Origin of the sequence: Psychrobacter sp. TB55-MNA-CIBAN-0194 (assembly GCF_040309505.1) — a bacterium.
GTDB classification, from domain to species: Bacteria; Pseudomonadota; Gammaproteobacteria; order Pseudomonadales; family Moraxellaceae; genus Psychrobacter; species Psychrobacter fozii.
In genome coordinates this window covers 115,343-170,462 of record NZ_JBEOOW010000009.1, presented here as the reverse complement: position 1 = coordinate 170,462, position 55,120 = coordinate 115,343, and the positions used below count along the sequence as shown (strand labels likewise).

Annotated in this window: 41 protein-coding genes and 1 tRNA gene (1 of these 42 only partly in view); 35 read left to right on the top strand and 7 right to left on the bottom strand. The window is 42.5% G+C overall.

The features are described 5' to 3' along the window. The 11 genes from AAEY75_RS11715 to AAEY75_RS11665 form a co-directional block, all read left to right on the top strand. Nucleotides 1-87 (top strand): EF-Tu C-terminal domain-related protein (locus tag AAEY75_RS11715; RefSeq protein ID WP_502944405.1); only part of this gene is annotated, 87 nt, incomplete at its 5' end. A gap of 376 nt (nucleotides 88-463) precedes the next feature. Beyond that, nucleotides 464-539: transfer RNA gene (locus tag AAEY75_RS11710), tRNA-Trp, on the top strand. 51 nt (nucleotides 540-590) lie between these two features. Continuing rightward, nucleotides 591-1,076: a preprotein translocase subunit SecE gene (gene secE / locus AAEY75_RS11705; RefSeq protein ID WP_352259665.1), complete on the top strand. Its 486-nt coding sequence runs from the start codon at nucleotides 591-593 to the stop codon at nucleotides 1,074-1,076. Nucleotides 1,077-1,170: 94 nt separating this feature from the next. After that, nucleotides 1,171-1,701: a transcription termination/antitermination protein NusG gene (gene nusG / locus AAEY75_RS11700; protein ID WP_110924116.1), complete on the top strand. Its 531-nt coding sequence runs from the start codon at nucleotides 1,171-1,173 to the stop codon at nucleotides 1,699-1,701. Between the two features lie 90 nt (nucleotides 1,702-1,791). After that, complete coding sequence (gene rplK, locus AAEY75_RS11695; RefSeq protein ID WP_110924115.1) at nucleotides 1,792-2,223, top strand: 50S ribosomal protein L11; 432 nt, start codon at nucleotides 1,792-1,794, stop codon at nucleotides 2,221-2,223. Beyond that, nucleotides 2,224-2,925, top strand: coding sequence for a 50S ribosomal protein L1 (gene rplA / locus AAEY75_RS11690; RefSeq protein ID WP_110924114.1), 702 nt, complete (start codon nucleotides 2,224-2,226; stop codon nucleotides 2,923-2,925). It abuts the gene before it with no gap. A 432-nt stretch (nucleotides 2,926-3,357) separates the two neighbouring features. Then, nucleotides 3,358-3,885 (top strand): 50S ribosomal protein L10, encoded by a 528-nt coding sequence (gene rplJ / locus AAEY75_RS11685; RefSeq protein ID WP_110924113.1) that lies wholly within the window; start codon nucleotides 3,358-3,360, stop codon nucleotides 3,883-3,885. 126 nt (nucleotides 3,886-4,011) lie between these two features. Continuing rightward, nucleotides 4,012-4,383, top strand: coding sequence for a 50S ribosomal protein L7/L12 (gene rplL, locus AAEY75_RS11680; RefSeq protein WP_011514491.1), 372 nt, complete (start codon nucleotides 4,012-4,014; stop codon nucleotides 4,381-4,383). Between the two features lie 706 nt (nucleotides 4,384-5,089). Continuing rightward, on the top strand, nucleotides 5,090-9,208 hold the full coding sequence (rpoB, locus tag AAEY75_RS11675; protein WP_352259664.1) for a DNA-directed RNA polymerase subunit beta: 4,119 nt from the start codon (nucleotides 5,090-5,092) through the stop codon (nucleotides 9,206-9,208). Between the two features lie 188 nt (nucleotides 9,209-9,396). Next, nucleotides 9,397-13,614 (top strand): DNA-directed RNA polymerase subunit beta', encoded by a 4,218-nt coding sequence (gene rpoC / locus AAEY75_RS11670; RefSeq protein ID WP_352259663.1) that lies wholly within the window; start codon nucleotides 9,397-9,399, stop codon nucleotides 13,612-13,614. A 380-nt stretch (nucleotides 13,615-13,994) separates the two neighbouring features. Continuing rightward, complete coding sequence (locus tag AAEY75_RS11665; RefSeq protein ID WP_110924110.1) at nucleotides 13,995-14,522, top strand: DUF6586 family protein; 528 nt, start codon at nucleotides 13,995-13,997, stop codon at nucleotides 14,520-14,522. A gap of 167 nt (nucleotides 14,523-14,689) precedes the next feature. On the opposite strand, the gene AAEY75_RS11660 is transcribed toward AAEY75_RS11665, so the two are convergent. Continuing rightward, on the bottom strand, nucleotides 14,690-17,302 hold the full coding sequence (locus AAEY75_RS11660) for a penicillin-binding protein 1A (protein ID WP_352259662.1): 2,613 nt from the start codon (nucleotides 17,300-17,302) through the stop codon (nucleotides 14,690-14,692). Between the two features lie 193 nt (nucleotides 17,303-17,495). On the opposite strand from AAEY75_RS11660, the gene AAEY75_RS11655 reads away from it, so the two are divergent. The 11 genes from AAEY75_RS11655 (at nucleotide 17,496) to AAEY75_RS11605 (ending at nucleotide 34,254) form a co-directional block, all read left to right on the top strand. Continuing rightward, a complete protein-coding gene (locus AAEY75_RS11655) occupies nucleotides 17,496-18,551 on the top strand; it encodes a pilus assembly protein PilM (protein ID WP_110924108.1) in 1,056 nt (351 codons plus the stop codon). Beyond that, a complete protein-coding gene (locus tag AAEY75_RS11650; protein ID WP_197102256.1) occupies nucleotides 18,551-19,204 on the top strand; it encodes a PilN domain-containing protein in 654 nt (217 codons plus the stop codon). Before AAEY75_RS11655 ends, AAEY75_RS11650 begins: the two co-directional genes overlap by 1 nt. After that, nucleotides 19,201-19,920, top strand: coding sequence for a type IV pilus inner membrane component PilO (locus tag AAEY75_RS11645; RefSeq protein WP_197218137.1), 720 nt, complete (start codon nucleotides 19,201-19,203; stop codon nucleotides 19,918-19,920). The genes AAEY75_RS11650 and AAEY75_RS11645 overlap by 4 nt, the downstream gene beginning before the upstream one ends. Continuing rightward, nucleotides 19,920-20,453 carry a pilus assembly protein PilP gene (locus AAEY75_RS11640; protein WP_110924105.1) on the top strand — a complete coding sequence of 178 codons (534 nt, stop codon included), beginning with the start codon at nucleotides 19,920-19,922 and terminating at the stop codon, nucleotides 20,451-20,453. The genes AAEY75_RS11645 and AAEY75_RS11640 overlap by 1 nt, the downstream gene beginning before the upstream one ends. A 26-nt stretch (nucleotides 20,454-20,479) precedes the next feature. After that, on the top strand, nucleotides 20,480-22,789 hold the full coding sequence (locus AAEY75_RS11635; RefSeq protein ID WP_352259661.1) for a type IV pilus secretin PilQ: 2,310 nt from the start codon (nucleotides 20,480-20,482) through the stop codon (nucleotides 22,787-22,789). A gap of 191 nt (nucleotides 22,790-22,980) precedes the next feature. After that, entirely contained in the window at nucleotides 22,981-23,547 is a 567-nt protein-coding gene (gene aroK / locus AAEY75_RS11630; protein ID WP_197102250.1) for a shikimate kinase AroK, read from the top strand. Nucleotides 23,548-23,633: 86 nt separating this feature from the next. After that, on the top strand, nucleotides 23,634-24,737 hold the full coding sequence (aroB, locus tag AAEY75_RS11625; RefSeq protein WP_197218139.1) for a 3-dehydroquinate synthase: 1,104 nt from the start codon (nucleotides 23,634-23,636) through the stop codon (nucleotides 24,735-24,737). Nucleotides 24,738-24,866: 129 nt separating this feature from the next. Further along, nucleotides 24,867-25,949 (top strand): hypothetical protein, encoded by a 1,083-nt coding sequence (locus tag AAEY75_RS11620; protein WP_197218140.1) that lies wholly within the window; start codon nucleotides 24,867-24,869, stop codon nucleotides 25,947-25,949. Between the two features lie 876 nt (nucleotides 25,950-26,825). Continuing rightward, a complete protein-coding gene (gltB, locus tag AAEY75_RS11615; protein ID WP_197218141.1) occupies nucleotides 26,826-31,289 on the top strand; it encodes a glutamate synthase large subunit in 4,464 nt (1,487 codons plus the stop codon). Nucleotides 31,290-31,429: 140 nt separating this feature from the next. After that, a complete protein-coding gene (locus AAEY75_RS11610) occupies nucleotides 31,430-32,851 on the top strand; it encodes a glutamate synthase subunit beta (RefSeq protein ID WP_197218142.1) in 1,422 nt (473 codons plus the stop codon). A gap of 188 nt (nucleotides 32,852-33,039) precedes the next feature. Continuing rightward, a complete protein-coding gene (locus AAEY75_RS11605; protein ID WP_197218143.1) occupies nucleotides 33,040-34,254 on the top strand; it encodes an FUSC family protein in 1,215 nt (404 codons plus the stop codon). 86 nt (nucleotides 34,255-34,340) lie between these two features. On the opposite strand, the gene AAEY75_RS11600 is transcribed toward AAEY75_RS11605, so the two are convergent. Then, a complete protein-coding gene (locus AAEY75_RS11600; RefSeq protein WP_352259660.1) occupies nucleotides 34,341-35,474 on the bottom strand; it encodes an ABC transporter substrate-binding protein in 1,134 nt (377 codons plus the stop codon). Between the two features lie 315 nt (nucleotides 35,475-35,789). Between AAEY75_RS11600 and AAEY75_RS11595 the strand changes: the two genes are divergently transcribed. Both AAEY75_RS11595 and AAEY75_RS11590 read left to right on the top strand, forming a co-directional pair. Continuing rightward, the gene (locus AAEY75_RS11595) at nucleotides 35,790-36,596 is read left to right on the top strand and encodes a 3-oxoacyl-ACP reductase (protein ID WP_227686700.1); all 807 of its coding nucleotides are present in this window, start codon (nucleotides 35,790-35,792) and stop codon (nucleotides 36,594-36,596) included. A gap of 89 nt (nucleotides 36,597-36,685) precedes the next feature. Next, nucleotides 36,686-36,949 (top strand): hypothetical protein, encoded by a 264-nt coding sequence (locus AAEY75_RS11590; protein ID WP_352259659.1) that lies wholly within the window; start codon nucleotides 36,686-36,688, stop codon nucleotides 36,947-36,949. Nucleotides 36,950-37,038: 89 nt separating this feature from the next. On the opposite strand, the gene AAEY75_RS11585 is transcribed toward AAEY75_RS11590, so the two are convergent. Then, nucleotides 37,039-37,875 carry an HAD family hydrolase gene (locus AAEY75_RS11585; RefSeq protein WP_352259658.1) on the bottom strand — a complete coding sequence of 279 codons (837 nt, stop codon included), beginning with the start codon at nucleotides 37,873-37,875 and terminating at the stop codon, nucleotides 37,039-37,041. Between the two features lie 310 nt (nucleotides 37,876-38,185). Here AAEY75_RS11585 and AAEY75_RS11580 point away from each other — a divergent pair, with 310 nt between their 5' ends. The 5 genes from AAEY75_RS11580 (at nucleotide 38,186) to AAEY75_RS11560 (ending at nucleotide 41,936) form a co-directional block, all read left to right on the top strand. Continuing rightward, on the top strand, nucleotides 38,186-38,692 hold the full coding sequence (locus AAEY75_RS11580; protein WP_352259657.1) for a hypothetical protein: 507 nt from the start codon (nucleotides 38,186-38,188) through the stop codon (nucleotides 38,690-38,692). A 440-nt stretch (nucleotides 38,693-39,132) separates the two neighbouring features. After that, on the top strand, nucleotides 39,133-39,612 hold the full coding sequence (locus AAEY75_RS11575; protein WP_181416323.1) for a BLUF domain-containing protein: 480 nt from the start codon (nucleotides 39,133-39,135) through the stop codon (nucleotides 39,610-39,612). A 250-nt stretch (nucleotides 39,613-39,862) separates the two neighbouring features. Beyond that, a complete protein-coding gene (locus AAEY75_RS11570; RefSeq protein WP_197102239.1) occupies nucleotides 39,863-40,327 on the top strand; it encodes a BLUF domain-containing protein in 465 nt (154 codons plus the stop codon). A gap of 123 nt (nucleotides 40,328-40,450) precedes the next feature. Continuing rightward, nucleotides 40,451-40,930 carry a BLUF domain-containing protein gene (locus AAEY75_RS11565; protein WP_352259656.1) on the top strand — a complete coding sequence of 160 codons (480 nt, stop codon included), beginning with the start codon at nucleotides 40,451-40,453 and terminating at the stop codon, nucleotides 40,928-40,930. A gap of 181 nt (nucleotides 40,931-41,111) precedes the next feature. After that, on the top strand, nucleotides 41,112-41,936 hold the full coding sequence (locus tag AAEY75_RS11560) for a YidX family protein (protein ID WP_352259655.1): 825 nt from the start codon (nucleotides 41,112-41,114) through the stop codon (nucleotides 41,934-41,936). 272 nt (nucleotides 41,937-42,208) lie between these two features. Here AAEY75_RS11560 and AAEY75_RS11555 read toward each other — a convergent pair whose 3' ends face one another. From AAEY75_RS11555 to parC, 3 genes are all read right to left on the bottom strand, one after another. Continuing rightward, nucleotides 42,209-42,529 carry a hypothetical protein gene (locus AAEY75_RS11555; RefSeq protein ID WP_352259654.1) on the bottom strand — a complete coding sequence of 107 codons (321 nt, stop codon included), beginning with the start codon at nucleotides 42,527-42,529 and terminating at the stop codon, nucleotides 42,209-42,211. Between the two features lie 91 nt (nucleotides 42,530-42,620). Then, a complete protein-coding gene (locus AAEY75_RS11550) occupies nucleotides 42,621-42,944 on the bottom strand; it encodes a hypothetical protein (protein WP_352259653.1) in 324 nt (107 codons plus the stop codon). A gap of 183 nt (nucleotides 42,945-43,127) precedes the next feature. Beyond that, entirely contained in the window at nucleotides 43,128-45,434 is a 2,307-nt protein-coding gene (gene parC, locus AAEY75_RS11545; protein WP_197218158.1) for a DNA topoisomerase IV subunit A, read from the bottom strand. A gap of 266 nt (nucleotides 45,435-45,700) precedes the next feature. Between parC and AAEY75_RS11540 the strand changes: the two genes are divergently transcribed. The 6 genes from AAEY75_RS11540 (at nucleotide 45,701) to AAEY75_RS11515 (ending at nucleotide 54,569) form a co-directional block, all read left to right on the top strand. Continuing rightward, nucleotides 45,701-47,509: a vWA domain-containing protein gene (locus AAEY75_RS11540; RefSeq protein WP_352259652.1), complete on the top strand. Its 1,809-nt coding sequence runs from the start codon at nucleotides 45,701-45,703 to the stop codon at nucleotides 47,507-47,509. Nucleotides 47,510-47,858: 349 nt separating this feature from the next. Then, a complete protein-coding gene (locus tag AAEY75_RS11535) occupies nucleotides 47,859-49,586 on the top strand; it encodes an AMP-binding protein (RefSeq protein ID WP_197218160.1) in 1,728 nt (575 codons plus the stop codon). 691 nt (nucleotides 49,587-50,277) lie between these two features. Beyond that, nucleotides 50,278-52,050 carry an AMP-binding protein gene (locus tag AAEY75_RS11530; protein ID WP_197218161.1) on the top strand — a complete coding sequence of 591 codons (1,773 nt, stop codon included), beginning with the start codon at nucleotides 50,278-50,280 and terminating at the stop codon, nucleotides 52,048-52,050. A 275-nt stretch (nucleotides 52,051-52,325) separates the two neighbouring features. After that, nucleotides 52,326-53,042: a ribonuclease PH gene (rph, locus tag AAEY75_RS11525; RefSeq protein WP_352259651.1), complete on the top strand. Its 717-nt coding sequence runs from the start codon at nucleotides 52,326-52,328 to the stop codon at nucleotides 53,040-53,042. A 124-nt stretch (nucleotides 53,043-53,166) separates the two neighbouring features. Beyond that, on the top strand, nucleotides 53,167-53,658 hold the full coding sequence (locus AAEY75_RS11520) for a hypothetical protein (RefSeq protein WP_352259650.1): 492 nt from the start codon (nucleotides 53,167-53,169) through the stop codon (nucleotides 53,656-53,658). A gap of 263 nt (nucleotides 53,659-53,921) precedes the next feature. Then, complete coding sequence (locus tag AAEY75_RS11515) at nucleotides 53,922-54,569, top strand: hypothetical protein (RefSeq protein ID WP_352259649.1); 648 nt, start codon at nucleotides 53,922-53,924, stop codon at nucleotides 54,567-54,569. Nucleotides 54,570-54,728: 159 nt separating this feature from the next. Here AAEY75_RS11515 and hemJ read toward each other — a convergent pair whose 3' ends face one another. Continuing rightward, nucleotides 54,729-55,120 carry the 3' portion of a protoporphyrinogen oxidase HemJ gene (gene hemJ / locus AAEY75_RS11510; protein WP_197218164.1) on the bottom strand. 43 nt of this gene lie beyond the right edge of the window, so only the last 392 of its 435 coding nucleotides appear in the window; its start codon lies beyond the right edge, outside the window; its stop codon occupies nucleotides 54,729-54,731.

Genomic DNA, 55,120 nt, shown 5'->3' with positions numbered 1-55,120 from the left:
ATCGCTATGGACAAAGGTCTTCGCTTCGCTATTCGTGAAGGCGGCCGTACTGTAGGTGCTGGTGTTGTTGCTAACGTTAACGTTTAATACTTATCCTAGTATTTAACTCGTTAGTCAAAAGCCGTTCTCTTTATTGAGAACGGCTTTTTTTATGGATGTTTATAAGTAAAGAAAACTACTGTGGTAGTCATATATGAACATAGCTATCATAGGATTGAAATTCTAGATAGAATCGATTGCATGCAGAATTAATTTATTTCTATTCTAGACTATTGTAATCTGCAGTATAGCTTGATATATTAACGCAGCTTCTTATCAGGTACTCACATTATCAGCCTAATTAAACGGCTAGTTAATAGAGTAGGTATGCTAGATAAGAGAAAACTAGGTAAAAGTAACAATTTTACCGCTAAAGGCTTGCATTTTATGCTCAATATTGTATAATGCTGTCCTTTACACCCATAGGCGATTGGCTCAATTGGTAGAGCATCGGTCTCCAAAACCGAGGGTTGTAGGTTCGAGTCCTACATCGCCTGCCATCTTCTTATCACATCTTTGTTGTACCCCACCATCTCCGAAGCGAGTTCTTTATGAGCAATAATCAAGATAACCTCGAGACTAAGTTATCTGATGCCAAGGCGGTTGCTGGTGGAATGCTGTCTAAAGATAAGCACATCTCAGCGGTCAATACTTCTGCTGTTGAAGTTGCTAAGACTGGCTCAATCAAAGATTTGATTTTGTGGCTACTTGCTGCAGCAGTTTTAATTAGCGGGACTCTGGTCAACCAGTATTTACCTGGCTATTGGCAACCTGCCAATGATGTTTGGGTACGTATTAGTATCATTGTCGCTCTTATTGTATTTGCATTAGTATGCTTGGCATTAACGCATCAAGGCCGCGCTTTTAAAATATTATTAAAAGATGCCGCTGTTGAGCTACGCCGAGTAACATGGCCAGGTAAAGACGAAACCTTTCAATACACATGGCAAGTTATTGTCGTGATTGGTATTGCTGGGCTTTTTGTTTGGCTGTTAGATAATTTTTTCAATTGGTTCGTTGGCATATTTATCGGTTAAATGTTTGAAGTTAAGCACACTATCGTGTATTACGATTTGCTCTAACTTAAACATTGTAACTCAACATTTTACTTATAACGATTAGGAGCGTGACATGCGTTGGTATATTGTCCAAGCGTTTTCAGGATATGAAAAGCAAGTACAGCGTTCATTAACTGATCGTATCAATCGTAGTGACTTCGCTGAATCATTCGGTGACGTATTAGTTCCTACTGAAGAAGTCGTCGAAATGAAAGACGGCAAAAAGCGTAAGAGTGAGCGTAAATTCTTTCCAGGATATGTTTTGATCCAAATGGAAATGAATGACAATACTTGGCACATCGTTAAAGAGTGTCCACGCATTATGGGTTTCATCGGCGGTACGCCTGAAACACCAGCGCCGATTACGCAAGTAGAAGCAGATCGTATCTTGAATCGTTTGAATCAGACTGAAACCGATCCACGTCCTAAAACGCTATTTGAGCCGGGCGAAGAATTATTGGTTATCGACGGTCCATTCACTGACTTTAAAGGTATGGTGGAAAAAGTCGATTACGAAAAGTCTAAACTACATTTGACAGTAAACGTATTTAATCGACCGACTCAGGTTGAGCTTGAGTTTAGTAAAGTTGAGAAGCTAGACTAAACCCACAAAAATTCATCAACCGGGGAGCTTTTAGTCAATAAGCTTATATAGCATGTTGATTTAGCGTTATTACCCATTTAGGAGAGTATCATGGCTAAGAAGATTGATGGTTACATCAAACTGCAAGTGCCTGCAGGCAAAGCAAATCCTTCACCACCGATTGGTCCAGCATTGGGTCAAAAAGGCGTGAACATCATGGCGTTCTGTAAAGAATTTAACGCTGCGACCTCAAACCAAGAGCCGGGTCTACCGATTCCTACTGAGATCACTGTATACAGCGATAAGTCTTTTACCTTCATCATGAAGTCACCACCAGCTTCATACTTACTACGTAAGGCTGCTGGTGTTGCTAAAGGTTCAGGTACACCTAACACTGCTAAAGTCGGTAAAGTTGACCGTGCACAGTTAGAAGAAATCGTTAAGACCAAAGATAAAGATCTAACTGCAGCTGACCTTGACGCTGCTGTTCGTACCATCGCTGGTACTGCACGTTCAATGGGTATTACCGTGGAGGGTGTGTAAATGAGCAAGCTAACTAAACGTCAAAAAGAAATTCAAAGCCGTGTTGATAACGAAAAGCAATACACTATGGAAGAAGCCGTTCAAATCTTAAATGATTTGCCTGCGCTAAAATTCAAAGAGTCTATTGATATCGCAGTAAACTTGGGCGTTGACCCACGTAAATCTGATCAAGTGGTTCGTGGCGCTACCAACCTACCTGCTGGTACTGGTAAAACCAAACGCGTTGCTGTATTCGCTCAAGGCGCTGCTGCTGAAGCCGCTAAAGAAGCTGGTGCTGACATCGTTGGTTTTGAAGACCTAGCAGAATCAATCAAAGCCGGTAATATGGACTTTGATATCGTTATTGCTGCTCCTGATGCAATGCGTGTTGTTGGTCAATTAGGTACTATCCTAGGTCCACGTGGCCTAATGCCTAACCCGAAAGTTGGTACAGTAACGCCAAACGTTGCTGAAGCTGTGAAAAATGCTAAAGCTGGTCAAGCACAGTATCGTGTAGACAAAGCAGGTATTATTCATACTACTATTGGTCAAGTTGGTTTCACTGCTGAGCAAGTTATTCAAAATGCTGAAGCATTAATCACAGATCTAAAACGTGCTAAGCCTGCTACTTCTAAAGGTACTTTCATTAAGAAAATCACCTTGTCTAGCACTATGGGTCCAGGTATCACTATTGATGCTGTTCCTTATCGCACTGCTAAATAATTAAGTATTCACTCTTCAAATATTTTGAATAATGAGTACAAATAAATTCTAAAAAATTAGGTCAGCGTAGCATATGCTACGCTGTCTAAGACCGTAGGTAGAGAGTGGTTTAGCGTCATAGATAGCAATTTTCGAATGGTTAAATATGATAACAAGCTGCTTTTTTTAATCGACTACAGATGAAAATCTCAGTTGTCCTACGCAGACGGTGATCCACCCAGTTGTTGATAAGAGCCGATAGTTCAATCTATCACTTGATGTCATTCTGATAACGGTGCCGTAATCAGTCGTTACTAATAAAATCTATTGCTATAGAGTTTAGAAGTAACGTGTCGTATCAAGTCAGTCTAATTTAGTCGTTTAATAATTGAAAACTTCGGTTTTTAAGAATTAAAATACTGAGCAGATTGATAAGATTAAAGGAGTCAACTTATGGCATTAACGCTAGAGCAAAAACAACAAGTTGTGGCTGAAGTGTCTGAAGTTGCTGCTAATGCTTACTCAGCAGTAGCTGCCGAATATCATGGTATTGGTGTTGCAAAGCTTACTAAGCTACGCGAACAAGCCCGTGAAAAAGGCGTTGTTTTGAAAGTGGTAAAAAATACACTAGCAAGACGCGCTTTTGAAGGCACTAAGTTTGAGAGCATGTCAGACCGTATGACTGGTCCACTACTTTTGGCTTTCTCTATGGAAGACTTGGGTTCTGCTGCTAGAGTCGTTTTCGACTTCAGCAAAGAAAACAAAGCTTTAGAGACCAAATTGGTATCAGTTGGTGGTGTTGTTTATGGTCCAGAAGAGCTAGAGCGCGTATCGAAGCTACCAACTCGCGACGAAGCACTCTCTATCTTGATGGCTACTATGAATGCACCAGTGACCAAGCTTGTCCAGACTATGAACGCAGTTCCTGGCAAGTTCGTTCGCACTGTCGCAGCAATCAAAGACGCAAAAGAAGCTGCTTAATTGCTTGTTTTAACGTAACTTTGAAATCGTTGATTGCATTATATTGCCAACACTATTTGAAAATTTGGCAAGCAATCCAAGCGATATTAAAATCAATTAATTTTTATCAGATAACGGAGAGTTCTCATGGCACTATCTAAAGATGATGTGTTAAACGCAATCGCTGAAATGTCAGTAATGGATATCGTTGAATTAATCAGCGCTATGGAAGAAAAATTCGGCGTAACAGCTGCTGTTGCTGCTGCACCTGCTGCTGCTGGCCCTGCTGCTGCTGCTGCTGAAGAAAAAGACGAGTTTGACGTAGTTCTTGCCAGCTTTGGCGAGAAGAAAGTTGGCGTAATTAAAGCCGTACGTGAAGCTACTGGTCTTGGCCTGAAAGAAGCGAAAGATTTGGTTGAAAGCGCTCCAGCTCCAATCAAAGAAGGCGTTAACAAAGCTGAAGCTGAAGAGTTGAAAAAGAAACTTGAAGAAGCTGGCGCAACTGTTGAACTAAAATAAGTTTAGCAGCTGTACGAAAAAAAGCTGGTAATGCCTTGCATTGCCAGCTTTTTTTTACTATAATTCGTAGCTTGACCTTTTGTGTCTGCCAACATACGTATGCAACAACACGGTGGATACCCATCAAAAGGACAGACGATATACATGCAAGCACACATGCCAGTTATTAAAATCAGTTAATATGAGCTAAACGTCCGTAGATGTTTGGCATTTTTTTGTGTCTGCATGCTTTCCTATTAACACTATAGTTTATACTGATTCTGAAAGTTATAGTTACCCCGATTATTGTTATTTCTGAAAAGCTATTGATCTTAGGTTATCCATATAGAATGATTTTACTGTCAGTATGTAGGCTCGTAGACGGTATATATCAGCGACGATAACAGTTTTGATGATGAATTTTAAACCGCAGTACAAGATATTTTAAATGTATTTGTAAATTGAGCCATAAGGGCAATGTATTGTAGATTATATGATATTGAAATTGTCAGTTTGAGTAGGCATATAGACTGACCTAGACACCAATTCCAAGATTGAATGAAGTGTGCTAAATAAGTATTGATTAGTAAAGTAGTAGTTGACCAAAAGACATGAACTGAACATGAACACCCGTTTTATATTATCGTTTACGTCGCCAAGATACATAATATCTATGCATCATGGCCTCGATTTTAATTTGTTTCCACGTTTACTGTAAGGACTCTCGATGGCATATTCTTATACTGAAAAAAAGCGTATTCGCAAAAGTTTTGCTGAATTGCCCACTGTGATGGACATTCCCTACTTATTGTCTATTCAAGTAGATTCTTACGAGCAATTTTTGCAAGAGCACAAAAAGCCAAAAGCTCGTGAGAATACTGGTTTGCAAGCTGCGTATTCCTCTATTTTCCCAATTGAGAGTCACTCTGGTAATGCTGAGTTACAATTTGTTGAGTACTATTTAGGCACGCCTGAATTTGATGAGCGTGAGTGTATCTTACGTGGTTCAACATTTGCTGCGCCTATGCGTGTCAAAATCCGCTTGATCATCAAAGACAAAGATAGCAAAGATAAAGACAGCAAAGCTGCGATCAAAGATATCCGTGAGCAAAGCGTCTATATGGGCGAAATGCCATTAATGACTGCTAACGGTACCTTTATTATCAATGGTACAGAGCGTGTTATCGTATCACAGCTACATCGTTCACCTGGTGTATTCTTTGACCATGATAAAGGTAAGTCGCATTCAAGTGGTAAAGTGCTTTATAACGCACGTATTATTCCTTACCGTGGTTCATGGTTAGATTTTGAATTTGATGCAAAAGATTTAGTATTTGCTCGTATTGACCGTCGTCGTAAGCTACTTGCGTCAATCATTCTACGTGCACTAGGTCTGACCACTTCTGAAATCTTAGATCTTTTCTTTGATAAAGTAGCTGTGTATAAAGGCGAAGAGACGTTTGAGATTGATCTGGTTGCTGATCGCTTGCGCGGTGAGATGGCTCAGTTTGATATCGTGTCGCCTGAAGGTGACGTCATCGTAGAGCAGGGCAAACGTATCAATGCACGTCGTATCCGTCAGCTAGAAGAAGCTGGTATGACGAAGATTGCTGTACCTGATGAATACTTATATGAGCGTATCTTAGCTGAAGATATCGTGGTTAATGATGAAGTTATTGCTCGTGCTAACACCTTAATTGACCATGAATTATTGGTTAAGTTGAGCGCGTTTGAAGCCAGTGAATCTATCAAAGAATTCAGCATTCTATTCACTAACGATATCGATCAGGGTAGTTATATTGCTGACACGCTACGTGCTGATAGCACATCAAGCCGTGAAGAAGCATTGATCGAAATCTATAAAGTAATGCGTCCAGGTGAGCCACCAACGGTCGAAACTGCTGAAAAACTGTTCGAAAGCATGTTCTTCAATGCAGATCGTTATGACTTGTCAAACGTTGGCCGCATGAAGTTCAACCGTCGTCTAGGGTTAGAATTTGATAATACAGATGATCCAGATATTCAGCGCGCACGTAGTGTTTTGACCAATGCTGACATCGTGAATGTATTAAAAGAATTGATTGAGATTCGTAACGGTCGCGGTGAAGTAGATGATATCGATCACTTAGGTAACCGTCGTATTCGTTCAGTCGGCGAAATGGCAGAAAACCAGTTCCGTGTTGGTCTAGTACGTGTAGAGCGTGCGGTCAAAGAGCGTTTGAGCTCAGCGGAATCTGATAACTTGTCACCACAAGATTTGATTAACTCAAAGCCAGTAGCGGCTGCGGTTAAAGAGTTCTTTGGTTCAAGCCAGTTGTCACAGTTTATGGATCAGAACAACCCGTTGTCTGAAGTTACCCATAAACGCCGTGTATCAGCACTAGGACCCGGTGGTCTGACTCGTGAACGTGCAGGCTTTGAAGTACGTGACGTACATGATACCCATTATGGCCGTGTATGCCCGATTGAGACTCCTGAAGGTCCAAACATTGGTCTTATCAACTCATTGGCAACATTTGCTAAAACCAACAGCTTTGGCTTCTTAGAAACGCCATATCGCCGTGTGGTTGACGGTAAAGTAACGGATATCATTGAATATCTATCAGCCATTGAAGAAGTCGGTACTGTCATTGCACAGGCTGATTCACCATTGACTGAAGATGGCGCACTAAGTGACGAGATGGTCAGTGTGCGTAGCTATGGTGAATTCGTCCGTATGCCGCCAGAAAAAGTGACGCATATGGATGTGTCGCCAAGTCAGGTAGTATCGGTAGCAGCAGGTTTGATTCCGTTCCTAGAGCATGATGATGCTAACCGTGCCTTGATGGGTTCGAACATGCAGCGTCAGGCTGTTCCTACGCTACGTGCTGATAAGCCGTTAGTAGGTACTGGCATGGAGCGCTATGTTGCTCGTGATTCTGGTGTTTGTGTGATCGCTAAGCGTGGCGGTGTGATTGAAGATGTTGATGCATCACGTATCGTTGTTCGTGTAAACGAAGACGAGATGACTGCTGGTGAAGCGGGTATCGATATTTATAACTTAGTCAAATACACGCGCTCTAACCAAAATACTTGTATCAACCAACGTATCATCGTTAACCAAGGTGATGAGATTGCTTTGGGTGATATCTTGGCTGATGGTCCGTCAACGGATCTTGGTGAGCTAGCACTAGGTCAGAACATCCGCATCGCATTTATGCCGTGGAATGGTTACAACTTCGAAGATTCAATCTTGCTATCTGAGAAAGTGGTTAAAGAAGATCGTTTCACCACTATCCATATTCAAGAATTGACGTGTGTGGCGCGTGATACCAAATTGGGTACAGAAGAGATTACTGCTGATATTCCAAACGTTGGTGAAGCGGCATTATCAAGTCTTGACGAAGCAGGTATCGTCTATATCGGTGCTGAAGTTGACGCTGGTGATATCCTAGTTGGTAAAGTGACGCCAAAAGGTGAAACACAACTAACGCCAGAAGAGAAATTGCTCCGGGCTATCTTTGGTGAAAAAGCAGCTGATGTAAAAGACACGTCTTTACGTGTTCCAACATCAAGCAAAGGTACGGTTATCGACGTACAAGTCTTTACTCGTGATGGTGTCGAGAAAGATGCACGTGCAAAAGCGATTGAAAAATCACAGCTTGATAGCTATCGTAAAGATTTAAAAGAAGAGCTACGTATCTTCGAAGAAGCAGCACGTGGTCGTATTGGTAATCTATTAGATGGCCAAAAAGTCAGTGGTGGTTCTGGTCTGAAAGCTGGTACGGTTATGGCCTTGGCTGATATGAAAGATATGAGCCTTGAGACCTTGCTTGATATTCAGCCAGTTGAAGAAGAAATTTCTGAGCGTCTAACGCAAATCGCTGAGTACTTAGTTGATAAGCAAAAAGACATCGATGTTAAATTTGCTGAGAAAAAACGTAAATTGACCGCCGGCGATGACTTACAACATGGTGTCCAAAAAATCGTTAAAGTTTATCTAGCGGTTAAGCGTCGTATTCAGCCTGGTGATAAAATGGCTGGTCGTCATGGTAATAAAGGTGTCGTATCACGCATCATGCCAGTCGAAGACATGCCTTATGATGAACATGGTAATACCGTTGACATCGTATTGAACCCGCTTGGTGTACCATCTCGTATGAACATCGGTCAGGTTCTAGAGACGCATTTGGGTATGGCAGCCAAAGGGTTGGGCGAGAAAATCGATGGTATGCTCAAATCTCAAGCAGCGATCAAAGAGCTACGTGGTTTCTTGGACAAAATTTATAACCAAGTAGGCGGCGAGCAAGTTGATCTTGACAGCTTGAGTGATGATGACATCATGGCGCTATCAGACAACTTACGCGGCGGTGTACCAATGGGTACTGCAGTGTTTGATGGTGCAAGAGAGAGTCAAGTCAAAGACTTGCTAGAGCTTGCTGGTATGGACCGTGATGGTCAGCAGACATTGTATGATGGTCGTACTGGTCAGAAGTTTGACCGTAAAGTGACCGTTGGTTATATGTACATGCTCAAACTTAACCATTTGGTTGATGACAAAATGCATGCACGTTCTACCGGTTCTTACTCACTAGTTACGCAGCAGCCATTGGGCGGTAAAGCTCAGTTTGGTGGTCAGCGCTTCGGTGAGATGGAAGTCTGGGCACTAGAAGCTTATGGCGCGACTTACACGTTGCAGGAAATGCTGACTGTGAAGTCGGATGACGTTGAAGGCCGTACACGTATGTATAAAAACATCGTTGATGGTGAGCAGTATATGGATCCAGGTATGCCTGAATCGTTTAACGTACTGACCAAAGAAATCAAATCATTGGGTATTAATATTGAGTTAAAGCAAACCCATTAAGCACGGCTGGCTGAGGCTACCTTTAACATAGCTTCAGTTAATTATTATCCTTAGTGGTCAATCTAAAAGCAGTACGCGCATAGCTGCTGCTTTTAGTGATTTGTCTCAACCCTATTCATTGCCTTCATTCATCTTATTTGCGTCAACTATACGCTATCAGATGATTATAAAGATAACGGAGAAGCAACTTGAAAGATTTACTCGATATCATGCAAAGCCCTACCGGCAACGGTAACCAAGAGTTTGATAGCATTCAAATTACTTTAGCCTCACCTGACGTCATCAAGTCATGGTCACATGGCGAAGTGAAAAAGCCTGAAACTATTAACTATCGCACGTTCAAGCCTGAACGTGACGGTCTTTTTTGTGCCAAAATCTTTGGCCCAGTAAAAGATTTTGAGTGCTTATGTGGTAAATATAAGCGCCGTAAGTTCCAAGGCGTTATCTGTGAAAAATGTGGCGTAGAAGTTACGACTGCTAAAGTTCGTCGTGACCGTATGGGTCACATCGACTTGGCTAGCCCAGTTGCGCATATTTGGTTCTTAAAATCATTACCAAGCCGCATTGGTCTATTGTTAGACATGACGCTACGTGATATCGAACGCGTTCTATATTTTGAAAGCTATATCGTCACTGAGCCTGGTCTAACTAGCTTAGAAAGATATCAGTTGCTTGATGATGAAGATTACTTCAAAGCCCTTGAAGAGTTTGGTGATGAATTCACTGCTAAAATGGGTGCTGAAGCCGTTCAAGACCTATTAAAAGATATCGATTTAGATATCGAGATTGATGAGTTGCGTGAAGCAATTCCGCAAACAGGTTCTGAGACTAAGCTTAAAAAGATGTCTAAGCGCCTTAAGCTATTAGAAGCATTCCGTGATTCTAATAACAAGCCTGAGTGGATGGTAATGAACATCTTACCAGTACTACCACCAGATTTGCGCCCACTAGTACCACTAGAAGGTGGCCGTTTTGCGACTTCGGATCTAAACGATTTGTATCGCCGTGTCATCAACCGTAACAACCGTCTAAAGCGTCTGCTTGAGCTTAGTGCACCTGATATCATCGTACGTAACGAAAAACGTATGTTGCAAGAATCAGTTGATGCATTGTTAGATAACGGTCGTCGCGGTCGTGCAATCACTGGTAGTAACAAGCGTCCATTGAAATCTTTGGCAGATATGATCAAAGGTAAGCAAGGTCGTTTCCGTCAAAACTTACTTGGTAAGCGTGTCGATTATTCTGGTCGTTCGGTTATCGTTGTAGGTCCAACACTACGTCTACATCAGTGTGGTCTACCGAAGAAAATGGCACTTGAACTATTCAAGCCATTTACTTATAACAAGTTATTGTCTCATGGTTTGGCAACAACGATTAAAGCTGCCAAAAAGATGGTAGAGCGTGAAGAGCCACAAGTGTGGGATATGCTGGCCATGGTTATCCGTGAGCATCCAGTACTTCTTAACCGTGCACCAACACTTCACCGTTTGGGTCTACAGGCATTTGAGCCAGTACTAATCGAAGGTAAAGCAATTCAATTGCATCCGCTCGTTTGTACCGCATTCAATGCTGATTTTGATGGTGACCAAATGGCCGTTCACGTGCCATTGACGCTAGAAGCACAGTTAGAATCACGTGCGCTAATGATGTCTACCAACAACATCTTGTCACCTGCGAACGGTGATCCAATCATCGTACCATCACAGGATGTTGTATTGGGCTTGTATTACATCAGTCGCTCGTCTATCAATGCTAAAGGCGAGAGCATGGTTTTTGCTACCGTCAATGAAGCATTGCGTGCGATTGGTTCAAACGATCTACATGTAAACGCTAAAATCAAAGTACGTGTCACTGAGACACATATTGATGAAGAGGGTAACCAAACCAAAGAAATCAGTATCAAAGATACGGTTGCTGGTCGTTTACTTATCTGGAACATCATGCCTAAAGGTATGACGTTTGATGAATGTAACCAAGAAATGACGAAGAAAAACATCTCTCGTCTGATTAACTCTTGCTACCGTAAAGTAGGCGTTAAAGAAAGTGTCATGTTTGCTGACCAATTGATGTATCTTGGTTTTGCTCAAGCGACATTGTCTGGCGTATCTATTGGTATCGATGACATGGTCATCCCACCACTGAAGAAGCAAATCATCGAAGTAGCAGAAGGCGAAGTTCGCGAAATTGAAGATCAATTCGAGCAAGGCTTTGTAACTGCTGGTGAGCCTTATAACAAAGTAGTTGATATCTGGTCACGTACCAATGATAAAGTCGCTAAGGCGATGATGGATAACTTGGCAACTGATAAAATCTTGAATGCCAAAGGTGAAGAAGAAGAGCAGAAATCGTTCAACTCTATCTTTATCATGTCAGACTCTGGTGCTCGTGGTAGTGCGGCACAGATTCGTCAGTTGGCTGGTATGCGTGGTTTGATGGCTAAGCCGGATGGCTCAATTATTGAGACACCGATTAAAGCTAACTTCCGTGAAGGTTTGACCGTACTACAGTATTTCATCTCAACTCACGGTGCACGTAAAGGTCTAGCGGATACGGCATTGAAAACGGCTAACTCAGGTTACCTGACTCGTCGTTTGGTTGATGTGGCACAAGATTTGGTTATCACCACTGATGACTGTGGTACTGAGCAAGGCTTGCTCATGAAACCACATATTCAAGGTGGCGAAATCATTGAGAAGTTGGGTGAGCTAGTACTTGGTCGTGTCACTGCACGTGATGTCAATTATAACGATGATGCTGATAAAGTATTGATTCCAGCAGGTACGTTGATCGATGAGCATTGGGTTAATGTGCTTGACGAAAACGCTATCGATGATATTTGGGTACGCTCAGTTATTACCTGTAATGTTGAGCACGGCGTTTGTTCACAGTGCTATGGCCGTGATTTGGCTCGTGGTCATAAAGTGAATATCGGCGAGTCAGTTGGTGTTATGGCTGCACAGTCTATCGGTGAGCCTGGTACTCAGTTAACCATGCGTACTTTCCACGTAGGTGGGGCAGCAAGCTCTGCATCTGTGGACAACAGCATCTCTGTACGTAATGCTGGTCAAGCGCATTTCGAAAACATGAAAACGGTTCAACATACAGATGGCCATTTGGTTATCGTATCGCGTTCAGCTGAAATTGCATTGACTGATGATCTTGGCCGTGAGCGTGAACGTTATAAAGTACCTTACGGTTCTAGCGTTCTTGTGAAACACGAAGATCAGGTTGAAGGCGGTCAGACCATCGCTAAATGGGATCCGCACACGCATCCAATTATCACAGAATTTGCTGGTACAGCACGCTTCAGTGACATTACTGATGGTATGACTGCAACAGTGAAAGTTGATGATGCGACTGGTATGAGCTCATTTGAGATTCTAGCTACTCGTGACCGTTCAAGCTCAGCAAAAGACTTACGTCCTGCTATTATCTTGAATACTGATGAAGGTAAAGAAGTAGTTTACTTCCTACCTGCTGAAACTATCATTCGCGTTAGCGATGGTGAAAAAGTAGCAGCTGGTTCGATCCTAGGTCGTGTGCCACAAGCATCATCAGGAACTAAAGATATTACCGGTGGTCTACCACGTGTTGCGGATCTATTCGAAGCACGTCGTCCAAAAGACCATGCGATCATGGCAGAAATGACAGGTGTCGTAAGCTTTGGTAAAGAGACTAAAGGTAAGAATCGCTTCATCATCACCAATGAAGATGGTGAGATTCATGAAGAGCTAATCCCGAAATGGCGTCAAATCAACGTCTTTGAAAACGAGACAGTAGCACGTGGTGAAGTTATCGCTGATGGTCCACAAAACCCGCACGATATCTTGCGTCTGAAAGGACAAACGGCACTTGCTGATTATATCGTTAACGAAGTACAGGACGTTTATCGTCTGCAGGGTGTAAAAATCAACGATAAACACATCGAAGTTATCATTCGCCAGATGTTGCGTAAAGTTGAAATCACTGACGGTGGCGATTCAAACCACTTCAAAGGTGATCAAGCAGAGTATGCTGATATCAAAGCATTGAATGAAAAACTGGAAGCGGAAGATAAATTCCCAGTACAGTTTGAGCGTCAGTTGCTAGGTATCACTAAAGCAAGTCTGGCAACAGAAAGCTTTATCTCAGCTGCGTCATTCCAGGAAACGACACGTGTACTAACTGCAGCAGCCGTTACTGGTAAAGTGGATGAGTTGCGTGGCCTGAAAGAAAACGTGGTTGTTGGTCGCTTGATTCCTGCAGGTACTGGTCTTGCTTATCATAAAGCACGTAAAGAGAAAGCAGATCAAAAGCTACAAGATAAAGATCTTAATGCAGCGTTTGACATGACTGCTAGCACTGATAGTAAAGACTTTGCTAGCTTTGATGAAGCCTTTGCACAAGAGCTGAACCAAGATAACTAATAGTATTAGACATTTTTGATTCACTCTTAGCTTAATAAAAAAGCCAGCCTAAGTTGCTGGCTTTTTTACGTTTATAGATAAGCAAAGCAATGAGAATAATTGGCCTAATGCTATATCTAGTAAGCTAATAAGTCTTAATATAGCGCCGCTATTTTTTAGCTGATATACTTTCTAGCAAGATTGCTCCAGTTATAGTCGGTGAACTACTAAATCGCTACGGCGTTACCCTCCATAGATGTACTACTTGTACAATCTGCAGTCGGCTGCCTTGTACCCATTTTAGAGTTCTTTGACTATAGTAGTACACTCAAGAAGTCATATCATAAGTGGTGTCTCTTTTCACTGGTCATATTTATGATTAATATAAGGATAAGTAGAAAATGGCAGGTAAAACCCGCGTTGCCAAGTATCAAGCTGATCGAACCAACCAAAAACTTTATTTTTGCCGTCTATCTTGCCAGTCAGCAGGAAGTACCAACGATAAGCAGTTATATCAAGCACATTGTGAGACCGCTATTTTTCATCTATACGGGGCTTTTCTTGCATTTACTCAAGAGCTTGGTTATTTCTATAATTTGAATATGCCAGCACCAACATTATCAGATATCGAACAAGCCTTGAGTGAAAGTACGCAAGTATCTCCTGAAATTCAGCGTCTGCAGCAGTTACAGCAGCAAGGATTTTTGGCCAATATAGAGCGTGCTTATCAGCGCTGTCTTTATGCGGTACCACCAGATACAGTTGTTGATGAACAATTAAGCAACGACACGAAGCAGTCGTCAGATCTTATTGTTAATGTGGTTACTTTATCGAACCAATGGTTACCAGATGAATCGACGATACGCGAATGGCGTCAGCAGTTTTTAGAGCTGATTGAACAGCTTCGTGCTGGAATGGTTGAGTTTTAGAAAATCTACCAATAGGGTGGTGTAAGTTTAGTGTTGATAGAAAAGCTGACTGATAACCCTCGTGAAGCGGAACAACATTTTTATAGCCTCAAGACATAAAAAAGCCTGTTTAGTAAATACTAAACAGGCTTTTTTTATATTCAACATCAGTTAATATTTTAGATAGTTTATTCTGGCATCGGTGGAAGCGTTTCAACTGGCGTTACTGATAGTGGATTTTGCGGTACGACATCATTATTACGGCGACTTTCGGTTCTTGAGGTCTGTGAGTTATTTGATTCTGCAGCAGGTTCAGGTGACAATTGCGTCCGCTGTTGTGTTTGCGTAGAAACTGGTTTCTCAGATGTATTGTCGTCAGCCTTACTGGTTCTTGCCGTTTTTTTCTTTTGTCTGGTAGATGTAAAACCTTTATCATTAGGCACCCACTGACGAGGCGTATCTTTAAGCTGGGCTCTCATAAAGTCCATCCAAACAGGTAATGCTGCTACACCACCGTATTCGTGACGACCCATAGTTGTTGGTTGATCAAAGCCCATCCATACAACCGTTGCATTGGTAGGGTGGAAGCCTGCAAACCAAGCATCTTTAGCATCGTTAGTAGTACCTGTTTTTCCACCAATATCATCGCGTCCTAGTGCTTTTGCACGTACTGCTGTACCACGCTGAACAACGTCACGCAAAATATCTGCCATATCAAAAGCAACTCTTGGTTTCAATATTCGAGGAGCTTGTTTGGCCAATCCATACTGAACCGCAGGTGCTTTTAAACGATCCGCTTGTGGGCTAGCATCATAGACACTTAAGTCGATGGCTTTATCATTTTGTTCAGTATCTTCTACATCTTGTTCTGCAACAATTACTTCGCTGTTGGCCGATTTGCTCTCATCTTCAATCGACTGATTATAATTTTCGATTGACTCTTTATTACGCTTTTCGAGATCTTTATTGAAGCATTTGGCACATGCTTGTTGTGGGTTCGCCTGAAATAATAGGTTATTACTATAATTATAAATTTGTTCGATGAAATAGGGTTGTACGCGATGGCCACCATTGGCAAAAGTTGCATAGGCAGTTGCCATCTGTAGAGGTGTTGCTTGCCCTGCACCCAGTGCTAACGATAAAGTGGTTGGGAGTTTCTCTTTATCAAGGCCGAACTGATCTAATAGACTGCGGGTATCTGCGATACCAATGGCTTGTAATAGACGAATAGATACTAAGTTACGAGACAAATAAAGGCCACGGCGTAGAGTGATATCACCCAAGAAGCGTTGATCAGAGTTTTTAGGTTTCCATTCACCGACTTGAATAGGACTATCTGAAACAATAGTATCAGGACGATAGCCTTTTTCTAGAGCCGCTGTATAGACAAGTGGTTTAATCGTTGAGCCTGGTTGACGCCAACCTTGTAAAGCTCGGTTAAACTTGCTGTGATTAAAATCGAAGCCACCCACTAAGGCATTAACGGCACCAGTCGCTGGATTCAATGAAACGAGACTACTTTGTATTTTAGGTACTTGTGCCAGCTGCCAATTGCCATTACTGGTTGGAATCAGGCGAATAATATCGTTCTTATTGACTATTTGGCTGGCATTGCTAGGAGCATAGCCAATACGATTAGCAGAGATGTATTTACTTGCCCAGCGCATGCCTGACCAATTAATGGTTACATTCTCACCTGAAGGCATGACGGCATCAAAACTACGAGAGTTTACCTTGGTTACTTTGGCGGGGGACATATTGCTATAGCGACGGAAGTTTTCCAAAGGCTCATCATTCGCTTCAGCACCTCGCCACCCATGACGATGATCGTAAGCAACGAGACCTTTGAGTACTGCCGCTTCCGCATCTGTTTGTGCTTTACTATCAACCGTAAGACGCACACGCCAACCACTTTGCATGACTTGTTTGCCGTAGCGTTGAACTAAAGTAGAGCGCGTCATTTCTGCCAAATAGGGCATATTGACGTCCAGCTTCTCTTTATAAAGGTTAATACCAATAGGAGAGGCAATCGCTTCATCACGCTGTACTTTAGTAATATAACCTAACTCATGCATGCGCCCGATAATCCAGTTACGGCGAGTTAATGCACGTTCAGGATTGGCCACAGGGTTGTATTTAGAAGGTGCTTTTGGCAGACCAGCTAACATTGCCGTCTCAGCAATAGTGAGATTTTCTAGTGATTTACTATAATATTTTTTAGCAGCGGCACGGACACCGTAGGCACCTTCACCTAAATAGATTTTGTTGACATAAAGTGTCAGAATGTCATTCTTACTTAGCTCATCTTCAATCTTACGCGCTAAGAATAATTCAGTTAACTTACGATTTAAAGTACGCTCTGAACTTAAAAAGTAGTTTTTGGCGACTTGCATTGTGATGGTAGAGCCACCTGTTTGACTATTATCGTCGGTGACTGCTTCAGTCACAGCACGTCCTAAGCCTTTGATGCTAATACCACTATGTTGAAAAAAAGAGGCATCTTCTGCTGCAAGAAAAGCATGAGTGAGATCTTCAGGAATATCTTCGAAAGTAATCGGCAGCGATAAGCGATTGCCATACTGACCAATTAGTTTGTTATCACTACTATATATTTGTAGTGGCATCTCTAATTTTGCCGTCTTGATTTCTTGAGTACTCGGCAACGTTGGCGATAAATACATTGCCATACCGTAAAAACCGATAGGCACAGCAAGGGCTAAGATAACGGCTAATGCTAAACAGGCGACAAAAAGCCCTACCAAAAAATGAATGAGTCGGGCGGTAGCATTTTTTTTGATCATAAGAAGACTTATCAATTAAAATTTGCAACAGATAATGTATTATACCTTGAACAAAATAGGCAGGTCATAATAAATGTGTAAGTTAGACTGAATAACTTATTTAAATGCTTGAATCTATCTATTAAGTAAAGTATTGTATTCAATTATTACAAATAACTATCAGATTGTACACTTAATATAAGGTATAGAGTTTGTGAGGCTATTTACTTCCAAAAGTCAACATTTGATTGGTGTGGATATCTGTGCCACTTCAGTGAAGTTGGTTGACATACAGCGCCAACAAGGCATGTTTCATCTAAAATCTTATGGCATTGAGAGACTGCCGGAAGGTGTAGTCGTCGATAAACTTCTCTTAGATACGGAAGCGGTTGGTAATACGATTACCAGCTTAGCTAAACGTTGCCATGTTACTGGTGCTGACGCTGCTACTGCGGTCTCAGGATCAGCTGTGATTACCAAAATCATTGACATGGATACCACGTTAAACGATGTTGAGCGTGAAGCTCAAATACGTTTAGATGCTGATCAATACGTGCCTTATCCGTTAGAAGACGTTAACTTGGACTTTGAAGTTTTAGGTCCTTCTTTGGCCAGTGATGAGATGGTGCAAGTACTACTTGCCGCATCTCGCTCGGAAAATGTTGACCAACGAGTTGACGCATTAACCTTTGGTGGCTTGAAAACCAAGGTTATGGATATCGAGTCTCACGCCATTGAACGTGCTTTTGGGCTTATGGTAGATAACTTACCAAGTAACCCAGAACTGGTTGCATTGGTTGACATTGGGCATAATCAAACGACTCTATATGTCGCTAAAAATGGTGAATTCATATACAGTCGTGAGCAGTTGTTTGGTGGTGTTCAGTTGACAGAAGCGATACAAAATCGTTATGGACTATCTGCTGAAGAGGCTGCGATTAGTAAGCGTGAGCGTACATTACCTGACGATTACTACCTCGATGTGCTGACTCCTTTTATGGAAAATACCATTCAGCAAATCACTCGCTCATTACAGTTTTATTTCTCCTCAAGTCAATATAGTAGTATCGATCATGTAGTGTTAGCTGGTGGCAGCAGCTCTATCGCTGGTCTTGCAGGTATGGCACAACAAAAACTGGGTGTGACGGTTAGTATTGCTAATCCTTTTGCCAATATGACTATTGCGCCAAATATTGATAATGAGCAATTAACTATTGATGCACCAAGCTTAATGGCCGCGTGCGGTCTTGCGTTAAGGAGCTTCGACTAATGGCTCGTATTAACCTCTTACCCTGGCGACAAGAAGAACGCGAACGTCGCAACAAAGAATTTATAACGTTGGTAGTTGCGGTGATTTTGCTTAGCCTATTGGCTGCATTTGCTTCATGGAGCTACTTTAACAATGCACTTGCTGAGCAGCGTGATGCGAATGCCTTGATAGAACAAGAAAACGTTCTTTTGGATACGGCATTGGTTGAAATTGATAGCTTAGAACAGCGCCGTGAAGATATCATCTCACGTATGCAGGTTATTCAGGACTTACAAGGACGACGTCCTGTACCTGTACGTCTATGGGACGATCTTGCTAAAGCTATGCCGCCTGCGCTTTATTTAAACAATCTAAAACGTGAAGGTGACACACTTACTTTAACAGGTCGTGCTGATAACCCTTATGTTGTGTCAAGATTGATTCTAAATCTTGATAATAGTAAGTGGATGGGTGATTCTGCAGTGAGCAACATTCAACAGAATATTAGCGCTTATGAATCCGCACCAGTGCTTAACAATACAGTCACTAGTGGTGAGAGCTCTCGTCCTGTTTATCCTGAAGACAGCTATGTTCAGTTTGTGGTAACGACTAAAGTTCAGTCGGAGACCGCCGCACCTGATGATGCCAGTACTGGGCCTGGAGGTGAGTTATGAAACTTAGCCGTAAAAAAAGCCTAATCAAAACCAAAAAAACTGCCTCGAAATCACAGAAACAGTTTGATTTACAGGAGTTTCGTCGCAGTTTCGAATCGTTAGATTCAGACAACTACGGCAGCTGGCCGCTACCCGTAAAAGTCACGGTAATTGGTCTTATCATTACGCTTATAGCAGCATTGTCATGGTCTCTACCGATTAGTAGTAAAATTGATGAAATAACTGCTGCTGAAAGCCAGCAAAATACGCTGCTTGAGAGCTACCGTGAAAAAGAATCACGTGCGCGTCATTTAGAAGCCTATAAAGCACAAGTTGTTCAAATGGAAACAGAGTTCAATACTTTATTGGACCAGTTACCAAAAGATACTCGTGTGTCAGAGTTGGTAGAGGGTATCAATATGACAGGTGTTGGCAGCAATATACGCTTCCAAGATATTTCTGTAGAACCTGAAATTGAGAATGAGTTCTTTATTGAGCAGCCTATTCGTATTGCAGCTTTAGGTGAGTTTCATCAGTTTGGTAGCTTTATCAGTGGTCTTGCAGCACTACCACGAATCATTACGATGCATGATTTCGAAGTCAGCAACCCACAGCCAACCTTAGATGTCTTACCAGAACTTAATTTGGTACTGAACACAAAGACGTATCGCTCGAAAGAAGCTGATCCTGAAGCTGTTGATACGGTCGCTACTACTGATAATGCAGGAGGCAACTAATGACTATTCAAAAACTGCCTATGCTACTGGCTTTAAGCGTTGCTGTTTTATCAATGACAGGATGTGCTGATCGTATTGGTATGGCAGAGCAGGCAATGACGGACATCCGTAATAAGCCTGCAAAGCCCATCGATCCACCGCCCAAAGCTGAGCTTGTAGAAGACTTTGTCTATAGCGCCAGTGCACAGCGTAGCCCATTTTTGCCACCTAGTCTGGTCAATACACAAGGTCCTAGCACTTCTATCGATGGTGTTCGTCCTGACATTACCAGAGTAAAAGAGCCACTTGAGCAATATGAATTGTCACAACTGGTCTTTCGCGGCGTCGTTGTTTCACCTGAAGGTCAGCGATATGCGTTAATACAACGTCCTGATGGTTCAGTCGCGAGCGTTAAAGTAGGTGATTATCTTGGAGTAAATGACGGCCGTATTGTTGAAATCACGCCGACTCAGATTAACTTGATTGAAATTGTGCCAGACAGCCGCGCAGGGTTTGTTGAAAAACCCCAGTCGCTGGTTTCCCCTATAAGCTAAGTCGGCAGATTTTTGAGGAATAAATAATGACAGTACGCAATAACAAGGTAATGATGATGAGCAACCGCGTAACTTCTGCTTTTGCCATTTCAGCATTGGCAATCAGCATGGTAGCAGTGAGTAACAGTGCCAATGCTGCACAGCGCATTAATAACGTCTCTGTGGTACAAACTGCTCCAGCAGTAACGCAAATACGTTTAGGATTTGCAGGCGTGCCAGTACTGCCTGCAGCCTATCAGCTTGATGATCCTAGCCGCTTGGTACTAGATTTTGAACAAGTGCAAAATGGACTTGCAAGCCGCTTTAGCGAATATAATATCGGTATGGTAAATGATGTTACTACCTTAAGTAGTGACAGTACCACGCGCCTTATTGTTGGTTTAAAACAGACAGGCACTTATACGACGACGATTGACGGTAATGATTTAGTATTGACCATTACTGATCCTAGCCGTTCATTGAGGACCAATGACCCTGTTCAAGACGTACTTAATAATACAATCACAACGACACCGATTGTAGAGACGAGTAGCGCATATACCGCTGTTGATACAACCAATAAGACTGTGACTAAAAATCAAGTACCAGCCGATACGATGGTTGTCAGAGTGAATCCACTGCTAAGTCCACAACTTGCTGCGTCGCAAGTAAGAACGCAATATAGCTATGATGGTTTGAGTGCGGTTAATTTTGCAGCAGGAAAAGATGGTGGTGGTAACGTCAGTATCGCCCTGACTAATGAGGCCATTCCAGTTGACGTACAACGCCAAGGCAATAAATTGGTAGTAAACCTAACTGGTAGTACAGTGCCAAGAAATCTATTACGCCGTCTGAATATTAATAGCGGTCTTGTTAATAGTATTGATACCAAAAACCAAGGTCAAAATGGTGTCATTACTATCAATATGACTGAAGATTATGAGTATCAAGCCTATCAGTCGGGCAATCAACTAAATATTAGCATCAATAAGCCGGCGTTATTACGTGAGCCGACGCTTGAAGAGCGAGTATATAGTGGTGAGCCTTTGTCTATGGAGTTCCAAGACGTTGAGATTCGCAGTGTCTTAGATATCCTAGCTCAGTTTACTGAAATGAACATTGTGGCTAATGATTCAGTCTCTGGCAATATCACTTTGCGTCTTATCAACGTACCGTGGGATCAAGCGCTTGATATCATCTTGAAAAGTAAGAATCTAGGTAAGCGTGAAAATGGCAATGTAATTTTGGTAGCACCTGCTACTGAACTGGCTGAGCAAGAAGCGAAAGAGCTTGAAGCACAGCAAGCAGTTGAGTCATATTCGCCACTGCGCACTGAATACATTCGTTTAAGCTATGCCAAAGCGCAAGATGTTTTGACGCTGATATCTCAGGGTAAAGGCTCATCTAGTAGTAATTCTACTAGCAATACGAATGACAATAATACTTTATTGTCCAATCGTGGCACAGTAACAGTTGATGAGCGTACCAATACTTTAATTATTAAAGATGTGGCTGCCAGTATTGAAAATATTCATAAACTGATTGCAAAGATTGATGTTCCAGTTCGTCAAGTCATGATTGAAGCGCGTATTGTCAGTGCTTCGGATAGCTTTAGCAAAGAAATTGGGGTAAGTTGGGGTATCTTGTCTGATGGTGCTGCTAGTAACAGCAGTTTATTGGTTGGTGGTAGCGATCAAACCTTATGGGATCTCAGAGATTTTGACATAGACAGTGATGCTGGTACGGTTTCATACGATATTACTCGTCCTGATAATTTAAACGTTGATCTTGGGGTTTCTAATCCTGCTGGTAGTATTGCGTTTGGTTTGCTTGGTTTGTCAGGTTATACACTAGATCTTGAGTTATCAGCCATGCAAGCGGATAATCGTGGTGAGGTGATCTCTACGCCTAAGATTTTGACCGCAGATAAGCAAACGGCCAAAATCTCTTCTGGTACGCAAATTGCCTATCAAGAAGCATCGGCAAGTGGTGCGACCACAACTAGCTTTATAGAAGCTGCACTTAGTTTAGAAGCGACACCGAACATCACACCTGATGGCAAAATCAGTCTAAACTTAAACATCAAAAATGGCGCGCCAACGGTTTATAATGGCGCCGTGGCCATTTCTGAAGATTCTATCTCTACTAATATCATCGTAGAAGATGGCCAAACAGTTGTACTTGGTGGTGTCTTCAAAAACCGTATCGCTGACGGCGTAGAAAAAGTACCATTCTTAGGTGATCTGCCTTATGTTGGTCGCTTATTCCGCAAAGATACCCGTAGTAATGAAAAAGAAGAGTTATTGATTTTCATCACCACTAAACTGATTAATGATGGTGTTAGTCGTTTAGACTAATGATGATATTAGGTGTGTGAAGCAAAATTAATACTTTGTTATCTCACAAAAGAAAAAAGCAAGCCTAAGCGCTTGCTTTTTTCTTGCCCTATTTTTACTATTAGCCAAGTTTGACTGGTAATAATAAGGCCTCATTACTAGCCAGAATATCGATGACGTTGTATGATAGCTAATTTAACTGAGTAAGTATTATGGTTGAGGAATTGCCATCGGTGTTTTTAGTAGGACCGATGGGAGCAGGTAAGACGACTATCGGTAAATTGCTTGCTAAGCAGTTAGGTCGCACCTTTGTAGATAGTGATTGGTATGTTGAATCGCAAACAGGCGCTGATATTGCTTGGATATTTGCTAAAGAAGGTGAGGCAGGCTTTCGTGAGCGTGAGACACGGGCTATCGATGAGCTGACCCAAAAAAACCAAATCGTATTAGCGACTGGTGGCGGTGCCGTTATGTGTGCTGAAAATAGAGCGTTTTTACAGCAACGCGGTATTGTGGTTTATTTAAATGCGCCCGTTGATGTGCAGATGGCCCGTACTGCTAAAGATAAATCACGCCCATTACTACAGCAGCCTAATCCTAGAAAAATACTGCAAGACTTATATAGCAAACGCGATCCACTATATCGTCAAGTCGCCCATATTATTATGCCAACCGGACATACTTATCCCCGTCATATGGTCAGTCAGCTCTTACAGCAATTAGCGTCGTTTAATAACTCTGCGACGATAACGCCAGAACATAACGAAAATGAATCATAAGTCATAAGAAACCAATAGCACCTCAATTATGATTACTCACATTTAGCGACTTTCATCTCATTCACAATGCTTAAGGAGTGTTGGCAATGCCACTGTTTCATGATGGTTTGACCGTTCATACGCAAAGTCATGACTATCCAATTGTCATTACTGAAAACACTGCGATAGATAATAGCAGTATGGCAAAACAGGTAGCGCCATATATTAGTGGTCGCCAAGTACTGATTGTCACCAATGAGACGGTAGCGCCTTTGTATCTAAGTGCGTTAGAAGAAGCGTTGACAGAGCAGTTTACGGTTAGAGTCTGTGTACTGCCAGATGGTGAGCAATATAAAGATCAAGCCAGTATCAACCAAATTTATGATGCATTGATGGCGGAGCATTTCAATCGAGACGTCACGCTTATTGCGTTGGGTGGCGGCGTCATTGGTGACATGACAGGTTTTGCTGCAGCAAGCTTTATGCGTGGGGTGGATTTCATCCAGATTCCAACGACGCTTTTGTCGCAAGTGGATTCAAGTGTGGGTGGCAAGACGGGTATCAATCATTCTCAGGGTAAGAATATGATTGGCGCTTTTTGGCAGCCCCAAATGGTGCTTGCTGACATGAGTACGCTCAAAACTTTGCCTGCTCGTGAGCTATCAGCAGGGTTGGCTGAGGTCATCAAATATGCGCTCATTATGGATGAGGCATTTTTAACCTGGCTTGAGGAAAACTTACCTGCAATGATGGCATTAGATTTGGCTGTACTTGGCGAGGCGGTCAAGCGTTGTTGTCAGTATAAAGCGGACGTGGTTGCACAAGATGAGAGAGAGTCCGGTGTGCGTGCGTTGTTGAACTTTGGTCATACCTTTGGTCATGTGATTGAAACGCATCAAGGCTATGGTAATTGGTTGCATGGTGAGGCTGTTGCTGCAGGTATGTTACAAGCTGCCGAGCTGTCACAAAAAATTGGCTGGTTAACGGTCGAGGAAGTCGCTCGTATTAAACGTATTTTAACATTGGCAAATTTACCCACTACCGCACCACCTATTGATACACAGACTGCTTTAAATCTGATGGGGCATGATAAAAAAGTGAAACAAGGACAAATTCGCCTTATTTTGTTAAAATCACTGGGTAAGGCTGTATTGACCGATGATTTTGATGCCCAGCTTCTGACAGAAGTGTTATCGCAATCGAGCGTATAATGTATCAAAAAATCAGCTTTCATAAGTGCATACTGAAATTAAGCGCTTATAAGAGCTGATTCACAGTAATGCTAATGACCTGTGCATCTATTTAATGCAGTCAATTTTATTTTTACCAAGGATATTCCCATGGCAGCATTAAGACCGACGCCGCATAGCGCTAGCCAATCTTATCGACGTCAAGCATTGATCTGGCTGGTAGTCACTTTGTTATTAGGCGTGCTAACGGCTCTGATTTGGATGTTTAGTCAAACGCCAGCGATGGGTGCCAAAATTGAAAATGCGCCGATATCTGCACCGGAAACACTGAGTACTGAGCTTGAGCAACCTTTAAAAATTGAATCGTTGCATGAGCTAGATACGGATGTACAGCCACTCAGTTTTGATGCAGCGATTCAAGATTTGCGTAATTATCCCGATGAGTTCAAAGACAAGGGTTATCTGCTGGCCAATAAAGGTAAATGGACTGTACAGGTGATGAATGTCGCTGAAAACGATGTGATTATTAGTTATCTAGAAGGTCGCAAAGACCGTAACAAATTTGCTTATTTCCGTTATCTCGATGATGAAAAGCAAATGCGTTATATGCTGACTTATGGACTGATGAGTAGTCCACAGGAAGCGGTTGGAGCAGCCAAGCTTATCGACTTTAGATTACCTGCTGATGTGCGTGTGTTACCAGAAGAAATTAATCGATATGTTGGTATTATCGATAACTACACGCGTGCTGATCCAATGAAAGATTTGAGCACCAAACGTACTCGCTCTATTGACTTAAAACCGACTAAGCGTGAAGTACCAGTACGTCAGAAAAAACCAGTTGCTGAAACCGCAGAAAGCAATACAAATGGCACTGAAAGCATTCGTCAGTCAGCGGATACCTCTGACACCTTATCTGTTAATGAACAGCGTACTGTGGTGAACGAAGAGCAGTCATCGTCTGTTACGACGACGAAAGATGACGGTGCTACTAGCAAAGCTGAACAGGATAACAAAAAGCCTGCATCAGGTGCTGACACCACTCCTCCAAAACCTCCAGTAGTGCCAACACCGAAACCACCAGCTGCTACGCCAAAGTCACCAGTAATACCAGCAGCTAAGACGCCGAGTACGGCTAATAGTGCAAATTCTAGTAACACAACTGCTAATGCCAACACTCCTAAAAATGGTAATGACAGCATAAAAGCACTGATAGAAGCCAAAAGTAATTAATATTTCATTATCATTATCATTATAATTTAAAAACCCACTAACGAATAATTAGTGGGTTTTTTATGGCGCGTTATATAGCATTCTATTAACATCAAAAATAAGGGCTTTGATGGGATAAGCTCAAATTAATTACTTCAGCCAAACATAGTAATAGCTACTTCACATTAAGTTTTGCACACAGTTTTTAGTTGTCTTATAACCAATAGTAATAAGTTCTCTTACAAAATATGGTTGATGAATCCGTAGAAAAGACTAGATTTTTTGGTCATCATTAACTAATATAACTGTGGGCGACGTTCTGTATAGTTATCGTAAAAACTACTTATTTAACAGTCAATTAGTAAAATCCCACTATTTATAAAATAGGTTACTAATTATTTTGGCTCAAGCGCTGCTACTTGTTATGCATATTCAAGCGATCACAAGTGTAGCAACCTCTCTTATTGTCACCCTTTATTAGGGTTGATAACGCGCTTGAATACAGAGCGTCAGATATTCAAGATTAATCAAATGCATTGTTATTAACTATTCAGCTAATTGGTTTTAAGTGCTGGACGGGGTTTAATAACAAGCGATACTCAAGATAACGATATGACGTTATTGGTAACTAGGTAATTGGTATACAGGGCAGTACTTTCTCTCGCTGCCAACGGCAATTACTTACTATCTATTAAGACGCTAATTATTTATTGAGACAGATGCTATCCGTTAAAAGAGTCGAAGGTTTGACACTCTTAACGCATTATGTCTATGAGCGTTGCATCATTTATTGAATCCAATATACGAATATTAACTATCAGCCCGTTCTGCTTACGGGGACTAGCTTATGTGCCGCATTGGATATATAGGCAACCCGTTTACTCAAAAGGACCAGCTATGTCAATGATCTCCTCGCAAACTCACCTGGCTACGCCAGATGACTTTTCTGATAACTGTGGTTTTGGTTTGATTGCTCATATTGAAGGGCAAGCCAGTCATGATTTGGTAAAAACAGCTATTCATAGTCTAAGCTGTATGACCCACCGTGGCGGTGTTGCTGCTGATGGTAAAACTGGTGATGGTTGTGGTTTATTACTGGCCACGCCTACTGAGTTTTTTAGAAAGATTGCTGCTGAGCAACAATTAGCAATTACTGAAAACTTTGCCGTTGGTATGGTGTTCGTCAATTTAGATGAGGCTAAAGCCAAGCATAGCCAGCAAGTGCTAAGTGATGAGATTGCAGCACAAGGATTAGAGGTTGCTGGCTGGCGCGACGTACCGCTTGACCTTAGTATCGTTGGTGAGATTGGCCGTGAGACATTACCGGATTTCAAACAGATATTCGTCAATGCCCCTGATGATTTGGCTGCGGATGACTTTAACCGTAAGCTGTTTGTAGCACGTAAAAAAGCAGAGCAGCAACTGATTGATGATGAACTATTCTATGTTTGTTCATTGAGCTGTCAGACTATTATCTATAAAGGTTTGGTGATGCCATCAGACTTGCCAGCGTTCTTTTTAGATTTGCAAGATGCGCGTTTGGCGTCACATATTGTGGTGTTCCATCAACGTTTTTCGACCAATACTTTACCGCGTTGGCCATTAGCACAGCCATTCCGTTATCTCGCTCACAATGGTGAATTGAATACCATTACTGGTAATCGTAACTGGTCTGAAGCCCGTACGCCAAAGTTAAAATCAGACAAACTGCCTAACTTGAATGAATTGACACCGTTGGTAAATAGCAGTGGTTCTGATTCATCAAGTTTAGATAACATGCTTGAAGTGCTTATGTCAGGTGGTATGAACTTATTCCATGCAATGTCGATACTTGTACCGCCAGCATGGCAGAACGTCGATAGCATGGATATGGACTTGCGCGCCTTTTATGAGTTCTATTCGCAGCACATGGAAGCGTGGGATGGCCCTGCTGGTCTGGTCATTCAAGATGGACGCTATGCCGTCTGTATGCTCGATAGAAACGGTCTACGTCCGTCACGTTGGGTAACGACTAAGAATGGCTATATCACTGTCGCCTCTGAAGTTGGCGTTTGGGATTATGACCCTAAAGATGTGCTAGCAAAAGGGCGTGTCGGTCCAGGTCAGATGCTGGTCATTGATACACTAACAGGTCAGATTTTAGATACTAGAGCCATTGCTACCTTGCTCAAAAAAGCGCATCCATATCGTAAATGGTTACGCGAAGAAGCGACCCGTATCCGTGATGACGAGCGCCTAGAAGAAGAGTTAGCAGCGCAATCATGTCGCGGCGATCAGCTAAAAACATTGCAAAAAATGTATCACATCACCAATGAAGAGCGTACTGAAATCATTCGCCCTAACGCCGAAAATGGTCAAGAGCCTGTTGGTTCGATGGGTGATGATACGCCAATGGCAGTGCTGTCACAGCAGATTCGTCATGTCGGCGATTTCTTCCGTCAGCAGTTCGCGCAGGTGACCAATCCACCGATTGATCCATTACGTGAATCCATTGTCATGTCGCTACAGACTTGCTTGGGTGCTGAGACCAATGTGTTTGCGCCGTCAGCGCGAGACGCTCATCGTATTATCTTGTCATCGCCAGTATTGTCAGCCAGCAAGATGCAGCAGCTCGAAACCTTGGACGATCCAGCGTTCAAGATGGCTCGTATTGATTTGAACTATGACCGTACTCTAGAGTTATCAGAAGCCATCACCGCTATTTGTGAGCAAGTGGCAACTACTATTCGTGCTGGTAATACTTTAATCGTGTTGTCTGACAGAGACATCGATGCGGATAAAGTGCCGGCCAATGCCATTATGGTAACGGGTGCCGTGCATCATTATCTTATTGGTCAAGGTATCCGTACCGATGCTAACTTAATCATCGAGACAGGTCTGGCTCGTGACTCACATCAAGTAGCGGTATTGATTGGCTTTGGCGCGACCTGCGTGTATCCATACTTGGCTTATGATGTTATCGATGATTTGGTGGCAACTGGTGAGCTGCTTGGCGATCCGATTCAGGCGCGGGTTAATTTCCGTAAAGGCTTGGATAAAGGATTGCTAAAAATCTTATCAAAAATGGGTATTTCTACCATTGTTTCTTACCGTGCTGCTCAGTTGTTTGAAGCAGTTGGCCTCTCAGAAGAAGTGGTCAGCTTATGTTTCAAAGGCGTGCAAAGCCGGATTAAAGGAGCTACCTTTGCTGACTTGGCCGCAGATCAAGCGCAATTGGCAGCCAATGCCTTTAAGCGTCGTGCACCGCTCGATCAAGGTGGTCTACTCAAGTTTGTCTTTAATAAAGAGTACCATGCCTTTAACCCAGACGTGATCAACAGCTTACATACGGCTGTACGCACTGGTGACTATGAAAACTACCGCCGCTATGCAGATCTGGTCAATAGTCGTCCAGTCGCCACTTTACGTGACTTGTTAAAGTTAAAAACTGAGAACTCTATCGATGTAAACGATGTCGAAGATATCTCTAAAATCCTGACGCGTTTTGACTCCGCTGGCATGTCACTAGGTGCATTGTCACCTGAGGCGCATGAATCAATTGCTATGGCAATGAACACCATCGGTGGTCGCTCAAACTCTGGTGAGGGCGGTGAAGATCCAGTACGTTATGGCACGTTGCGTAACTCGAAGATTAAGCAAATTGCTTCTGGACGTTTTGGGGTAACACCTGCGTATCTACGCTCAGCAGAAGTCATGCAGATCAAAGTTGCTCAGGGTGCTAAGCCGGGCGAGGGTGGTCAGCTGCCTGGTGGCAAGGTCAATGCTCTGATTGCACGTTTGCGTTATTCAGTGCCGGGCGTCACATTGATTTCACCGCCACCGCATCATGACATTTATTCTATCGAAGATTTGGCGCAGCTGATTTTTGATTTGAAACAAGTCAATCCTGATGCCTTGGTATCGGTTAAGCTTGTATCACGTCCGGGCGTTGGTACGATCGCCACAGGCGTGGCAAAAGCCTATGCTGACCTAATTACCATCTCAGGCTATGATGGTGGCACAGCAGCCTCTCCGCTGTCTTCTATCCATCATGCAGGCTCACCATGGGAGCTAGGTCTGGCAGAGACTCACCAGTCGCTACGGGTCAATGGACTACGAGATAAAGTACGTGTGCAAACCGATGGTGGTCTAAAGACAGGACTTGACGTGGTCAAAGCGGCCATTCTTGGTGCAGAAAGCTTTGGGTTTGGTACTACGCCGATGATTGCGGTTGGTTGTAAGTATCTACGTATCTGTCATTTGAATAACTGCCCAACAGGCGTTGCTACTCAAAAAGCTAAGTTACGTGATGAGCATTTCATTGGTGAAGCTGAGATGTTGATTAACTTTTTCAAGTTTGTGGCGACCGAAACTCGTGAGTGGTTAGCGGCACTTGGTGTTAGTAGTATGGAAGAGCTGGTCGGGCGTACTGACTTACTTGAAGTGCTAGAAGGCAACACTGATAAACAGCGTCATCTTGATTTAACGCCGTTATTGTTTAGTCATCCAGCGAGTGCTGGTAAAGCACAAACCTGTCAGGTAGAGCGCAACGAGCCATTTGATAAAGGTTTGCTAGCTGAACAAATGGTTAGTGATATGCTACTCAATATTCGTCAAGGAATAGGCGGTGATTATAGCTATTATGTTGGTAACTGTGATCGCTCTATCGGTGCCCGTATTTCTGGTGAAATCGCGCAAGTATGGGGCAATCTTGGCATGAGTGACATGCCGGTGAGATTGCATCTAACTGGTACTGCAGGGCAGAGTTTGGGTGTTTGGAATGCAGGTGGTCTAAATATTGAGCTCGAAGGCGATGCCAATGACTATGTCGGTAAAGGCATGGCAGGCGGTGAGATTGTCATTTATCCACCAAAAGACTCAGTCTTTACAGCGCAAGATACCGCCATCATTGGTAATACCTGTCTATATGGTGCAACAGGTGGTAAGTTGTATGCAGCGGGTACGGCAGGCGAGCGCTTTGGTGTTCGTAACTCTGGCGCGCATGCTGTCATCGAAGGCACTGGCGATCATTGCTGTGAATATATGACAGGTGGCATTGTCACCATCCTTGGACGTACAGGCCTTAACTTTGGGGCGGGTATGACGGGCGGTTTCGCTTATGTACTAGATATGGATGGCGATTTCTTTGACCGTTGCAACCATGAGCTGATCGATCTTAACCGTATCTCAAGTGAGCAAACTGAGGAACATCGCATCCACTTGCAACAAGTGATTGAAACGCATGTAGCTAAAACAGGCAGTGCATGGGGTCAGACGATATTAGATGACTTTGAACACTACGTTCGTAAGTTTTACTTGGTAAAACCAAAAGCGGCGAACATTGCAAGCCTTCTTAAAACGACAATGGCTGATCCGCAATAGTACGATAGCCGATATATTTTAAGATACGTTTTAACTCACAAGTTTTAAGCAGGTAAGTGACAGCAATGATATTCATATCTTATATGTCAAATGAATCAGTCATCAAAGGCTGTCACCGCCCACTATAGAGAGATAGCATCATGGCAAAACGCTTAGAAAATAGTTTTCAGTTTTTAGATGTACCACGTCTTGAGCCAACCAAAAAAGACATCGCAACCCGTTCGACAGAGTTTGTCGAAATTTATAAACCATTTGAAAATGAAGCGGTGGCACAGCAGTCACATCGTTGTCTTGAGTGCGGAAACCCGTACTGTGAATGGAAATGCCCAGTACATAATTACATTCCTAACTGGCTGAAACTGGCAACTGAAGGCCAGATATTTCAAGCTGCTGAGTTATGTCACCGTACCAACACGTTGCCTGAGGTATGTGGACGCGTCTGTCCACAGGATCGCTTGTGTGAAGGTGCCTGTACATTGAACGATGGCTTTGGGGCTGTGACGATTGGTAATGTCGAAAAATACATCAATGACACGGCGTTTGCCCTTGGCTGGCGTCCAGATATGTCTGATGTGGTTTGGACAGACAAAAAAGTCGCTATCATTGGTGCAGGGCCAGCGGGTCTCGGTTGTGCAGATATCTTAGTAAGAAACGGTGTGAAGCCAGTTGTGTTCGATAAGCGTCCTGAAATTGGCGGCTTGCTTACATTTGGTATTCCAGAATTTAAAATGGAAAAAGATGTCATGCGCAATCGTCGCGTCATCTTTGAAGGCATGGGGATGGAGTTCCGTCTTGAGACAGAAATCGGTACTGATATCAGCATTGATGAGCTATTAAGCGAGTACGATGCCGTGTTTATGGGTATGGGCACTTATACGTATATGCGTGGCGGTTTTGCTGGAGAAGAGTTAGAAGGCGTATATGATGCGCTAGACTACCTAATTGCTAATGTGAATCGTTGTAATGATTGGGAAAAGAACCCTGAAGAGTATATCGATTTTAAAGGCAAAAAAGTGGTTGTGCTAGGCGGCGGAGATACAGCGATGGACTGTAACCGTACCAGTATTCGTCAAGGTGCTGAAAAAGTGGTTTGTGCGTATCGCCGTGATGAAGAAAATATGCCAGGCTCACGCCGCGAAGTGGTCAATGCTCGCGAAGAAGGTGTCGAGTTCTTATTTAACCGTCAGCCAACTGAAATTATTGGCTTGAACGGTAAGGTTAATGGGGTGAAGGTCGTCACTACGCATCTAGGTGCACCAGACAACCGTGGTCGTCAACGTCCTGAGCCGATTCCTAATTCAGAAGAAATCATCCCTTGTGATGCAGTTATTATGGCGTTCGGCTTCCGTCCTAGCCCTGCTGATTGGTTTGAAGCGCAGCAAGTCTCAATGGATAGCTCAGGTCGAGTATTGGCAGCAGAAAAGCAAACCTTTAAGTTCCAAACCAACAATCCTAAAATATTTGCAGGTGGTGATATGGTACGTGGTTCTGACCTAGTCGTGACCGCTATTTGGGAAGGTCGTGAGGCTGCTGAAGGTATATTGGATTTCTTAGAAGTGTAGTTAGCTTTATCTAAATTCAGTTAGATATCAGTGAACTCTGAACGTGAACGTCTTTTGTCTTTCGATAGGCAAGAGGCGTTTTTTTTGATTATTACTTTGTAAATAGAGTCGCGGCTGCTAGCATGTCCGTTAGTAACTTATGGTTTTTATCATTCATCCTGCCTATCAACTAAAAAGAGTAACCTTGCGTGAAATCAATCCTTTGGCAGCGTGTGTCTGCTCCGTTTGTTGAGCCTTACGTCCGTTATCAATATGCAGATGTTTTGCATGCTATACGCTTAGGTGTGGCTGTAATATTGGCCTTGCTAGTCAATGTCCTTACTGGTTTTCCACATGGTGAATGGACGACCATCACCGTATTCATCATTTTAGGTCTATTGCAGTATCAAGGTGCTATTTATACGAAAGCTAAAGAGCGGATACTTGGTACGCTATTAGGTATTGTCGCCGCTTTTAGTATTCTGTGGTTTAGCGACAGTGTGAATGCATGGACATGGGTCTATTATGCGCTGATTGGTTTGGTGAGTGGCTTCATCGGTTATTTAGCCGTCCGAAAGCTTGGTTATACAGGTCTACTGACGGGTATCACGATGTTGATGATTGTCTCAAATTTGGGGCAAAGCAATATGAGTCAAGACGGGATTTATCGTGCGCTGAATATCTTATTAGGTACGGGCGTTTCGGTAGCCGTGACACTTATCTTGCCACTGAAATCGACGTTGATGTGGCGATTTCTATTGAGCAGTAATCTCGATGCCTGTAGCAACTTGTATGCTGGTGTGGGCAAGCATATTGATGACGCGACTGATGATATCCCAGACAACGTGAATACAAAGCCCAACTCCGTTGTCTTTCCTGATGACGGTGTACCTGTAAATCAGACGTTGGTCAACGCATTACAACAGATTAATAAGCGTCTGTTAGCCGTTCGCCCGCATATCGCGGCGACTGCCAGTGAATCAGGCATTAACAAGACAACGCTGGAGACCATTCAACGTACTCACCGTAATATCATCGGCACCATTGATTTGTTATTGAGTGCCGCTCCACGTTTGGCAAACATTGAAATCGATGATGACAATCATATCTTATTGATACATTATCAGAGTGAACTGACACAAGCCATGCAGCACATAGCAGCAGTATTGCGCAGTCCCAGTGATGAAGTGTTCCGACCCATTACTCGTATTGCTGTTTCAGAATATCCAAGTGTCAAGCATCTAGCGTTTGAATGGCAGGGGTACTTTTGGTTGACTCAAACGTTACAGACTCAACTACAGCAGATGAGTGAGTTGTTACAAACGACTAAGCCACAATGGTATGCGGCATCTGGGCTTGGCTATCAACGCCGTGAGCAGCGTAGAATGAAAGAGCAGGGCGGAGAGGGAGATTTGCATTTATAACGCAAAAAAACGCTGACTATCTAAAGTCAGCGTTTTTTTGATCTTATTTATCTTTTCGATCTTCAGAACGAAGGAGAAAACAGTAACTAACGTCCCGTTTTTAGCTTATCCCAATACTGCTGATAAAGCTGCAAGGCATCATCACCGACATCTTCTTGAAACTCAGCTTTGGCCAATACTTCTTGAGGAGGGTAGATGGTAGGGTTGTTCTTCACATCATCTGGCATCATCTCACGTGCTGCAATATTTGGTGAAGCATAACCAATCTCTTCACTAACGATTTTCGAGTTTTCAGGGCGTAATAGGTAGTCGATGAATTTATGCGCGGCATCAACGTGTTTGGCGTTTTTTGGAATGACAAAGTTGTCCATCCATAAGATTGCGCCTTCGCTAGGATATTTATAAACCAAGCTGGTTAGACCTTCATCATTGGCGATTACCGCTTCGCCATTCCATGTCATACCCACTGAGGTTTCACCCTCCATATATGGCATACGTGAGGCATCTGAGTTAAAGGTTTTCACATTTGGCATTATGGTCGTGAGCTTATTATAAGCTGCTTCAATCTCTTTAGGATCGGTGCTGTTGCCCGAGTAGCCAAGCGTGAGTAATGCCATACCAAACACTTCGCGCATGTCATTCATCAGCATGACTTGACCTTTGAATTCAGGACGCCATAAGTCATTCCAACTATTTACAGTCGCAGGATCAACGCTATCACCATTAATCGCTAGACCAGTGCTGCCCCACATATAAGGGATAGAGTACTTGTTCTCTGGGTCTACTTTGGTATTGGTAAATGACGTATCTAGATTTTTAAAGTTGCTTAATTTAGATTTATCGAGCTCTTGTAACAGTCCTTCTTTTGCCATTTTTTCGACATAATACGTCGATGGAATAGCCAAATCATATTGGCTAGAGTCATCGAGAAGTTTCAGCTTGGCATACATCGCTTCGTTAGAATCAAAAGTGGTGTAATTTACCGAAATGCCAGTCTCTTCTTCAAAACCATCAAGAATTTCTTGTGGCATATACTCTGACCAGTTGTATAAGTTAAGCGTCTCATTGCTCGCAGCGGTACTGCCATCAGCAGCGGCATTGTCAGAGTTGCTACAGCTGGCAAGTGCAAAGCCAACAGCCATGGTCAATAGTGCTTTTGGTACGATGCGGCCAATACGAGCCGACATGCTCGATGACGAACGGGGTGATGAACGGGTCAAAATATCTCTCCTAAACAAAGAATGATGCCAATCAGTGAAAAGTACCGATTGATAAATGCTACTTAATATAGATAGTTACACTATTATGGCTATTTGTTTCAGTGATTTAAAGGGCAATTAAGGCAGTCGATGCAAGTTGCTGTGATGAAGTGCTGATTTTCCGTCAATAATAGAGGCTTGATACGAGATATAAGGTTAGGTTTGCTCAGCCTAATGACGGTATATAATCATGCTATGATAAGTGCGAATTTGTAATGAATGTGCCATAAAACCTCTTCTCATGGCGCGCTACATAATAATAAAGGATGCAATCTCATGACTCATAGCCACTCAGTAGGTGCAGTAATTCCAATGCTTCTCAAAGACAAAGTTGCTATTGTCACAGGTGCTAGCCGTGGTCTTGGCGCGCAAATCGCTAAACAGATGGCCGCAGCAGGGGCCAATGTGTGTGTCAATTACCTGAACAGTAAAGATGCTGCCGAAGCGGTAGTGGCTGATATCATCGCGACAGGTGGCCAAGCATTTGCTTATCAGGCGGACGTGACCGAGCTTGAGCAAGTACAAGCAATGGCAGCTGAAGTCATCACTCTTCATGGACGTATTGATATATTGGTCAATAATGCCTTACCGAGTTACCAGTTCAATCCTAGTGCAGATTACACCAGTATAGAAACGGTTAACTGGGCGCATTTCTCTCAGCAGATGGATGGCATCGTTAAGGGTGCAGTCAACACGGTGCAAGCGGTATTGCCGCAAATGAAAGCGCAGAAGATGGGCAAGATTATCAATATTTCAACCAACCTTGTCTATAATCCGGTGGTTACTTATTACGACTATACCACTGCTAAGTCCGCACTCATTGGGCTGACACGTAACTTGGCGTCTGAACTGGGGCAATATGGTATCCGAGTCAATCTGCTAGCAGGCGGTCTCTTAAAGACGACTGATGCGAGCAGTCTGACGACAGAAGAGGTATTTGATTATATTGCAACGACTACACCATTACGACAAGCGACCTCAGTAGCTGATTTTGCCAATTCAGTGTTGCTCATGGCCTCTGACTTGAGTGCAGCTATCACAGGACAATCCATCGCTGTTGATGGTGGCTTGACCATGCCTTAACTGACGCCTTAACCGATGCCTTAACCGATGCCTTAACCGATGCCTTAACCGATGCCTTAACGTTTGATTGGATTTGTAGAAGGGATAAAATGAATACTCGTCAAGGTGTTGGAGTCGTCACTGCTACGCTGGCTATCGTTGGCTTTATGACATTGCTTAATTCTGGCTCACCGATACCTATGGTGAATTGGCCAGTTGAGACTTATATGGGTCTGACCTTTACGATTGGCTGGTTGAGTGGTGTACCCAACTGGCTAGCTTACGTGCTAGCAGCAGTAGTGCTTATTCTTATCGTTGTAGGGTTCTATAAAATTGGCAGCTGGGTTTATGGTTTGGTAGTAGGTAAGCAGTAAGTGTTCTAAGAGCCTTTCGCAAAAGAACGTCATTAAAAAGCCCTTGTCAGTATCTGACAAGGGCTTTTTAATGATTCTAGAAAATATCTTTATGATGCTGTTTCCAACTGATTAAGCACTGTCTGTATGCCATATTCTTCAATCGTCCCAGTGACGAAATCAGCACGTTCTATCAGAGCGGGTTGCGCATCTCCCATGGCCACGGCAAACCCGACCAGATCAAACATCTCTATGTCATTCATACCGTCGCCAAATGCCATGCACTCGCTTGCATCTACGTCATAGTATTTGCACACATCTTTGATACCTCGTGCTTTGGATGCTTCTATTGGCAATATATCGGCGCCAATATGATGCCAATGTACCAGTTTTAGATCGTATTGAGCAAAGTCAATGTCTTGCATTTTGTCTTCTTGACTATTGAAGAAAACAGAACATTGATACACCGTGTTTGATTTATAGTAATCAGGGGCAACGATAGAGTTGGGCGTGATGGCATTGAACTCACGCAAACGCTCGTTTTCACCTGACCAAGCGATATGAGTCGCTGAATCAAATTTATGGATAAAGTCGCCTTTTAGGCACAGGTTTGCAATTTTATCCGTTTGTTCTGTGGACAGCGGGTAATGGCTAATTCGGCCATTATTATCGAAGCTATATTGTCCATTCATACAAATAATAGCATCTAGCACATTTGACGCTAGCAACGCTAAGATGTCATCTGGCAATATTGCTTTGGAGCGTCCTGTTGATATCACTAGTTTGATATCAGTCTCAGCAAGCTGCTTCAACGTCGCTTGGTTATGCTCAGCGATAATACCGTTGCGGCTGAGCGTATCATCGATATCAAAAAATATGATTTTGGGCATAGGTATGGGTGTGCTCTGAGCCATAATTTCTGTGGCCGTTTTATCTTCAACAAACATGATGATCCTATTGTTTTTTATTCAGGGGTCAGTGACCTAAATACTACTATAACCACGTGAAGGAAGACCATAGCTATAAGGTAACCTACCCATAGATGATCTTGCTTGGTGAGCTGAGATAGGTCTACTATTCTGAATCTTATTTCTTTTTAATTCAAAGGATTAACAAAACTCTTTAAAAGACACAATTAACTTAACAACAATTATCTATTATAAAGTTATCATTAATTATGTTTCATAGGTTTTATGATTGGTCAAAGAATGACATTTCTTGTCTGCGCTAATACACCAACTGTCTAAAGGAATGCTTATGAAAGTTTTTACCTTAAAAAAAGTGGTCGCCTTAAGTGCAGTCGCTTTGTCTACCAGTACCTTTGCGATGGATGTCACGTTTAATGATAAGACGTGGAATGCTGATCACATACCTGAAGGCCAACAGTGCCTAGATTACGGTGGCAAGAGCCCAGCCACGCCAAGTATGACGGTCTCAAACATCCCTGATGGAGCTGATAGCTTAGTCTTTGTCTACAACGATGTGAGTAACAAACGTATGCAAAAGGGCGGGCATGGAATTGTCAGCTACGCATTGTCAGAGGGCAAAACCAGTGTCGAGGTGCCACGCGTGTTTGGTCACACTTATGAAGTGCCAGTCGGTGTGGAGATGGTGGCTGAATACCGTAGCCGTCAGGGCGATGTCCGCGGCGCATACAAGCCACCCTGTTCAGGCGGTAAAGATCATTTGTATACGATAGATGTGCAGTCATGGCAGGGCGATATGATGACTGCTGAGACGACAATTGAGATGGGTCGGTATTAGTCGATTGGGCACTTTAGTCAGCGTAAAAAGCCGTCTAAGTAGTGTGTAGGCGGCTTTTTCATGGTAGTAAGCTAAGTGCCATCTATCTATAAGATGTGCTAGCTTAGTGAATAGGCGACGATTGGCCTGATACTTGCAGCATCTAATGCAATCCATAAGCGTGGGTCAGTCGTATGTTAGGGTAAAGGCAGGACTATAGGAAAATACAGATTAGACATTATAGTTATTAGAATAATGATATTGCACTGGTTGTGTCTGGTTTTATAGTACAATTGTACTCTGATAGATGCCGGTATATTATCTCACTAAAATCTAATGTCATCACAGAACAAAGTCATGGTAGATTATAAAGAGTCATTGGAAGCTAAAAATATTATTGATTGTATTTTATTTTAAAGTATCTATCAATTTGGATTAATTTTTTATAAATGGATTTTCTTATGCATATAACGACAAGCCAACCTCCAGAAAATAGAAAAAGACATGGCGAGCATATTCTTATCCATATGACATATATCGCCAAAAATGTCGACCTAGATTCGGGAATTGAGCTGACTCGCGCACTTGAGTATTGGCGCAGATATTTTGAAGAAAATAATATAGTTTCAGCCTTGGTTATTAGTGAAGGTTATTTCGTTCAAAGTTTTCAAGGAACAAGGCCTGCTATTAATACTGCTTTAGAAAAAATACTTGACGAGCATTCAAGCATCTTTCCTAACATTGTTAATATAGAGGAAATAGAGTCGCGTCAATGGAATGGGTTTTTAGTCAAGCATCTAACATCAAGCATTGAAGATGAAGAGTATGCTCTAAAAAGCTTCTCGGCAGGTTCTGACTACAATCCCTATCTCATGAAAAGTACTCAGATTGAAAGCTTTTTGAAGGCGGTATTTGAAGATACTGAATCTAATAAATTTTAAATGCGCTGCATTTATTTCCTAGATATTTATTTCTTAAGTATTTGTCTCTTAGGATAGTTATTTATTATAGCTAGAATAAAAAAGCCGTCTATATATGTGTGTAGGCGGCTTTTTGGTGATTCCTATTTTTGTCGTATCATTTTAAGGTGTAGACGATAAGAAACGGGTCAATTACCAAGAGTTTTATTGATTACACCTTATAATAGAGTGTATATTAATTTATATAACTATTATATAAATGGATTTTCTTATGCACATAACGACAAGTCAAACTTCAGAAAATAGAAAAAGACATGGCGAGCATGTTCTGATTAGCCTAACGTATATCGGTAAAAACATCGAAATGAAAACAGGTATAGAATTGACTCGTGCTCTTGAGCAGTGGCGAAGATACTTTGAGGAAAGTGGGTTAGTTTCAGCGCTTGTTATCAATGACGGTTATTTTGTTCAAAATATTCAAGGTTCAAGACCAGCTGTCAATACTGCTCTAGCGAAGATAATTGATGAGCATTTCAAGATTCTCCCTAATATTGTTAAGCTGGAGGAAATAGAAGCGCTTCGGTGGGATGGGTTCGTAACCAAACACCTGACGGAAAGTGTCGAAGATGAGGAATATGCCTTAAAAAGCTTCTCAGCAGGTTCTGACTTCAACCCTTATCTAATGAAAAGCACTCAGATTGAAAGCTTTTTTAAAGTGATTTTTGAAGACGGTTAATTCAGAAAATTGTAAACGCGTAGTATGCGCTCAGTATAAAGGCCATCTGCTCTAACCAGCATAAAAAAGCCGTCTATAAAGTATCTTTTGATTTAGATAAATTTTTTATAAATAAGGTTTCTTATGCATATCGCTACCAGCCCACCTTCAGAAAATAGAAAAAGACATGGTGAGCATATTATTCTCAGCCTAACGTATATTGGCAAAAATAGTGACAGTAATAATGGAGTAGAATTGGCTCGTTTGCTTGAGCAATGGCGAAGAAACAATGAAAAAAGTGGTGTAACCTCAGCGCTTGTGGTTAATGACAATTACTTCATTCAAAATATCGAAGGTCCAAGACCTCTTATCAATGAAATATTAGTAAAATTGATCAATGAATATTCTCACCTAGGACCTCATCTCAGTATGGTTGAAGAAGTAGAAGTACGTAGATGGGATGGGTTTTTATTAAAATATTTAACATCAAGCGTAGAAGACGAAGAATATACCCTAAAAAGCTTCTCAGCAGGTGCTGACTTTAATCCTTATCTAATGAAAAGTACTCAGATTACAAGTTTTTTGAAAGCGATCTTTGCGGATACCGAATCCAATAAGTCTTAGATAATTTCTCTATTTTGATTGGCGTAAAAAAGCCGTCTATACATTACATCGTATAGGCGGCTTTTTTTGTTTTCGATATCTCATATTTATAGATTTTAAAATTAAATATTTTAATTCTACATATGTTGTGTATTATCATCTGAGGCATTTGCTATTTGAATAACTTAAACGGATTATATGTATGAAGAAACTGTCTCTATTGCTCGTAACGCTTTTAGGATCATCAATCGTATTAAACGGTTGCGCGACTACTGCCCTTTCAGATTATACTAAAAGTGACAGCATGAAAAACCATACAAAAAATGTCTTATCTGAGAGTGTTATTGCAGTGGGGTATCCTAATAAGCCAATACAAGGCTATGAGGACGCCATGATTTTGGCAGGTAAAAACTATAGCTTTTTAGTGCAACCTGTTGTTTCTGCTGACACCTCGTCAGATCTATTTAAAAGAATTTTCACACAAGTGGATTTAGGCTCATTATATATCGATACTAATCCATCATCCTATTACTCTGACTCCGATGCACAGAGAGAATACGGAACTCGTGATATTCAGAAAAAAACCCAAGCTGATTCAAATGAGTTAATTCTTGATGTAGATAGAGATAGAGATAGATCCAGTCAAGTTAAAAATATATCAACCCGTATCAATCTAGTGTATGCAAAGCTGACAAATGAAGTAAAGAATAATGAGCAGCCACAGTTGGAAAATTTTGGTTTTAAGTGTCAGACATCAGTCATCGCTGAACAACAAAGTCTAGCCTGTCAGCGTCCAGTGTACATTGAGCTCACAGTAGCTTCTGCGGTACAGAATATTGATCAGATAAACCATAAGCTAAAGCAACCTATGACTATTCAATTGAATGAAAATTGGAGAGCTAGGGATAATACTAATAAGCTTGGCATTGCTTTGTTGCCAGTGAGTGTGGCAGTAGACATAGTTACTCTTCCTATCCAAGCTATAGGTTTTCTAGTTCTTAAAAGAGCTTTGGTAGATGGTTACTAAATTTTAAGAGATTTAGTAGGGAAATAAGGCAGGTATGGTGTTATTAATGCACAGAATAGTTATTTGTTTTAATTAGCACCAAGAAGCCGTTTATACATTGTGTATAGGCGGCTTTTTGTTAAAAATATTGTGAGCTTTAAATGTTAGCAGTTGGAGGGTGCTTTTCACGCACCTTTTTGAATTTTGTTTGTATAATCAGTGCGTGAAACTTCCCCTACATTAGCTAATCCGCCCTACATGCTAAAAGCATAGCCTATGTTTGTTGCTATAATTTAACCAACTACTTTACCCAGTTCGTAAATAGGTAGATAAAGAGCAACAATGGTCAAAGGAATAAGAAGAATAGCCAAAGCTAAGAGAAAAAATACGATGATAGCTTGACATTTTTTTGACTGTTCCGACAAGTAAACCAAGGGTATTGGGATCAAAGACAACCCTAGCCAGTATTTATGAGTACTTAATACTACCTTAGTAAAGACTGGTATATCAACACCAAAGCTTCTATATAACTCTTCAAAAGTGGGAATGACGAAAATTCCTGCAAGTGCGCAGAATAAAAATAAAAAAGATACAACTGTCGCTAAAATTTTCATATAGTCACTAATAATTTAAGTCGTAGGTCGCGTCCAGTGTGCGATTTTTTTAATGTTAATCTCATCGGTGCGTGGCACGCACCTTACGCGCTTATTTTACCCCGAAAAAACCGACCTCATATCCTGCTTGACGCAACACTTTCGTACCTTTTACGCTTAAGACAATAAGTGTAATAAGGTTGATGAATGGAACAAATAAAAGTACGATGACTAAAACCTTGATACCGACAGAATAATCCAGCCCTGTACAAAGACGATAAGCACCGTAAATTGCAGCAGCAGTTACCAGCAAAGAGAACACAATGACGATAACACCCAGTTCAGGCGCACTGTGTTGTGACACACCTACCAAAAAATTGGCTACAATCGAATAAATAACAATTTTTTGTCCAGAAGCGATATCTTCTACGTTCATAGTATAGGCCTACACCATTTAACAACCCAAATTATTAGCGAACTATTGTAGCCTAATATAAGATGTTTTTTATATTATTTTCACCAATAGTTAGCGTTAATCTTCTTAAAGTACCTATCCGATTTATTCACGGTAACAGAGTGGGTATTATTACCGTGAGTCATACCAGACAAATCAGTAACGCTAACCAACCTCAACACTCGTCACATTCTGAAAGCCTCTTGGCAATTGACCACCGCGATTGCCGCGCACACCCGTATAGTTAGCCAAATCATTTGGCTTGAGTGTCACATGGCGTTTGCCAGCGGTAATGACAAGGCTGTCTTGCTGACTGAGTGGCGTGATAGTAAGTACCTCTTCGCCGTCTTTTAACTTGATAAGTTTGTTGCCTTTACCGCGCGCCTGTTCAGGCAAATCATCGAGGCCAAATATCAGTAAGTATCCTGCATTGGTCGTGACGGCGACATGGTCAGGTGCCACACTTGTATTGCTATTTTCACCGTCAGTATTGGCAGTCGAATCTACTGGCGCATCGATACGCGCAACAGGGAGCAAGCGACTATCAGCCGCTAGATTAATGATATTTTTACCTGCTTTTTGATTGCTATCTAGATTACCAACGGTATTGATAAAACCATAACCTGCCGAGCTGGCGAGTATGATGCGTTGATCGTCAGCACCCGTTAGTAGCTGCTCAAAGCTGGCACCTGCTGGTGGCTTTAACACACTGGTTAGTGGGTCGCCTTGACCACGAGCCGATGCGAGATTGTGCGCGTCAATGCTATAGCTGCGACCAGTGCTGTCGAGCACGTAGATTTTTTCATTGGATTTACCGCGCACGTGTGCTTGATAGCTATCACCTGAACGATAACTCATGCCAGCAGCATCGACATCATGGCCTTTGGCTGCGCGAATCCAGCCAGCCTTCGATAGGATAGCGGTGACAGGCTCGCTAGGTACGAGGTCTGACTCTTTTAATGCTTGCGCTTCTTCGCGCTCTGCCAATGGTGATACGCGCTCATTGCCATGTTCTTTCATATCGGCTGTCAGCTCGTCAATCATCAGATTGGTCAGACTGTCTGGGTTGTCCAAATACTCTTGAATGATGGCGCGTTCAGCAGCCAGTTCATCTTGCTCGCGGCGCAGCTCAATCTCTTCTAGCTTTGCCAGTTGGCGCAGACGAATATCCAAGATAGCATTTGCTTGAATATCAGTCAGATCATAATCCTGCATCAATGTTGCTTTTGGATCTTCCTCTTCACGAATGATGCGAATCACTTCATCAATATTAAGATAAGCAATCAGCAAGCCTGCCAAGATGTGTAAGCGTTTATCAATTTTATCGAGGCGATATTGCAAGCGGCGCGTGACCACTGAACGGCGACAGACGAGCCACTCTTCCAATATTTCTTTTAGGTTTTTGACCTGCGGCTTACCGTTTAGGCCAATCATATTCATGTTGACACGGTAATTACTCTCAAGCTCCGTACTAGCAAACAGATGGCTCATGACGCGAGCGACATCGACTCGGGTTGATTTTAGCTCAAGCACGATACGGCAGGCATTTTCGTGATCTGACTCATCATGAATATCGGTAATCCAAGGCAGCTTTTTATCGGTCATGAGCTTGGCGATTTGCTCTTGGATTTTATTACCTGAGACTTGGTAAGGTAGCGCATCAATGATGACGAGATTCTTTTCTTTAGAGTCAACATGGAACGTCGCGCGCATCTTATAGCTACCACGACCAGTCTCGTACATCGCTTGTAAGTCTTTTTTACTGGTAATAATTTCAGCAGGTGTTGGCAGATCAGGTGCTGGTATTGACTGCGTAAGCTGCTTAACCGACAGTTCAGGGTTTTTGAGCAGACGAATGGCCGCGCGTACCACTTCATTAAGGTTATGCGGTGGAATATCGGTTGCCATACCGACCGCGATGCCTGTTGTACCGTTTAATAGTATGTTAGGTAGGCGGGCAGGTAGGGTGGTTGGCTCTTGCATCGTACCGTCAAAGTTATCTTGCCAATCGACTGTACCTTGACCTAACTCTGCGAGCAACGTATTGGCATAAGCTGACATTTTGGCTTCGGTATAACGCATAGCCGCAAAGGATTTTGGATCATCAGGGCTACCCCAGTTACCTTGACCTGTGATGAGCGGATAGCGATAGCTGAACGGCTGCGCCATGAGCACCATCGCTTCATAACAAGCGCTGTCACCATGCGGATGGTATTTACCCAACACGTCACCGACCGTACGTGCCGATTTTTTGGCTTTGGCAGTTGATTTTAGGCCTAGCTCGCTCATCGCATAGACGATGCGGCGCTGTACTGGTTTTAGACCATCAGCGATATTTGGCAGCGCCCGATCCATGATGACGTACATGGCATAGTTGAGATAGGCCTGCTCAGTGAACTCTGCGACTGAGCGGGTATCCATTGGTTCAGTGGGAATGATTGGGGCAATCGTATTATCAATAACATCAGACATAAAATAGGATTCACTTATCAGTTTTAATAGGTATAAATAATTGGTTCAAGCGTGCAAATAAGATAGTGCTATCGTAAAGGAAATTGGCAGAATTAAAAAGGTATAAGTCAGAATAGACGACAGGTCGTGACGTGCTTCATTGGGTTTCTGTATAGCATTTTGGTTGATAGCTTTTACAAAACAGGTGAAGTATAGTTAATTCAACTTTTGATGACTGTGTTGTCTTTGAAAATTTTGCCATCTGTCTATTATACGGAGTAGTTACTATGTTATCTGCGTCATCTGTCTATCCATCAAGTGCGTTATCGCGTGCGTGCACTTATCATTTAACCAAGCACACGCTGCTGTTGGGTATTATCGCCAGTGTTGGATTGAGTGCTTGTAGCTCACAGCAGACAGTATCTAAGCAGATAGCACCCAAGCCGATGGTAGAAACCTCAAGTAGTACTACGATGAAAAAACCACGCCGTGCAGTTGCAGTATCAAATACGTCACTAGTCTCTGAGATGAGAGCTCCTGACCCTTTCATAATACTGAGAAGCCCAGCATCACCCTCTTCAATGTCACCATCTATGGTCAGACCTGAACCCATCGGTATCACGCCAGAAGCCAATGATAACTATCAAAAAAATGAGGCCAATCCTGTACATCGCACGACGGATATGGCGGTCTCTACTTTGTCTATCGATACCGATACGGGCAGCTATGCCAATGTGCGCCGCTATCTAAATGAAGGTCAGTTGCCACCCGTCAATGCGGTACGGGTAGAAGAGTTGATTAACTATTTTAACTATCAGTTTGATGATGGTAAACGCCTCGGTAATGCACCATTTGTCGTCGCCACTGAAGTGGTCGATTCGCCTTGGGATAGAGCCGATCAAGACAACAAGATTGTCAAAGTGGGTATCAAAGCCGTGGATAACAGTTGGTCTAATAAAAGTGCCAATCAAGCCATGCCCGCTGCTAACCTAGTGATTTTGGTAGATGTATCAGGCTCTATGTCATCGCGCGACAAGCTACCATTGGCGCAGTCGTCTCTTAAACTATTGACGGAGCAAATGCGCGCTCAAGACAGCATCAGTATCGTTACTTATTCGGGCAGCACCAGTGTGGCATTGCCTGTGACCAGTGGTGATCAAAAAGCAAAAATACTCACCGCGATTGAGGGGTTAAATGCCTCAGGTTCCACCAACGGAGAAGACGCGTTGAAACTGGCTTATCGTCAAGCTGAGCAAGCGATGAAGAAAGACGGTATCAATCGTATCATGATGCTGACCGATGGCGATTTTAATGTCGGTATCAGTGATGTCGATGATATGCTGGATTTGGTCAAATCCAATCGTGAGCGTGGTATCTCACTATCTACCGTTGGCTTTGGGCGTGGCAATCTCAACGACCATATGATGGAACAAATGGCTGACAATGGTAATGGTAACTACAGTTATATCGATAGTCTGACCGAGGCCAAAAAAGTCTTTGGTGATGAGTTGGCTGCGACCTTTAATACGGTCGCCAAAGATGTAAAAGTACAAATCGAGTTCAACCCTGATGTCGTGAGTGAATGGCGTTTGATTGGCTATGAAAATCGCGTGCTTAATGAGCAAGACTTTAATAATGATAAAGTCGATGCAGGCGAGCTAGGTGCAGGTAAAGCGGTTATCGCACTATTTGAAGTGACACCAAAAGGACAAAAAGGTCTATACAGTGATCGTCGTTATACTGACAGCAATGCCACTGTTAAGGTAAACAGCAAACAGCAAGCCAATGAGCTTGGTTATCTAAAAATTCGCTATAAAGCGCCTACAGGTGATACGTCTAAACTGCTTAGTCAACCAATTAATAATGACAGCCACTCTCTGGACAAAGCCAACGCTGATACTCAGTTTGCAATGGCGGTGGCAGGTTTTGGTCAACGCTTAACTCAAAGTGAGTACATTAATGAGTGGCAATATAATGACAGTACTAAGCTAGCGACAAGTAGTCTCGCCCGTCAGCTAAGCAGTGATAAGGACGGCACTCGCCGTAACTTTGTGACTTTAACAGAACTGGCTAGCGCCCTTGACAGTACAAAGTAATGAACGAGTAACAAACCATAGGGTTTCTATGGATGAATGTTCGCCAATAGAACGCTAAAAACTCATTGGTTTTTAAAGTTAAACATTTGATATAAAACATTTTATTTTCCGTCAAGCCTGTTTGCGAACTCAAGCACCAATCTTTTGTATTGAGTAGTTTGTACAAAGTGTGTATGTTAATAAACAAAGGGCTATTTACCGCTATATTGTTTGCTCAGCACTGTACGATTACGCCGTAGCCTTTGCTTACCACCGTAATGGTCAGCAAAGGCTTGGCATTTCGTATGTTTATCACACTGTGATTAGTATACGCTGACGGTAATGTACTATTACTAGGAGAAAAAAGATTATGGAAAATCAAGTAAATTTTACCCGTCGTGATGATAAAGTTTGGCTAAAAACGTATGAAGAGCTTGGGCTGAATTACAACATTGAAATGCCAGCTGACGATACCTCACTCATTGATGTTTTTGAAAAAAGCTTTGCGGATAATAGTGACAAGACTGCCTATATTTGCATGGGTTCATCATTAAGTTTTAAAGAAGTGGATTTATACAGTCGCCAGATGGCTGCCTATCTACAGTCATTAGGACTGGTCAAAGGTGACAAAGTTGCAGTCATGATGCCCAATATTTTACAATTGCCAATTTCTGTCATTGCAGTACTGCGTGCAGGTTTCACCCTAGTCAACGTCAACCCGTTATATACCACCAGAGAGCTTGAGCATCAACTGACCGATTCAGATGCCAAAGTGCTGATCATGGTCGAAAACTTCGCTAAAACCTATCAAGACATTGGCCGTAGTCTAGTCGATAAAGTCGTGATTACAGGTATGGGCGATTTGATGGGTACGCTCAAAGGATTCATGGTTAACACGGTCGTTCGCCATGTGAAAAAAATGGTGCCTGCCTATAGTATTAGCAACAGCATCACCTTCAAAAGTGCGCTGAGTCATAGCGCTGCGAGTAAATATAAACGCCCAAGCAATATCACGCTCGATGATATCGCCGTCCTACAATATACCGGTGGTACGACCGGTGTGGCAAAAGGCGCGATGCTGACGCACAAAAACTTAGTCGCAAATTTAATTCAGTCCAATACCTTTTTGGGCACCGCTTTTGATGATTTCGATCAAAGAGGTGAGCAGCCTGTCATTATGACAGCATTGCCGATGTATCATATTTTCTCATTTACTGTGTGCGGTATGTTTGGTCTATATCGCGGTTGTGTGGTGCTATTAGTACCAAACCCACGTGATCTTGATAGCTTATTAAAAGCATATAAAGCCAATCCACCAGCATTCTTTCCAGCGGTCAACACGTTGTTCAACGCGCTTGCTAATAACGAAGAATTTATCGCGATGGATCATAGCAAGCTACGTCAGTCGATGGGTGGCGGTATGGCAGTACTGAGTCCAACCGCCGAAAAATGGCGTCAAGTAACGGGTAATATCATTATCCAAGGTTATGGATTGTCTGAAACAGCACCGGTTGCGACCTCTAACCCTAGCAATAGCAAAACATTCACAGGTACTATTGGTGTGCCGATGCCAGCGACTGATGTTGCCATCTTAGATGATGCTGGTAATGAAGTAGAGCTTGGTGAGCGCGGCGAGATTAGTGTTCGTGGCCCACAGGTTATGAAAGGCTACTGGAATCGCGAAGATGCTACCGCCGAAGTGATGACCGCAGACGGATTCTTCCGTACGGGCGACATCGGTATCATGGCTGACAATGGCTACGTGACCATCGTTGATCGTAAAAAAGACATGATTTTGGTTTCTGGTTTCAACGTTTATCCTAACGAAGTTGAAGAAGTTATGGCGGGCCACCCTAAAATTCTAGAGTGCGGTGTCATTGGTATTAGTGACGAAAAGAGCGGCGAGACTCCTAAGATTTATGTCGTGCGCAACGATCCTAGCCTGACCGCTGAAGAAGTTCTTGCTTATGGTAAAGAAAATCTAACCGGTTACAAACGTCCTCGTCATGTTGAGTTTATCGATGAATTGCCAAAATCTAACGTGGGTAAAATCCTACGCAAAGACTTGCGATTGCTTGAAGAAAAAAACCATGGCTAATTGATTGATACTCAATACTCAAAAGCTAGTTATGAGTGCTTACAAAGACTCAATGCTCATATAGACTCAGTGCTCATAACTAATCGTAATACAGAGTAGGGTCACCACTAAAAATGATAAGATTGCGTATATGCTATCTTGTCATTTTTTTACGTCTATTTTGTCTTTAAGATGTTGTTAGGGTGAGTCTTCATTGCAAAGCAGTAATCAAATAATAGATATTAAAGTCAAAATAAAACAATGACGCCGACAATATCGAGATATTCATCAGCTATTCGATACGGTTTGGCGAAACCTAGCCACCATTAGCCTAGTCATCGTTAGACTGGATAGATAGTCATCGATTGAGTTGAGGGTAGGCTTTAGTATAGATAGAGAATTTTTGGCAAAACTGCTATAGTGCTTATCAGCGTATAGTTATATTTAACTATAATACGATATGATTTTTGCTCTATATTTCTTGTAAAATCAACTTGGTAGATGTGATTGTTGATTTATCCTTGTTGAGTTATTACACCACTTATCATAGATATAACATTGCGCTTTGATTTACAAATCTTGTGAATAACGAATGCTATTACCTTATCATCGTTTCTTATTCACAAGTTTTTGCTGTCATTGATCAACCACAAAATAATGGTGTTTCCATTAGATTATTCTACGTTTTTAACGGCAACATTTAGGAAAAGTTATGACCGACAGTACCAATAAAAAGACCACAAACAATAATGCTGCGACTAATAATAACGACAGCGCATTTCCTACTATGCCGATGATACCGAGTGATAGTCCATGGTTAGGTACTTATGAGCGCTATGGTATTGCGGCTACTATCGATATGCCGGATGACAGTACTTCTTTACTGGAGGTGTTCGAGCGTAATTTTAGCCGTTATGGCCAAAAGCCTGCTTATATCTGTATGGGTGCATCGATTACCTTTAAGCAATTGGATTTGTTTAGTCGTCAAATTGCCAGCTACTTACAGTCGTTAGGATTGGTCAAGGGTGACAAAGTCGGGGTGATGATGCCTAACCTCCTGCAGTATCCAGTGGTTGCATTGGGTATCATCCGCGCAGGTATGGTGCTGGTCAACGTCAACCCTTTATACACGAGCCGTGAGTTATCGCATCAGCTGCATGATAGTGGCACAAAGGCTTTATTTATCGTAGAGAATTTTGCAAAAACGTATCAAGAAGCAGAAGATAAAGGTCAGGTCGAGCACGTCATCGTTTGTAAGATTGGCGATATGTTAGGCACGATCAAAGGAGCAGTGGTCAACCTCGTTGCGCGCCATATCAAAAAAATGATTCCTGCTTATAGCTTGCCAGAGAGTGTGAGCTTCAAGCACGCCTTGAATGCTGTTTCTGCTAGTAAATATAAGCGTCCTGATTTGAATTTAGGTGACGTGGCATTGCTGCAATATACAGGTGGTACTACAGGTGTGGCTAAAGGGGCAATGCTGTCGCATGGTAATTTAGTGGCTAACATGCTACAGATTAGTGCGTTGATGAACAGTGCATTTGACGATGATGCTGATGCCGATGAGGTTATCTTAACAGCGTTACCGCTCTATCATGTATTCTCATTTATGGTTTGCGGTATGTATGGTATGTACCAAGGCTATGCGGGTTTACTTATCCCGAATCCACGTGATCTTGACGGTCTGATTAAAGAGATGGGCAAATATAAACCATCATTTATTCCTGCGGTAAATACGTTATTCAACGGCTTGGTACACAAAGACAGCTTTGCGGATTTAGACTTTTCTAATCTAAAAGCCTCTATCGGCGGCGGTATGTCGGTACTACCAAGCGTGGCAAAAGAATGGCATAAAATCACAGGTTTGCCTATCGTCGAGGGTTATGGTCTGTCTGAAACCTCGCCAGTGGTTGCTTTTAACCCCATGACCATTGCTGAATTCACAGGCAAGATTGGTATTCCTGCTTCTAGTACAGACGTGATACTGATTGACGATGATGAAAAAGAAGTCGCTCTAGGTGACCGTGGCGAGATCTGTGTCAAAGGCCCGCAGGTGATGATTGGGTATCAAAACCGTCCAGACGAAACAAAGGAAACCTTTACTGCCAATGGTTACCTTAAAACCGGTGATATCGGTATCATGGATGAGAAAGGCTTTATTAAAATCGTTGATCGCAAAAAAGATATGATCTTAGTCTCTGGCTTTAATGTCTATCCGAATGAGATCGAAGAGGCCATGAGCGAGCATCCAGCAGTGGTGGAGTGCGGTGCGATTGGTGTTCCTAACGAAAATCGCGGTGAAGAGCCAAAGTTATTTGTGGTCAAAAAAGGCGAAGTGACAGAGCAAGAGCTACTCGATTTTGGCAAAAAGCAACTGACCGGCTATAAGCGTCCGCGTAGTATTCAGTTCGTTGATGAATTACCAAAATCAAACGTGGGCAAAATCCTGCGTAAAGAATTGCGTAAGATAGAAGGTTTAGAATAAATTTAACACCAAACTTTACTGAAGCAGCGGCGTAATAGCGTGAGTGAATCTTGCTATTGCGCCGCTGTCACGTTAGGATATCTCCATATTTGCGTCCACTAAGGCACGCAGTCGCTATTTATATTCGAGTTATATTCCTGTATGTCAGTTTTTATGAATTGATATGCGATTAATAAATATACGATAATAAATACTGCTCTGCCATGTAGCGACAACCTCTTATTTTAAGACCATTTTTATCACCCTGATTTTCAAACATTGTACTAGGAATTTTTATGCGTAATGACAATCGTGAGCTTGACCAACTTCGCTCTATCAGCTTTGAGCGCCATTATACTAAGCATGCCGAAGGGTCAGTGTTAGTGAGCTTTGGCGATACCAAAGTACTATGTACTGCTAGTGTCGAGTCAGGTGTGCCACGCTGGTTGAAAGGCAAAGGTAAAGGCTGGATTACCGCTGAATATGGTATGTTGCCACGTGCGACCAATACCCGTAATCAACGTGAAGCGGCACGCGGCAAGCAATCAGGTCGTACCCAAGAGATTCAGCGTTTAATCGGTCGTAGCCTACGTGCGATGATTGACTTGAGCAAGTTGGGTGAAAACACCATTTATCTTGACTGTGATGTACTGCAAGCTGATGGTGGTACTCGTACCGCTAGCGTAACTGGTGCAGCGATTGCCCTTATTGACGCATTAGAGACCGTTCAAAAAGCCAAAAAACTAAAAGTAGATCCATTGATTGGCTTAGTTGCTGCTGTGTCTGTCGGTATGAAAGATGGTGAAGCGTATCTAGATTTGAATTATGAAGAAGACTCTAGCTGCGATACCGATTTGAACGTCGTTATGACTCAAAAAGGCGAGTTTATCGAGCTGCAAGGTACTGCGGAAGAGAAACCATTCACTCGCGCTCAAGCTGATGACATGCTGATTCTTGCCGAAAAAGGTATTGCCGAATTGATTAAAATGCAGCAAACCGCTTTAGGCTGGTAGTCTGCTTTTGATCTATTATAAACGGTGCTAATTTTTTAACACTACGACGAGCTCTGACAGATACTTGGCTTTTAATAGTCCGCTATCTGTTGCCAACTAGATATCTCGCAACAGGTAATGATGCATGCTTAAGCTGACCGACGATGGCGCCAAAATCACCTTACAAGGTCAGTCTCAAACGACTGATAACGGTATGTTTTGGTTTGGCTCTGCCTTGTTGGTCGGGGCAGTTGCAGTCGCCTTTGCAATGAGTGTGCTACCTGAGCGCTTGGCTATCGGTGCGTTAGCGTTGCTAATTATTGGCAGTTTTATTTTTAATCGACAACGCCAAAAACACAAAAAAGCCATGGTTGGCGCTATCAGTAGCGGTATACTGTGGGTGCGTGCTGGTGAGATGGTGCATGACAATCAAGGTAAGCGCGAGCATATCCATTTGATCGATAGTGACAAGATAACACTGATTGGCGAGCAGTTACAGATTGTCGATAGCAGTGACACACGTAAGTACAATATCAGTGGTTTTGAAAGTATCCAAGAAGCAACTGCTGCTAAAGCTATCTTACAAGGCCAAGCGTTGTCCAAGCGCCATGTTAATATTAAGATGAGTGATAATTAAAAACTATCTCTTTCTACTTGTCCAAATCAAACCTTTCTAAAAGCATATATATTACCTGCCTAGCTTTTAGTGCTATTTTGATTTACCCCTTCTAAATTAGCGTTGTAACGCGACCATCAATCTATAATTTAATACCTTCTGTCATCTATTCAAAATGAATAGTGCTTGCAGACTCACTTCTAAATAGTTTATAAGTAGGGTTGGAAATTCATCCACTACTATTTTTATGCTGTCATTTATATTTTATTGACAAGGAGTCAGTCATGTCGCGTTTGCCTATGTCTATGTCGTCGTCGGTTACAGCGTCGTGCAGTCTTTTATTATTGACCTTTGGTTTGGTTGGCCCAGCTCACGCAGATAGTATGAGCACACTGATCGCTCAAAAATCTACTCAATCAACGAGTAATACTTCTTATCGCTATCCAGATGTATCTCGTCAAACGCCTACAGTACTACCTGCATTTTTATCTGGTGATTATGACAATATCGATAGTGAGTATTTACCGCTATTGAGTAGTGCGGAGACCCAAAGTAGTCTGGCCGCACGTGAGGTTGTCAGTACTGCACGCAAGATGGCCCTAAACGAGCGCACTATCATTCAAGGTGGCTGCTGGGACTATCTGAATGCGGTATTCAAACGGGCAGGAGTGACGCGCGATACCATTCACAAAGGCACTTATGGTCAAGGCCCTTATGCCAATAGTGGCGAGATTGAGGTTGGAGATTGGCTCTATTATATCAATCATGGTTACAATGGTGTCGAGCACAGTGGACTGTTTGTGGGCTGGGTCGATGAGCGTGCCAAGCAAGCGCTAATATTAAGTTATGCGGGAGAAAACCGCCGTGAGCCAGCTCGTTACCGTGTTTATGACTTGAGTAATGTTTATCAAATCATGCGCCCTAGTGTTTAATATTTAACGTTTGATACCAACTTCAGAAATAGGGTCAGCGGTTTCAGAGTTGTTCAAGCTACTAGAGATAATAGGTCAAAAAAAGCGTCCGTCACTGATAAAGCGGCGGACGCTTTTGGTTTGCGGGTATCAATTATTCTGCTAGTGTTGGCGCTAATTTTAGAAAGGTTTTACCACAACTAAGATGACGATAAATATCAACGCAAACACTGGTATTTCATTAAACCAGCGCCAAAATTTATGGGATTTATAGTGTGGATTATCAATCAGTTTTTTGCGATACAAGCCGCATGCACCATGATAGCCGGATAGTAATACCACTAGCAAGAGCTTAACGTGCAGCCAACCTTGAGTTTTATACACGTCCCAACCTAGACCTAACATCCACAGACCAAAGACCCATGTCGCTATCATCGATGGCGTCATAATGCCACGATACAGCTTACGCTCCATAATGGTAAAGCGTTCTTGGCTGATAGTGTCATCACTCATCGCATGATAGACAAACAGGCGCGGCAAGTAGAAAATTGCAGCAAACCAGCAAACCATAG

What these genes read in the sequence shown, in the direction of transcription:
- secE (WP_352259665.1), top strand. Translation starts at nt 591, where the DNA reads ATGAGCAATAATCAAGATAACCTCGAGACTAAGTTATCTGATGCCAAG.
- nusG (WP_110924116.1), top strand. Translation starts at nt 1,171, where the DNA reads ATGCGTTGGTATATTGTCCAAGCGTTTTCAGGATATGAAAAGCAAGTA.
- rplK (WP_110924115.1), top strand. Translation starts at nt 1,792, where the DNA reads ATGGCTAAGAAGATTGATGGTTACATCAAACTGCAAGTGCCTGCAGGC.
- rplA (WP_110924114.1), top strand. Translation starts at nt 2,224, where the DNA reads ATGAGCAAGCTAACTAAACGTCAAAAAGAAATTCAAAGCCGTGTTGAT.
- rplJ (WP_110924113.1), top strand. Translation starts at nt 3,358, where the DNA reads ATGGCATTAACGCTAGAGCAAAAACAACAAGTTGTGGCTGAAGTGTCT.
- rplL (WP_011514491.1), top strand. Translation starts at nt 4,012, where the DNA reads ATGGCACTATCTAAAGATGATGTGTTAAACGCAATCGCTGAAATGTCA.
- rpoB (WP_352259664.1), top strand. Translation starts at nt 5,090, where the DNA reads ATGGCATATTCTTATACTGAAAAAAAGCGTATTCGCAAAAGTTTTGCT.
- AAEY75_RS11665 (WP_110924110.1), top strand. Translation starts at nt 13,995, where the DNA reads ATGGCAGGTAAAACCCGCGTTGCCAAGTATCAAGCTGATCGAACCAAC.
- AAEY75_RS11660 (WP_352259662.1), bottom strand. Translation starts at nt 17,302, where the DNA reads ATGATCAAAAAAAATGCTACCGCCCGACTCATTCATTTTTTGGTAGGG.
- AAEY75_RS11650 (WP_197102256.1), top strand. Translation starts at nt 18,551, where the DNA reads ATGGCTCGTATTAACCTCTTACCCTGGCGACAAGAAGAACGCGAACGT.
- AAEY75_RS11645 (WP_197218137.1), top strand. Translation starts at nt 19,201, where the DNA reads ATGAAACTTAGCCGTAAAAAAAGCCTAATCAAAACCAAAAAAACTGCC.
- AAEY75_RS11640 (WP_110924105.1), top strand. Translation starts at nt 19,920, where the DNA reads ATGACTATTCAAAAACTGCCTATGCTACTGGCTTTAAGCGTTGCTGTT.
- AAEY75_RS11635 (WP_352259661.1), top strand. Translation starts at nt 20,480, where the DNA reads ATGACAGTACGCAATAACAAGGTAATGATGATGAGCAACCGCGTAACT.
- aroK (WP_197102250.1), top strand. Translation starts at nt 22,981, where the DNA reads ATGGTTGAGGAATTGCCATCGGTGTTTTTAGTAGGACCGATGGGAGCA.
- aroB (WP_197218139.1), top strand. Translation starts at nt 23,634, where the DNA reads ATGCCACTGTTTCATGATGGTTTGACCGTTCATACGCAAAGTCATGAC.
- AAEY75_RS11620 (WP_197218140.1), top strand. Translation starts at nt 24,867, where the DNA reads ATGGCAGCATTAAGACCGACGCCGCATAGCGCTAGCCAATCTTATCGA.
- gltB (WP_197218141.1), top strand. Translation starts at nt 26,826, where the DNA reads ATGTCAATGATCTCCTCGCAAACTCACCTGGCTACGCCAGATGACTTT.
- AAEY75_RS11610 (WP_197218142.1), top strand. Translation starts at nt 31,430, where the DNA reads ATGGCAAAACGCTTAGAAAATAGTTTTCAGTTTTTAGATGTACCACGT.
- AAEY75_RS11595 (WP_227686700.1), top strand. Translation starts at nt 35,790, where the DNA reads ATGACTCATAGCCACTCAGTAGGTGCAGTAATTCCAATGCTTCTCAAA.
- AAEY75_RS11590 (WP_352259659.1), top strand. Translation starts at nt 36,686, where the DNA reads ATGAATACTCGTCAAGGTGTTGGAGTCGTCACTGCTACGCTGGCTATC.
- AAEY75_RS11585 (WP_352259658.1), bottom strand. Translation starts at nt 37,875, where the DNA reads ATGTTTGTTGAAGATAAAACGGCCACAGAAATTATGGCTCAGAGCACA.
- AAEY75_RS11580 (WP_352259657.1), top strand. Translation starts at nt 38,186, where the DNA reads ATGAAAGTTTTTACCTTAAAAAAAGTGGTCGCCTTAAGTGCAGTCGCT.
- AAEY75_RS11575 (WP_181416323.1), top strand. Translation starts at nt 39,133, where the DNA reads ATGCATATAACGACAAGCCAACCTCCAGAAAATAGAAAAAGACATGGC.
- AAEY75_RS11570 (WP_197102239.1), top strand. Translation starts at nt 39,863, where the DNA reads ATGCACATAACGACAAGTCAAACTTCAGAAAATAGAAAAAGACATGGC.
- AAEY75_RS11565 (WP_352259656.1), top strand. Translation starts at nt 40,451, where the DNA reads ATGCATATCGCTACCAGCCCACCTTCAGAAAATAGAAAAAGACATGGT.
- AAEY75_RS11560 (WP_352259655.1), top strand. Translation starts at nt 41,112, where the DNA reads ATGAAGAAACTGTCTCTATTGCTCGTAACGCTTTTAGGATCATCAATC.
- AAEY75_RS11555 (WP_352259654.1), bottom strand. Translation starts at nt 42,529, where the DNA reads ATGAAAATTTTAGCGACAGTTGTATCTTTTTTATTTTTATTCTGCGCA.
- AAEY75_RS11550 (WP_352259653.1), bottom strand. Translation starts at nt 42,944, where the DNA reads ATGAACGTAGAAGATATCGCTTCTGGACAAAAAATTGTTATTTATTCG.
- parC (WP_197218158.1), bottom strand. Translation starts at nt 45,434, where the DNA reads ATGTCTGATGTTATTGATAATACGATTGCCCCAATCATTCCCACTGAA.
- AAEY75_RS11540 (WP_352259652.1), top strand. Translation starts at nt 45,701, where the DNA reads ATGTTATCTGCGTCATCTGTCTATCCATCAAGTGCGTTATCGCGTGCG.
- AAEY75_RS11535 (WP_197218160.1), top strand. Translation starts at nt 47,859, where the DNA reads ATGGAAAATCAAGTAAATTTTACCCGTCGTGATGATAAAGTTTGGCTA.
- AAEY75_RS11530 (WP_197218161.1), top strand. Translation starts at nt 50,278, where the DNA reads ATGACCGACAGTACCAATAAAAAGACCACAAACAATAATGCTGCGACT.
- rph (WP_352259651.1), top strand. Translation starts at nt 52,326, where the DNA reads ATGCGTAATGACAATCGTGAGCTTGACCAACTTCGCTCTATCAGCTTT.
- AAEY75_RS11520 (WP_352259650.1), top strand. Translation starts at nt 53,167, where the DNA reads ATGCTTAAGCTGACCGACGATGGCGCCAAAATCACCTTACAAGGTCAG.
- AAEY75_RS11515 (WP_352259649.1), top strand. Translation starts at nt 53,922, where the DNA reads ATGTCGCGTTTGCCTATGTCTATGTCGTCGTCGGTTACAGCGTCGTGC.